At 60.8% G+C, this 56899-nt stretch carries 44 protein-coding genes, 1 tRNA gene and 1 pseudogene; 12 read left to right on the top strand and 34 right to left on the bottom strand.

Translation table 11 applies throughout. The features are described 5' to 3' along the window. Nucleotides 1-291: 291 nt before the first annotated feature. From E8E78_RS28885 to E8E78_RS28830, 12 genes are all read right to left on the bottom strand, one after another. Nucleotides 292-1074 carry a TatD family hydrolase gene (locus E8E78_RS28885; RefSeq protein WP_041167825.1) on the bottom strand — a complete coding sequence of 261 codons (783 nt, stop codon included), beginning with the start codon at nucleotides 1072-1074 and terminating at the stop codon, nucleotides 292-294. 31 nt (nucleotides 1075-1105) lie between these two features. Further along, a complete protein-coding gene (locus E8E78_RS28880; RefSeq protein ID WP_049275312.1) occupies nucleotides 1106-2092 on the bottom strand; it encodes a DNA polymerase III subunit delta' in 987 nt (328 codons plus the stop codon). Continuing rightward, a complete protein-coding gene (gene tmk / locus E8E78_RS28875) occupies nucleotides 2085-2717 on the bottom strand; it encodes a dTMP kinase (RefSeq protein ID WP_059396381.1) in 633 nt (210 codons plus the stop codon). Before tmk ends, E8E78_RS28880 begins: the two co-directional genes overlap by 8 nt. 9 nt (nucleotides 2718-2726) lie before the next feature. Then, nucleotides 2727-3917: an endolytic transglycosylase MltG gene (mltG, locus tag E8E78_RS28870; RefSeq protein WP_049275314.1), complete on the bottom strand. Its 1191-nt coding sequence runs from the start codon at nucleotides 3915-3917 to the stop codon at nucleotides 2727-2729. 4 nt (nucleotides 3918-3921) lie between these two features. Next, nucleotides 3922-4737 carry an aminodeoxychorismate lyase gene (gene pabC, locus E8E78_RS28865; RefSeq protein ID WP_049275315.1) on the bottom strand — a complete coding sequence of 272 codons (816 nt, stop codon included), beginning with the start codon at nucleotides 4735-4737 and terminating at the stop codon, nucleotides 3922-3924. Continuing rightward, nucleotides 4737-5981 carry a beta-ketoacyl-ACP synthase II gene (fabF, locus tag E8E78_RS28860; protein ID WP_012271164.1) on the bottom strand — a complete coding sequence of 415 codons (1245 nt, stop codon included), beginning with the start codon at nucleotides 5979-5981 and terminating at the stop codon, nucleotides 4737-4739. The genes pabC and fabF overlap by 1 nt, the downstream gene beginning before the upstream one ends. A gap of 189 nt (nucleotides 5982-6170) precedes the next feature. Then, nucleotides 6171-6407, bottom strand: a complete 237-nt coding sequence (acpP, locus tag E8E78_RS28855; protein WP_008096410.1) for an acyl carrier protein — start codon at nucleotides 6405-6407, stop codon at nucleotides 6171-6173. A 203-nt stretch (nucleotides 6408-6610) separates the two neighbouring features. Further along, nucleotides 6611-7351: a 3-oxoacyl-ACP reductase FabG gene (gene fabG, locus E8E78_RS28850; RefSeq protein WP_016500893.1), complete on the bottom strand. Its 741-nt coding sequence runs from the start codon at nucleotides 7349-7351 to the stop codon at nucleotides 6611-6613. Between the two features lie 15 nt (nucleotides 7352-7366). Further along, nucleotides 7367-8305: an ACP S-malonyltransferase gene (gene fabD / locus E8E78_RS28845; protein ID WP_016500894.1), complete on the bottom strand. Its 939-nt coding sequence runs from the start codon at nucleotides 8303-8305 to the stop codon at nucleotides 7367-7369. Between the two features lie 127 nt (nucleotides 8306-8432). Next, a complete protein-coding gene (plsX, locus tag E8E78_RS28840) occupies nucleotides 8433-9443 on the bottom strand; it encodes a phosphate acyltransferase PlsX (protein WP_016500895.1) in 1011 nt (336 codons plus the stop codon). Between the two features lie 3 nt (nucleotides 9444-9446). Then, entirely contained in the window at nucleotides 9447-9629 is a 183-nt protein-coding gene (gene rpmF / locus E8E78_RS28835; RefSeq protein ID WP_016485486.1) for a 50S ribosomal protein L32, read from the bottom strand. 13 nt (nucleotides 9630-9642) lie between these two features. After that, on the bottom strand, nucleotides 9643-10170 hold the full coding sequence (locus E8E78_RS28830) for a YceD family protein (protein WP_016500896.1): 528 nt from the start codon (nucleotides 10168-10170) through the stop codon (nucleotides 9643-9645). A gap of 95 nt (nucleotides 10171-10265) precedes the next feature. Between E8E78_RS28830 and E8E78_RS28825 the strand changes: the two genes are divergently transcribed. Continuing rightward, nucleotides 10266-10844: a nucleoside triphosphate pyrophosphatase gene (locus tag E8E78_RS28825; RefSeq protein ID WP_016500897.1), complete on the top strand. Its 579-nt coding sequence runs from the start codon at nucleotides 10266-10268 to the stop codon at nucleotides 10842-10844. Between the two features lie 103 nt (nucleotides 10845-10947). Here E8E78_RS28825 and E8E78_RS28820 read toward each other — a convergent pair whose 3' ends face one another. Genes E8E78_RS28820 through rluC form a run of 3 tightly spaced genes read right to left on the bottom strand, consistent with a single transcriptional unit; the run spans nucleotide 10948 to nucleotide 13587 of the window. Then, complete coding sequence (locus E8E78_RS28820) at nucleotides 10948-11946, bottom strand: S49 family peptidase (RefSeq protein ID WP_061203736.1); 999 nt, start codon at nucleotides 11944-11946, stop codon at nucleotides 10948-10950. A 6-nt stretch (nucleotides 11947-11952) separates the two neighbouring features. Continuing rightward, on the bottom strand, nucleotides 11953-12627 hold the full coding sequence (locus E8E78_RS28815; protein ID WP_049275651.1) for an HAD family hydrolase: 675 nt from the start codon (nucleotides 12625-12627) through the stop codon (nucleotides 11953-11955). Nucleotides 12628-12630: 3 nt separating this feature from the next. Further along, nucleotides 12631-13587 carry a 23S rRNA pseudouridine(955/2504/2580) synthase RluC gene (gene rluC / locus E8E78_RS28810; protein ID WP_016500900.1) on the bottom strand — a complete coding sequence of 319 codons (957 nt, stop codon included), beginning with the start codon at nucleotides 13585-13587 and terminating at the stop codon, nucleotides 12631-12633. A 793-nt stretch (nucleotides 13588-14380) separates the two neighbouring features. Between rluC and rne the strand changes: the two genes are divergently transcribed. Next, a complete protein-coding gene (rne, locus tag E8E78_RS28805; RefSeq protein ID WP_280315236.1) occupies nucleotides 14381-17638 on the top strand; it encodes a ribonuclease E in 3258 nt (1085 codons plus the stop codon). A 147-nt stretch (nucleotides 17639-17785) separates the two neighbouring features. Here the strand turns inward: rne and murB are convergent, their stop codons facing one another. The 8 genes from murB to E8E78_RS28765 all read right to left on the bottom strand — a co-directional run bounded on the left by murB (nucleotide 17786) and on the right by E8E78_RS28765 (nucleotide 24642). Further along, entirely contained in the window at nucleotides 17786-18805 is a 1020-nt protein-coding gene (gene murB / locus E8E78_RS28800; protein ID WP_059395218.1) for a UDP-N-acetylmuramate dehydrogenase, read from the bottom strand. Further along, nucleotides 18802-19266, bottom strand: coding sequence for a low molecular weight protein-tyrosine-phosphatase (locus tag E8E78_RS28795; protein WP_049276734.1), 465 nt, complete (start codon nucleotides 19264-19266; stop codon nucleotides 18802-18804). Before E8E78_RS28795 ends, murB begins: the two co-directional genes overlap by 4 nt. After that, on the bottom strand, nucleotides 19266-20030 hold the full coding sequence (gene kdsB / locus E8E78_RS28790) for a 3-deoxy-manno-octulosonate cytidylyltransferase (RefSeq protein WP_059395219.1): 765 nt from the start codon (nucleotides 20028-20030) through the stop codon (nucleotides 19266-19268). The genes E8E78_RS28795 and kdsB overlap by 1 nt, the downstream gene beginning before the upstream one ends. Next, a complete protein-coding gene (locus E8E78_RS28785; RefSeq protein WP_003247142.1) occupies nucleotides 20027-20212 on the bottom strand; it encodes a Trm112 family protein in 186 nt (61 codons plus the stop codon). The genes kdsB and E8E78_RS28785 overlap by 4 nt, the downstream gene beginning before the upstream one ends. A 44-nt stretch (nucleotides 20213-20256) precedes the next feature. Next, the gene (lpxK, locus tag E8E78_RS28780; RefSeq protein ID WP_059395220.1) at nucleotides 20257-21258 is read right to left on the bottom strand and encodes a tetraacyldisaccharide 4'-kinase; all 1002 of its coding nucleotides are present in this window, start codon (nucleotides 21256-21258) and stop codon (nucleotides 20257-20259) included. After that, nucleotides 21258-21692, bottom strand: a complete 435-nt coding sequence (locus tag E8E78_RS28775; protein ID WP_016500906.1) for a biopolymer transporter ExbD — start codon at nucleotides 21690-21692, stop codon at nucleotides 21258-21260. Before E8E78_RS28775 ends, lpxK begins: the two co-directional genes overlap by 1 nt. Further along, nucleotides 21689-22324 carry a MotA/TolQ/ExbB proton channel family protein gene (locus tag E8E78_RS28770; protein WP_016500907.1) on the bottom strand — a complete coding sequence of 212 codons (636 nt, stop codon included), beginning with the start codon at nucleotides 22322-22324 and terminating at the stop codon, nucleotides 21689-21691. The genes E8E78_RS28775 and E8E78_RS28770 overlap by 4 nt, the downstream gene beginning before the upstream one ends. A 104-nt stretch (nucleotides 22325-22428) precedes the next feature. After that, the gene (locus tag E8E78_RS28765; protein WP_114942664.1) at nucleotides 22429-24642 is read right to left on the bottom strand and encodes a DNA internalization-related competence protein ComEC/Rec2; all 2214 of its coding nucleotides are present in this window, start codon (nucleotides 24640-24642) and stop codon (nucleotides 22429-22431) included. A 142-nt stretch (nucleotides 24643-24784) separates the two neighbouring features. On the opposite strand from E8E78_RS28765, the gene E8E78_RS28760 reads away from it, so the two are divergent. Next, nucleotides 24785-25423, top strand: coding sequence for a DUF2062 domain-containing protein (locus E8E78_RS28760; RefSeq protein WP_139814005.1), 639 nt, complete (start codon nucleotides 24785-24787; stop codon nucleotides 25421-25423). On the opposite strand, the gene E8E78_RS28755 is transcribed toward E8E78_RS28760, so the two are convergent. From E8E78_RS28755 to E8E78_RS28745, 3 genes are all read right to left on the bottom strand, one after another. Further along, nucleotides 25307-26086: an ABC transporter permease gene (locus tag E8E78_RS28755; protein ID WP_016500910.1), complete on the bottom strand. Its 780-nt coding sequence runs from the start codon at nucleotides 26084-26086 to the stop codon at nucleotides 25307-25309. The two genes, E8E78_RS28760 and E8E78_RS28755, sit on opposite strands and share 117 nt — an antisense overlap. Beyond that, complete coding sequence (locus tag E8E78_RS28750; protein ID WP_016500911.1) at nucleotides 26083-27015, bottom strand: ABC transporter ATP-binding protein; 933 nt, start codon at nucleotides 27013-27015, stop codon at nucleotides 26083-26085. Before E8E78_RS28750 ends, E8E78_RS28755 begins: the two co-directional genes overlap by 4 nt. A gap of 134 nt (nucleotides 27016-27149) precedes the next feature. Further along, on the bottom strand, nucleotides 27150-27773 hold the full coding sequence (locus tag E8E78_RS28745; protein WP_084967599.1) for a glutathione S-transferase: 624 nt from the start codon (nucleotides 27771-27773) through the stop codon (nucleotides 27150-27152). Between the two features lie 284 nt (nucleotides 27774-28057). On the opposite strand from E8E78_RS28745, the gene E8E78_RS28740 reads away from it, so the two are divergent. Beyond that, complete coding sequence (locus E8E78_RS28740) at nucleotides 28058-30505, top strand: acyl-CoA dehydrogenase (protein WP_280315238.1); 2448 nt, start codon at nucleotides 28058-28060, stop codon at nucleotides 30503-30505. A gap of 79 nt (nucleotides 30506-30584) precedes the next feature. Next, the gene (locus E8E78_RS28735; protein ID WP_049274323.1) at nucleotides 30585-30992 is read left to right on the top strand and encodes a PA2817 family protein; all 408 of its coding nucleotides are present in this window, start codon (nucleotides 30585-30587) and stop codon (nucleotides 30990-30992) included. Here E8E78_RS28735 and E8E78_RS28730 read toward each other — a convergent pair. Continuing rightward, entirely contained in the window at nucleotides 30989-32551 is a 1563-nt protein-coding gene (locus tag E8E78_RS28730; protein ID WP_280315240.1) for a hypothetical protein, read from the bottom strand. The two genes, E8E78_RS28735 and E8E78_RS28730, sit on opposite strands and share 4 nt — an antisense overlap. Nucleotides 32552-32866: 315 nt before the next feature. Between E8E78_RS28730 and E8E78_RS28725 the strand changes: the two genes are divergently transcribed. The 3 genes from E8E78_RS28725 to E8E78_RS28715 all read left to right on the top strand — a co-directional run bounded on the left by E8E78_RS28725 (nucleotide 32867) and on the right by E8E78_RS28715 (nucleotide 34816). Continuing rightward, nucleotides 32867-33409 (top strand): fimbrial protein, encoded by a 543-nt coding sequence (locus E8E78_RS28725; RefSeq protein WP_059395224.1) that lies wholly within the window; start codon nucleotides 32867-32869, stop codon nucleotides 33407-33409. 65 nt (nucleotides 33410-33474) lie between these two features. Continuing rightward, the gene (locus tag E8E78_RS28720) at nucleotides 33475-34200 is read left to right on the top strand and encodes a molecular chaperone (RefSeq protein WP_059395225.1); all 726 of its coding nucleotides are present in this window, start codon (nucleotides 33475-33477) and stop codon (nucleotides 34198-34200) included. A 76-nt stretch (nucleotides 34201-34276) separates the two neighbouring features. Continuing rightward, nucleotides 34277-34816 (top strand): fimbrial protein, encoded by a 540-nt coding sequence (locus E8E78_RS28715; RefSeq protein WP_059395226.1) that lies wholly within the window; start codon nucleotides 34277-34279, stop codon nucleotides 34814-34816. Nucleotides 34817-34971: 155 nt separating this feature from the next. Here the strand turns inward: E8E78_RS28715 and E8E78_RS28710 are convergent. The 6 genes and pseudogenes from E8E78_RS28710 to E8E78_RS28685 all read right to left on the bottom strand — a co-directional run. Beyond that, a pseudogene (locus E8E78_RS28710) lies at nucleotides 34972-35258 on the bottom strand (transposase domain-containing protein); the annotation flags it as partial. A 234-nt stretch (nucleotides 35259-35492) separates the two neighbouring features. Further along, nucleotides 35493-39383: a YD repeat-containing protein gene (locus E8E78_RS28705; protein WP_280315243.1), complete on the bottom strand. Its 3891-nt coding sequence runs from the start codon at nucleotides 39381-39383 to the stop codon at nucleotides 35493-35495. 71 nt (nucleotides 39384-39454) lie between these two features. Further along, entirely contained in the window at nucleotides 39455-42325 is a 2871-nt protein-coding gene (locus E8E78_RS28700; RefSeq protein ID WP_232893667.1) for a hypothetical protein, read from the bottom strand. Between the two features lies 1 nt (nucleotide 42326). Next, nucleotides 42327-43526, bottom strand: coding sequence for a hypothetical protein (locus tag E8E78_RS28695; RefSeq protein ID WP_280315245.1), 1200 nt, complete (start codon nucleotides 43524-43526; stop codon nucleotides 42327-42329). Nucleotides 43527-43661: 135 nt separating this feature from the next. Beyond that, nucleotides 43662-44798 carry a hypothetical protein gene (locus tag E8E78_RS28690; protein WP_280315246.1) on the bottom strand — a complete coding sequence of 379 codons (1137 nt, stop codon included), beginning with the start codon at nucleotides 44796-44798 and terminating at the stop codon, nucleotides 43662-43664. 87 nt (nucleotides 44799-44885) lie between these two features. Then, nucleotides 44886-46712 (bottom strand): hypothetical protein, encoded by a 1827-nt coding sequence (locus E8E78_RS28685; RefSeq protein ID WP_061203727.1) that lies wholly within the window; start codon nucleotides 46710-46712, stop codon nucleotides 44886-44888. Nucleotides 46713-47031: 319 nt separating this feature from the next. Between E8E78_RS28685 and E8E78_RS28680 the strand changes: the two genes are divergently transcribed. From E8E78_RS28680 to E8E78_RS28665, 4 genes are all read left to right on the top strand, one after another. Continuing rightward, the gene (locus E8E78_RS28680; RefSeq protein WP_131812244.1) at nucleotides 47032-47601 is read left to right on the top strand and encodes a hypothetical protein; all 570 of its coding nucleotides are present in this window, start codon (nucleotides 47032-47034) and stop codon (nucleotides 47599-47601) included. Between the two features lie 2 nt (nucleotides 47602-47603). Further along, the gene (locus E8E78_RS28675; protein WP_280315249.1) at nucleotides 47604-52769 is read left to right on the top strand and encodes an RHS repeat-associated core domain-containing protein; all 5166 of its coding nucleotides are present in this window, start codon (nucleotides 47604-47606) and stop codon (nucleotides 52767-52769) included. Between the two features lie 279 nt (nucleotides 52770-53048). Beyond that, the gene (locus E8E78_RS28670) at nucleotides 53049-55490 is read left to right on the top strand and encodes a fimbria/pilus outer membrane usher protein (protein ID WP_332261964.1); all 2442 of its coding nucleotides are present in this window, start codon (nucleotides 53049-53051) and stop codon (nucleotides 55488-55490) included. 45 nt (nucleotides 55491-55535) lie between these two features. After that, nucleotides 55536-56615, top strand: coding sequence for a fimbrial protein (locus E8E78_RS28665; protein ID WP_059395235.1), 1080 nt, complete (start codon nucleotides 55536-55538; stop codon nucleotides 56613-56615). 95 nt (nucleotides 56616-56710) lie between these two features. Here the strand turns inward: E8E78_RS28665 and E8E78_RS28660 are convergent. Then, nucleotides 56711-56786, bottom strand: a tRNA-Gly gene (locus E8E78_RS28660). Nucleotides 56787-56899 lie beyond the last annotated feature (113 nt).

Genomic DNA, 56899 nt, shown 5'->3' with positions numbered 1-56899 from the left:
GGTTACTTTGGTCTTGGCCAAAGTAACCAAAGCCGTCCGCTCCCATCATCCGGCCCCTGCGCTACGCTCCGGGGTTCCCTCGCTCCGGGCTTGCTCCCGGGAGGACCGCGCTGCAGGCCCCATCCTGGGGCCCAGCGCTTGACGGGCATCCATGCCCGTCACCTCCCTCCGCAAGCCCTGCGCTCGGCCTCCTGAAGTCGCAATCTGTGTCGCCTGAGCTACCGTGCACTTAGAAGCCAAAGCAAGTGCAAGTACAAGTGCAAGTGCAAGTGCGCTCAGGCTCATGCGCCATCAAGCCACCCGTGCCAACGGGAACAACCGCTTGAAGTTGGCAGTAGTCTGCTCAGCCAGTTGCTCATAACTGGCGCCCCGCAACGAAGCCACATACTCCGCCACTTCCCGCACATACTGTGGCAAGTTCGGTTTGCCACGGTACGGAATGGGTGCCAGATACGGCGAATCGGTCTCGACCAGCAAACGATCGACCGGCACCTGCCGAGCCACTTCACGCAGGGCATCGGCATTGCGGAAGGTAACGATGCCAGACAGCGAGATGTAATACCCCAGGTCCAGCGCGGCCTTGGCCATCTCCCAGTCTTCGGTGAAGCAATGCAGCACACCAGCCTGCGGCAGGTTGACCTCGCGCAATAGTGCCAAGGTATCGGCGCGTGCCGCACGGGTGTGCACGATGACCGGCTTGCCGGTCTGCCGCGAGGCCTCCAGGTGCAGGCGGAACGAAGCCTGCTGCAGCTCGGCAGCTTCCGGTTCATAGTGGTAGTCCAGCCCGGTTTCGCCAATCGCCACAACATGGGGGTGGGCCAGCTCGCGCAGCAGCCATTCCAGCGCAGGGGTTTCACCCGGTGCCAGGTCTAGCGGGTGCACACCCACCGAGCAATCGACGTCGGCATACTGCTCGCTCAACGCCTTCACCGCACCGGCGTTTTCGGCACTGACGCCAATACACAGGAAATGCCCGACCCCACGTTCACGAGCCGCCTGCAAGGCAGCATCGAGGGAGCCCTGGTGGGCGCTCAGGTCAAGACGGTCGAGGTGGCAATGGGAATCTACGAGCATGGGATAACGGCACACATGAAAAAAATGAAAATCAGCGGGTACCCGGCAGTTGCAGCCAGTGAGCCAGCAACGATTCGAGCAGCAGGGCGCGGTTGAGGTTGGCCTTGCCCAGCACCTTCTGGCGCTGCTCCAGAATCCAGGCCTGCACCTCCAGCACCTTGGCCTGGCGGCTCTTCTGCGCCAGGTATTGCACCACCTTGCGCATATCAGCCAAGCCTAACCCCTCCTCGTCCTGGGTCAACTGGTAGCGCAGGATCAGATGCGACCAATCGCAGAACCAGTCGAACAGCAACAGCAGTGGCACGCCGTTCCAGGCATCGGCCAACTGGCTGGGCGATTGCTGCTGCTTGATCAGCTTCTTCACCCCGTCAGTAACCAGCGCGCGTTGCTCGCGCACACCTTGTGCCTGCAGGCTGACCGCCATCAATGGCGAACCGGCGGCCAGCGTCAGTAGCTCGTCACGCTCGGCCTCGTCACTGTCAGGCAACGCACCCGCCAGCCAGGCCTGGCTCTGGGCCAGGCTTGGCTGCGGGCACGCCACCTGCTGGCAGCGGCTCTTGATGGTCGGCAACAAGCGGCTGGGCTGGTGCGTGACCAGCAGCAGCACCGTATTGCCAGATGGCTCTTCGAGGCTTTTGAGCAGCGCGTTGGAGGCGTTGACGTTCATCGCCTCGACAGGCTCGATCAGCACCACCTTGCGCCCGCCCAATTGCGCAGTTTGCACCACGAATGCCACCAGCTCGCGCACCTGGTCGACCTTGATCGGCTTGTCGGCCTCTTCAGGCTCGAGCACAAAGTTGTCCGGGTGGCTACCGGCCTTTAGCAACAGGCAGGACTTGCACCCGCCGCAGGCATCCAGCCCTTGGGGCTGCTGGCACAGCAGGCGGGCCATCAGGCGCTCGGCCATGGCCCGCTTGCCGATACCCTGCGGCCCGTGCAGCAGGTAGGCGTGCGCGTGCTGGCTGCGGCCGGCCAGCTGCTGCCAGAGGGCCTGCTGCCAGGGGTAGGCGTCAGCCACGGCAACGCTCCACAATCGCCGGCAGCAGCACATCGATGGCGCGCTGCACGGCTTCCAGCGTTTGCGCGGCATCGAGCAGGCTGTAGCGCTGCGGCTCGCGCTGGGCGCGCTGCAGGTATGCCTGGCGCACAGCTTCGAAAAACGCCTGGCCTTCTTGCTCGAAACGGTCCAGGCGGCCGCGGGCGGCAGCACGGGCCAAGCCCACTTCCACTGGCAGGTCGAAGACCAAGGTCAGGTCCGGGCGCAGGTCACCCTGGACGAATTGCTCCAGGGTAGCGATGCGCTCGACCGACAAACCGCGCCCACCGCCCTGATAGGCATAGGTGGCGTCGGTGAAGCGGTCACACAGCACCACGGCGCCGCGGGCCAGTGCCGGGCGGATTACCTGCGCGAGGTGTTGCGCGCGCGCCGCGAACACCAGCAACAGCTCGGTGTCGGCCGCCATGCTTTCATCGGTGGGGGCCAGCAGCAGCTCGCGCACTTTTTCGGCCAGCGGCGTACCACCGGGCTCACGGGTCAGCACTACATCCAGGCCCTGCTCGCGCAAGCGCGCAGCAAGGTAATCGCGGTTGGTGCTCTTGCCCGCGCCTTCGGGGCCTTCCAGCGTAATAAACAAGCCGCTCACAGGCAGTCCTTAATGTTGTTCGTCAGGCGTCGGCCGTTCGGCCGCTTGCGCACCACCAGCAGGGGCATCCTGCGCAGGCGGCGCTTCGGGTGCTGGCTGTGCAGCCGGCTCGTCAGTTGCAGGCACCTGGGGCTGGGCGTCGTCAATACCCGGCTGTGCCTCTTGCTGCGGCGCAGGGCTGGAGCGGTAGTCGGTACGACGCTTGAGCTGGAACTCGCGCACCGCCGAATTATGGTCGTCGAGGTCGTCGGAGAACACATGGCTGCCATCGCCGCGGGCGACGAAGTAAAGGCTGGTGCCATCGGACGGGTTGAGCGCCGCGTGAATCGCTTCGCGGCCGACCATGGCAATCGGGGTGGGCGGTAGCCCTGTCATGGTATAGGTGTTGTAGGGCGTCGGTTCGCGCAGGTCGGCGCGGGTAATCCTGCCGTTGTAACGCTCACCCATGCCGTAGATCACCGTCGGGTCGGTCTGCAGCATCATGCCCAGGCGCAGGCGCCGTACAAATACGCCGGCAATCTGCCCACGCTCCTGGGGGATACCGGTTTCCTTTTCCACCAGCGAGGCCATGATCAGCGCCTGGTACGGGTCGCGATACGGCAGGTCGGTGGTACGCTCGGCCCACTCCTTTGCCAGCACTTCGTCCAGGCGCATGTAGGCCTGCTGCAGCAACTCGACATCGCTCATGCCACGCACGAAGCGGTAGGTGTCCGGGAAGAAGCGCCCTTCGGGAAACACGCCGGTATGGCCGAGCTTGTCCATCACTTCGGAATCCGACAGGCCGTCCAGGGTGTGCTTGATCTTTTCATGCTTGGCCACAGCCGAGCGCACCTGACGGAAGGTCCAGCCTTCGACCAGAGTGAGGTTGTACTGCACCACATCGGCCCGGCGCCATGCGTCGAACAACTGTTCGACCGTCATGCCAGGGGTGAGGCGGTATTCGCCGGTGTGCAGGGCGGTGCCAGCCATGTTGAAGCGCCAGTACAAGCGCAACCAGACAGCATCGTCGAGCAACCCTTCTTGTTGCATGCGGTAGAACATGCGGTTGGGGTTGGTGCCATTGGGCACGTCGAGCAGGCGCTCCTGCGTCACGTGCAGGGGCTGCTCCAGGACCGAGTTGACCTTCCAGGCCGACCAGCCAAGCGCCAGCCCGGCAATGATCAAGCCCATTTCCAGCAGTAGCAGGAATTTACGTCTCACGAATTCAGGTTTCCAGTAACGTACGGGCAACGGCCTGCAGTTTACGGGTGAGCGGGCCAGGCGACCAGTTTAGCGCGGCTACGCCCCGCACGGGCCAGATGCCGTAAACGCTATTGCAAACAAATACTTCATCTGCCTGCTCCAGCGCGTCAAACGGCAGGTCAGCGACCTGCGCCGGGATGCCCAGCAGCACGGCCTGTTCCAGCAATGCAGCACGCATCACCCCGGCCACACCACAACGGCTGAGGTCGGCAGTGAACAGCACGCCATCGCGCACCAGGAACAGATTGCTGTACACCCCTTCGATCACCCTGCCCTGCCCGTCACGCATCAGGCCTTCGGCATGCTCGCTGTCCTGCCATTCGGCACGGGCCAGCACCTGCTCAAGGCGGTTGAGGTGTTTGAGGCCGGCCAGCAGCGGTTGTTCCCCAAGCCGGGTCTGGCAAGGAAACAAGCGCACGCCGTGCTCGGCATGCTCCACAGGATAGCTGGGTAACGGGCTGCCCTGCAGGATCCGCCGTGGCACGGCACCGGCAACTGGCGCATAGCCACGCTGGCTGTCACCACGGGTAAGGATGAGTTTGGCTACACCTTCACCGAGCTGGCAGGCATAGCGCAGGAGCTCGTCGCGCACCAGCGCCATGTCGGCACTGATCGCCAGGCGCTGACAACCCAGCGCCAGGCGTGCGAGGTGGCCGTCCAGCAAGCTGGGCTGGCCACCGCGCACGGCAATGGTCTCGAACAGGCCATCGCCGTAGGCCAGGCCGCGGTTCTGCAGGTTGACTGCAACCGAGGGCTGGCCATCGACCCAGCTGTGCATCAACCGGCGAACCGGCGGAACACCAGCGAGCCGTTGGTGCCGCCAAAGCCGAACGAGTTGGACAACACCACGTCGATCGGCATGCTGCGCGCCTGGTGCGGCACGAAGTCGAGGTCGCAACCTTCGTCCGGTTCGTCCAGGTTGATGGTGGGCGGGGCCATCTGGCTGTTGATCGCCAGCACACTGAAGATCGCTTCCACCGCGCCTGCGGCACCCAGCAGGTGGCCGGTCATCGACTTGGTCGAACTGACAGCCAGCTTGTAGGCATGCTCGCCGAACACGCGCTTGATCGCGGCCACCTCGGCCACGTCGCCCGCAGGGGTCGAGGTACCGTGGGCGTTGATGTAGCTGACCTCTTCCGGCTGGATACCGGCATCGCGCAAGGCATTGGCCATGCAGCGGGCAGCGCCCTCGCCGGTGTCGGGTGGCGAAGTCATGTGGTAGGCGTCGCCGCTCATGCCAAAGCCAACCAGCTCGGCATAGATGGTCGCACCACGGGCCTTGGCGTGCTCCAGCTCTTCGAGCACCAGGGCACCGGCACCGTCGGACAATACAAAGCCGTCACGGCCCTTGTCCCATGGGCGGCTGGCCCGGCTTGGCTCGTCGTTGCGGGTGGACAGCGCACGCGAGGCACCGAAGCCACCCATGCCTAGGCCACAGGCAGCCATCTCCGCGCCACCTGCAATCATCACGTCAGCTTCACCGTAGGCGATATTGCGCGCGGCCATGCCGATACAATGGGTGCCAGTGGTGCACGCAGTGGCAATGGCGTAGTTCGGCCCCTGCAGGCCCAGGTGGATCGACAGGAACCCGGAGATCATGTTGATGATCGAGCCCGGCACAAAGAACGGGGAAATGCGACGCGGCCCCGAATCGTGCAGCGTACGGCTGGTTTCCTCGATGTTGGTAAGGCCGCCGATCCCCGAGCCCATGGCCACGCCAATGCGCTCACGGTTGGCGTCGGTGACCTCCAGGCCGGCATTACGCACCGCCTGGAAACCGGCCGCCAGGCCGTACTGGATGAACAGGTCAAGCTTGCGGGCCTCTTTGGCCGACAGGTATTGCTCGACCTCGAAGCCTTTCACCGAGCCGCCAAAACGGGTGGAGTAGGCAGACAGGTCCGTGTGTTCGATCGGACCAATGCCACTGCGGCCAGCCAGAATGCCCTGCCAGGTGCTCGGTACATCGGTACCCAGTGGCGACAGCATACCCATACCGGTGACCACGACGCGTCTACGCGACACAGTACTCTCCTTTTCTAATAACAGAGTCTCTTGCGATTACATTCAAGCGCAGGAATGGAATGGCAACAGGCTCTTGGTGCGCGGTCAGCGAAGCCGGCTCGCCCCAAAGCAGCGCGTTCGCAAAGAAAAAACCGCACGCCGGCAAAGGCAGTGCGGTTTTTCTCGTCAAGAAGCGACGACTACAGTGTCTTAGGCCTTGTGGCTGTTGACGTAGTCGATAGCGGCTTGAACGGTAGTGATTTTCTCGGCTTCTTCGTCAGGGATTTCGGTCTCGAATTCCTCTTCCAGAGCCATCACCAGCTCAACGGTGTCAAGCGAATCGGCACCCAGGTCATCGACGAAGGACTTCTCGTTGGTCACTTCCTCTTCCTTCACGCCCAGTTGCTCGGCGACGATTTTCTTGACGCGTTCTTCGATGGTGCTCATACCTAGTTTTCACTCCTAATGGACATATGTCAGGCAGCTGGCCGGTGGCCAATTTTATAGAAAGACGTTCGCTTTTCAAGCTAAACGCACCTTCGAACCAGTCACCGCACCCGCTGCCTGGAATCTGGTTGCAGCTTTATAACGGATTTTAGGCTCGCAGTATGACTCTTTTTTTACGAAATCCGTCACATTGAGTTGCAGTGTTACATGTACATCCCGCCGTTGACCGGCACGGTAGCGCCGGTCACGTAGGCCGCACCGTCGGACGCCAGGAACGAAACCACCTTGGCGATTTCATCAGCCTGGCCCAGGCGGCCCAGCGGAATCTGGGTTTGCAGGGCTTCACGCTGCGCTTCTGGCAGTTCGCGGGTCATGTCGGTGTCGATGAAGCCCGGAGTCACCGAGTTTACGGTGATGCCACGCGAGCCCACTTCACGCGCGAGGGCGCGGCTGAAGCCTTCCAGGCCAGCCTTGGCGGCGGCGTAGTTGGCCTGGCCAGCGTTACCCATTGCACCGACGACCGAACCGATGCTGATGATACGACCCCAACGTGCCTTGGTCATGCCACGCAGCACGCCCTTGGACAGACGGTAGAGGCTGTTCAGGTTGGTGTCGATCACGTCGAACCACTCGTCGTCCTTCATGCGCAGCATGAGGTTGTCGCGAGTGATACCGGCGTTGTTGACCAGGATGGCCGGCGCGCCAAACTGTTCGGCGATGGCACCCAGAACAGCTTCAACGGATTCGGCGCTGGTCACGTTCAGCTCCATGCCGGTGCCGGTGATACCGTGCTCTTTCAGGGTGGCAGCAATGCGCTCGGCGCCGGAGGCCGAAGTGGCGGTACCGATCACGGTCGCGCCCTGGCGGCCCAGCTCGAGGGCGATGGCCTGGCCAATGCCACGGCTGGCGCCGGTGACCAGTGCAACTTTACCTTGCAGGCTCATGCAAGCTTCTCCAAATCAGGCCAGTGCCGCGCGGGTGGCGGCAACGGCGTCAGGGGTATTGAGGTTGTAGGTGGTCACGCCGTCGGCGCAACGCTTGTTCAGGCCAGCCAGGACCTTGCCCGGGCCGCACTCGACCAGGTTGACTGCACCGTTGGCAGCCAGGGTCTGCACGCACTCGACCCAACGCACAGGCTGGTACAGCTGGGCCAGCAGGTCATGCTTGAGGGCATCGAGGTCGGCGGCAATGGCAGCAGTGACGTTCTGCACCACCGGAATTTGCGGCGCCTTCCATTCGATGGCATTGACCGATTCGGCAAAGCGCTCGGCGGCCGGCTTCATCAGGGCACAGTGCGACGGCACGCTGACCGCCAGCGGCAGGGCGCGCTTGGCACCTTTGGCCTTGCACAGCTCCATGGCCCGATCTACCGCAGCCTTGTTACCTGCGATGACCACCTGGCCTGGCGAGTTGAAGTTGACGGCACTGACCACTTGGTCTTCTGCCGCTTCGGCGCAAATTTCCACCACCACGGCGTCGTCCAGGCCAAGGATTGCAGCCATGGCACCGTGACCTGCAGGCACGGCCTCCTGCATCAACTGACCACGGCGCTCGACCAGGCGAACGGCGTCTTTCAGGCTGATGCTTTCAGCGGCAACCAAGGCACTGTATTCACCCAGGCTATGACCGGAGACGAAGGCTGGCGCGGCGCCGCCTTCCGCCAGCCACAAGCGCCACAGCGCGATGGACGCGGTGAGGATGGCCGGCTGGGTCTTGTCGGTCTGGTTGAGTTGCTCTTCCGGGCCTTCCTGGATCAGCTTCCACAGGTCGTAACCGAGTGCGTCGGAAGCTTCCTTGAAGGTTTCGATGATCACTGGCTTCTCGGCGCCGAGCTCGGCGAGCATGCCCAGCGACTGGGAACCTTGACCGGGAAAGACAAATGCGAGGGATGCAGACATTGAACAAGCCCTTATGATCTTGTCGTCGGATAGGGTGCGCCAGGCCGCAGGCCAGGCGCGGAATCTGAAAACTTGGATGGAAACGCAGACCAAGCGGTCACATTTAAGCACTTCATCGCCGAAATGCCTAAGGCAACAGGTCTTCAAGGCGGCCATGCAGGCGCTGCGGCAGGTTTTCCTGAATTTCGATCAACGCCCGCTGGATGGCGCTCTGGAAGCCCTGCACGCCTGCCGAGCCATGGCTCTTGATGACGATACCCTGCAACCCCAGAAAGCTCGCACCGTTGTGCCGCGCCGGCGCCAGGTCGGCCTGCAGGCGCTTGAGCAGCGGCATGGCCACGGCCCCGGCAACCCGGGCAAATGCACCGCCCTTGAACAGCTTTTCGATGCGCGCACCGATCATCGTTGCCAGACCCTCGCTGGATTTGAGCAGGATGTTGCCGACAAAACCGTCGCACACCACCACGTCCGCCTCGCCTCTGTACAGGCCATCCCCTTCGACGAAACCGACGTAGTTAAGGCCGCGAGCGTTCTGCAACAGCGTGGCCGCCAGCTTGACCTGCTGGTTGCCCTTGATGTCCTCGGTACCGATGTTCAGCAATGCCACACGCGGCCGATGCACACCCAGGGCCTGGGCGGCCACCGAGCCCATCACCGCGAACTGATAGAGGTTCTCGGCGCTGCAATCGACATTGGCACCCAGATCCAGCAGCTGGCAGTAACCCGCCTGGGTCGGGATCGCCGCCACCATGGCTGGCCGATCGATACCCGGCAAGGTTTTGAGCACGAAGCGTGACAGCGCCATCAGCGCCCCGGTATTGCCGGCACTGACGCAGGCCTGGGCCTTGCCGTCACGCACCAGTTCGAGGGCGATGCGCATCGACGAGTCCGGCTTGCCGCGTAGCGCCTGGGAGGGCCGCTCGTCCATACCGATCACCTCACTGGCGGCGACAATCTGCAGGCGCGCGCGATCCGCAGCTGCAAGGCCGCTGACAAGATCTTCTAGGAGGGAGGGTTGACCGACGAGGGTCAGGTGCAGCGAGGGGGTAGCCGAAAGGCAGGCAATGCTAGCCTGGACAATGCTGCGGGGACCGAAGTCCCCGCCCATTGCGTCGATCGCGATGATCTGAGCGGACAAGGATTACTCGTCAGCGCCCTTATCGATCACTTTACGACCACGGTATACGCCTTCTGGCGAAACATGGTGGCGCAGGTGAATTTCACCGGTGGTTTTCTCTACCGACAGCGCGTTTTCCGACAGGGCGTCGTGCGAACGGCGCATGTCACGGGCAGAGCGGGATTTTTTGTTCTGCTGAACAGCCATAATTGATTAACTCCTAAACGTTTGGGTCACGCTTTAACTGCGCCAAAACACTGAACGGGTTGGACCGCGATACCTCGTCCTTGCTCGATTCGGGCTCGTCTGCGCCCGCCGGCTGCTGGCATTCTTCCGGATGGTGAGCAGGCACGATTGGCAAGGCGAGCAAAAGCTCCTCCTCGACCAATGCCTGCAGATCCAAAGGATCTTCGCCCAGTTCCAGCACGTCATAGCCTTTCGGCAACGACTGGGTATTCGCACCCTCCTTCACCACAGCGTATGTACATTCGCTGTAGATCGGCAGGGTGACCAGCTCAAGACAACGCTGGCAAACCATCTTGACCTCGACGTTCAGCTCGGTGTGGATAACCACCACGTGCTGTTCATCTCGTTCAAAATCGAACTTCGCCTGCACCGTACCGACATTGTCGGAAAGCGGGTCGCAGAGTCTTTCCAAATCAGCGAGTTGCAGCGAACCGTTAAGGGTTACGCCACGATCGGCTAATTTGCGCGGGTCAACGTGAGGTGGAATCGGGTCATTCAACATAGGCGCAGCATTCTAGGGATGCCCCCCGTCCCTGTCAAAGGAAATTCGGCGGCATCGTGCGTGATAGGATTGGTTCAACCGAAACGGAGTCTACCATGCTTCCTTTGTTACTGGCTTCCAGCTCTGCCTATCGCCGCGAACTGCTGACACGCCTGCGCCTGCCCTTCACTTGGGCAAGCCCCGATATAGACGAACAGCGACGGGATGACGAGCCCGCCGTGGAACTGGTGCGCCGGCTGGCCAGGCAAAAGGCCGAAGCTTTGGCGGGCAGCCATCCCGCGCACCTGATTATCGGTTCGGACCAGGTTGCAGTACTGGGCGAACAGGTGCTGGGCAAACCACACACGTTCGAGCGGGCTTGCGAGCAACTGCTGGAGTGCAGCGGGCAGCAGGTGAGCTTTCTGACCGGATTGGCATTGCTCAATAGCGCGACCGGGCACTGCCAGGTGGACTGCGTGCCGTTTACGGTGACGCTGCGCGAATTGAGCCGGGAGCGAGTGGAGCGCTATGTGACGGCGGAACAGCCACTGGATTGCGCAGGGAGCTTCAAGGCAGAGGGCTTGGGGGTGAGTTTGTTTCAGAGCACCCACGGGTGCGATTCGACCAGCCTGATCGGGCTGCCGTTGATTCGACTGGTGGATATGTTGACCCGGGAGGGGGTGGTTGTCCCTTGAGCCTGGCTTGAGATTTTGCGGTGCCTGTGAGACCGAGCGCCGCCCGCGCGGCGCTTCGCGGGCGGCGCTCGGTCTCACAGGCGCCGCAAAATGCACGCCGAACTCAACGCAACTGCGGCCCCTGGAACCCCATCCACATCGCCAGGTGCTCAGCCACACTGGCCCCCACGCGCTTGGAGAAGCGATCGAACGGCGACTCCTGCACAGTGAAGTCCACCAGCTCCTTCTCGCCTACAATTTCACGCGCCACGTAGCTGGCACTGCCCAGCCCGTCTACCAGGCCCAACGCCTTGGCCTGCTCGCCCGACCAGATAAGGCCACTGAACAACTCCGGGTGCTCCTTGTCCTTCAGGCGCTCGCCGCGCCCTTGCTTGACCATGGCGATGAACTGGTTGTGCGTGGTGTCCAGCACCCCCTGCCAGAACCGGGTTTCTTCTGGCTTTTCAGGGGAGAACGGATCAAGGAAGGCCTTGTGCTCACCCGAGGTGTAGGCACGCCGCTCCACGCCCAGCTTCTCCATGGTGCCGACAAAGCCGTAACCAGCCGCCGTCACACCAATCGAGCCCACCAGGCTGGCTTTGTCGGCATAGATCTCGTCCGCCGCACTGGCAATGTAATAGGCACCGGAAGCACCAAGATCAGCAATTACCGCATACAGCTTGATGGCCGGATACTCGGCGCGCAGGCGGCGGATTTCGTCATACACGTAACCCGCCTGCACCGGGCTGCCGCCTGGGCTGTTGATGCGCATGACCACGGCCTTGGTCTTGCTGTCCTTGAACGCGTCGCGCAGGCTCTTGACGATGTTGTCGGCGCTGGCGCCCTCCTGGTCGGCAATCACCCCGCGTACCTCGACCAGCGCGGTATGGCTGGCACTGCGCGATGCCGCCTTGTCCATGTCCATCAGTGGCGTGAACAATGCCAGGAAGCCGAAGAGGTAGATGAAAGTCAGCAGCTTGAAGAAGATCCCCCAGCGCCGCGCCCGGCGCTGCTCCTGCACACTGGCCAGCAAGGTCTTTTCCAGCAGTTGCCAGCTCTTGCGCTCTTCGCGCCCTTCGCGCTCCTCGGGTGCGGCCTCGGGGGCTTTCCATTCGTCTGCCATGCTTACCTACCTTGGAAGTGGAATTTCGGAACCGCCCAGCCACTCACGCAGCTGGGAAAAGTGATCGATGCACACCTGCGGACCAAACTCGGCCAGCGCCTGCAGCGACATGGCACCATAGCCCACCGCCACCGAATGCATGCCGGCATTGCTGGCCATCTGCAGGTCGAATGCCGAGTCTCCGACCATCAGCGCACGCCCCGGTTCGACGCCGCAATGGCCGAGAATTTCCTCGAGCATCAGCGGATGCGGCTTGCCGCGGGTTTCGTCAGCAGCGCGAGTGATGTCAAAGAACGCCTCCCAGCCATTGGCCTTGAGTACCCGATCCAGCCCACGACGCGCCTTGCCGGTCGCCACCGCCAGGCGGTAACCCTCGGCACGGAAGGCATCCAGCGACTCGACCACGCCCTCGAACAGCGGCGAAGGCTGCTGGTCCAGCGCCATGTAGATGTCGGCATAGTGCTGACGAAAGCGCTCGACCTGCTCAGGCGCCAGGTGCGGGTACAGCGTATGGATCGCCTCACCCAGGGCCAGACCGATGATGCCCTTGACCGCGTCGTCGCTGCTGGGCGCCTCGCCGGCACACTCGGCGGCGGCATTCATGGCCTCGACAATACGCCCGATGGAATCGGCCAGGGTACCGTCCCAGTCGAAGATCAGTAGCTCATAGCCTTTATTCATGGGTCAGGACGCACTCAGACGTTCAATGGTTTTCGCCCAGACTTCATCCACAGGCGCTTCAAGCTTCAGCTCACCACCGTCCGGCAGCGGCACGGTCAGCGCATAGGCATGCAGGAACAGGCGCTTGCCCCCCAAATCACGAATTTCGCGACTGAAGTCTTCGTCACCGTATTTGCTGTCACCGGCAATCATGTGCCCGGCATGCAGGGTGTGCACGCGGATCTGGTGGGTACGCCCAGTGATCGGACGGGCCTCGACAATGGTGGCGAACTCGCCAAAGCGGCGCAGCACGCGGAACAGGGTCAACGCTTCCTTGCCCTCTTCGTTCACTTCGACCATGCGCTCGCCGGAGCGCAGGTTGCTCTTGAGCAACGGAGCGTTTACCTGCTTCTTCGAGGTCGGCCAGTGGCCGCGCACCAGCGCCATGTAGCGCTTGTCGACACCATCGCCACGCAGGGCGGCATGCAGGTGGCGCAGCATGCTGCGCTTCTTGGCGATCATGAGCAGGCCGGAGGTGTCGCGGTCCAGGCGGTGTACCAGCTCCAGCTCCTTGGCGTCCGGGCGCAGCTGGCGCAGCGCTTCGATCACGCCAAAGCTCAGGCCGCTGCCGCCATGCACGGCGATGCCGGACGGCTTGTTCATCACGATAAGCGCCTTGTCTTCGTAGACAATGGCCGCCTCAAGGCGTTGCAGCAAGCCCTGGGCCACCGGCGCCGGCTCGTCACGCTCCGGCAGGCGGACGGGCGGTACCCGCACGATATCGCCGGCCTGGATCTTGTACTCAGGCTTTACCCGACCTTTGTTCACCCGCACTTCACCCTTGCGCAGGATGCGGTAGACCAAAGTCTTGGGCACGCCCTTGAGGGCCGTGATGAGGAAATTGTCGATGCGTTGGCCGGCAAGCTCCGGCGCGACTTCGATCAGCTGAACGCCGGAAGTCGGAGGGGTATTGGTCGTCATTGCGGGATCATAACAATTTTTTATGGAATTGAAGCACTTAATCATTGCTGCTATAGTCGCGAACGCCGCCAAAAGCGGCAGGCCAGCGGCACCAGGCTTTCAGCCGGCCCTGACCAACGCAATTCTCCAGGACGCGAGGCCGTCCTACGGGGTTTTCGCCAGTTTACCGAATTGCCTGGAATCGCCACCAGCGCTGTGTAGAGAAGAGCGAAAAAAAACGACAAGCGCGGTGTTTCACCTGCTTACCCGATTCTTTTCGCAGTACCTCTGCCCGCGAGTCGCTTCCACGCAACGCACGGCGAATGCTTCGGAAATACCTGCCTTGGACATCAATGGCGCCAGTGCAGTAACTGCAGTGGCGAAAAATGCAACCCGTTGCGGATTCAGCGCGCGGCAGCACCCGAATTATCAGGGATACGTGCAGGGTGGAGATGCACAGCCCTCGGACCGTGTAGCACCGCGTCCGGCCACCAGCCACTGACGGCTGGCGAGCGGATAAGGTCCTGAACAGATGCCCCCGGGCGTCCACGGCTGAAGGTTGATTCCTCCTCCTGACTGAGTGCACAAGGCCCGCTTGGTTGATTCGATATCCATTCGAAGCCACCGGGGCCCTGTTGGCACCGCAGCAAACAGGACGCGTCGTCGCGACAACGGCAGGCTGGGCAACCGGCTGGTGCCGAACGTCGCTCGACACGGGGGTGGCCCGGCCACCCTTTGCGCACCTTGGCACCGACCATGAGACGTCGTGTGTGCCGAACGCCGTTTCCGGCAGCCCGGAAACCGACGGTACAACATGAAAAGAATGCTGATTAACGCAACTCAACCCGAAGAGTTGCGTGTAGCCCTGGTGGACGGCCAACGCCTCTACGACCTGGACATCGAGTCCGGCGCACGTGAGCAGAAAAAGGCCAACATCTACAAAGGCAAGATCACCCGCATCGAACCCAGCCTCGAAGCCGCCTTCGTCGACTTCGGTTCCGAACGTCACGGCTTCCTGCCGCTGAAAGAAATCTCCCGCGAATACTTCAAGAAAGCCCCCGAAGGCCGGGTGAACATCAAGGAAGTGCTCAGCGAAGGCCAGGAAGTCATCGTCCAGGTCGAGAAGGAAGAGCGCGGCAACAAAGGCGCCGCCCTCACCACCTTCATCAGCCTGGCTGGCCGCTACCTGGTGCTGATGCCCAACAACCCGCGTGCTGGCGGCATCTCCCGCCGCATCGAAGGCGAAGAGCGCAACGAACTGCGCGAAGCCCTGAACGGCCTGACCGTGCCGGGCGACATGGGCCTGATCGTGCGCACTGCCGGCCTTGGCCGCAGCAGCGAAGAAATGCAGTGGGACCTCGACTACCTGCTGCAGCTGTGGACCGCCATCAAGGAAGCGTCCCTGGACCGCGCCGCGCCATTCCTGATCTACCAGGAAAGCAACGTCATCATCCGCGCCATCCGCGACTACCTGCGCCAGGACATCGGTGAAGTGCTGATCGACAGCATCGACGCCCAGGAAGAGGCCCTGACCTTCATCCGCCAGGTGATGCCGCAGTACGCCAGCAAGGTGAAACTGTACGAAGACAGCGTACCGCTGTTCAACCGCTTCCAGATCGAAAGCCAGATCGAAACCGCCTTCCAGCGCGTGGTCGACCTGCCGTCCGGTGGCTCGATCGTGATCGACCCGACCGAAGCCCTGGTGTCTATCGACATCAACTCGGCGCGCGCCACCAAAGGCAGCGATATCGAAGAAACCGCCCTGCAGACCAACCTGGAAGCGGCGGAGGAAATCGCCCGCCAGCTGCGCCTGCGTGACATCGGCGGCCTGATCGTGATCGACTTCATCGACATGACCCCGGCGAAAAACCAGCGCGCCGTTGAAGAACGCGTGCGCGAATGCCTGGAAGCGGACCGTGCCCGCGTGCAGGTTGGCCGCATCTCGCGCTTCGGCCTGCTGGAAATGTCCCGTCAGCGCCTGCGCCCATCGCTGGGCGAAAGCAGCGGCATCGTCTGCCCACGCTGCTCCGGCACCGGCATCATCCGTGACGTGGAGTCGCTGTCGCTGGCCATTCTGCGCCTGATCGAAGAAGAAGCCCTGAAGGACCGCACTGCCGAAGTCCGTGCACAAGTGCCGATCCCGGTGGCCGCGTTCCTGCTCAACGAGAAGCGCAACTCGATCACCAAGATCGAACTGCGCACCCGTGCCCGCATCATCATCCTGCCGAACGATCACCTGGAAACTCCGCACTTCGAAGTCCAGCGCCTGCGCGACGACAACCCGGAAGTGCTGAACAACCAGTCCAGCTACGAGATCGCCACCACCGAAGCCGAAGAGGCACCGCAGCAGACCGCCACCCGCACCCTGGTTCGCCAGGAAGCAGCGGTCAAGACCGCCCCGGCCCGCACCAACGCGCCGGTACCGGTTGCTGAAGAGCCTCAGGCTGTTGCCCCGGCCGCCCCGGCCCCGAGCGCCCCGGAGCCAAGCCTGTTCAAAGGCCTGGTGAAGTCGCTGGTCAGCCTGTTCGCCGGCAAGGACGAACCTGCAGCTGCCGCACCTGTCGTCGCCGAGAAACCGGCCGCCGAGCGCAGCCCGCGCAACGAGGAGCGCCGCAACGGCCGTCAACAGAGCCGCAACCGCAACGGCCGCCGCGACGAAGAGCGCAAGCCGCGTGAAGAGCGTGCCGAGCGCGCCCCGCGCGAAGAGCGCCAGCCACGCGAGGAGCGTGCACCGCGCGAAGAGCGTGCACCACGCGAAGAACGCGCCCCACGCGAAGAGCGTGCACCACGCCAGCCACGCGAAGACCGCCGCAGCAACCGCGGCGAAGAGCGCGTGCGCGAACTGCGTGAGCCGCTGGATGCCACCCCGCCAGCCGAACGCGAAGAGCGCCAGCCACGTGAAGAGCGTGTAGCCCGTGAAGAACGCGCCCCACGTGAAGAACGCGCCCCACGTGAAGAGCGTGCACCTCGCGAAGAACGTGCTCCGCGTGAAGAGCGCGCACCTCGCGAAGAACGCGCTCCGCGTGAAGAGCGTGCTCCTCGCGAAGAACGTGCTCCGCGTGAAGAGCGCGCACCTCGCGAAGAACGTGCGCCACGCGAAGAACGCGCCCCGCGCCCACCACGCGAAGAGCGCCAGCCACGCGTAGCCGAAGAAGCGGCCGAGCAGGCTGCCGAACTGGCCGAAGAGCAACTGCCGAACGAAGAGCTGCTGCAAGACGAACAGGAAGGCACCGATGGCGAGCGTCCGCGCCGCCGCTCCCGTGGCCAGCGTCGTCGCAGCAACCGTCGTGAGCGCCAGCGCAACGCCAATGGCGAGCTGATCGACGGCGGCGAAGAGGAAGAAGGCAGCGAAGAGCAGCCACAACAGCACCAGGCCACCGAGCTGGGTGCCGAACTGGCCGCCGGCCTGGCCGTGACTGCCGCTGTTGCCAGCAGCAACATCAGCGCCGACGCCGAAGCCCAGGCCAACCAGCAGGCCGAACTGGCCACCGCCGAAGTCGCTGCCGCAGCAGAGACCGACAACAGCCACGCCGCTCAGCCGGTCGAGAAGGCTGAAAAGGTCGAGCCGGTTGAAGCCGTCGCCAAGGCTGAAGACGTTGCCGTAGCCCCAGTGGTGGAGCAGCCTGTCAGCGAGCCGGTTGTCGTGGCCGAGGTCACTGCCGAGCCGGTGGTCGAAGTCGCTCCGCAACACCTGGTTGAAGAAGCGCCTGCTGCCGAACCGGTGATCGTCGCCGAAGTCCCTGTTGAAACGCCTGTTGTCGAAGCGGGCGAAATTGAACAGGCTCCGGCCGTGGTTGAAACCGCTCCGGTTGCCGAGCAGCCTGCACTGGTTGTCGAAGCCCAGCCAGAAGTAGTCGCAGAGCCTGCACCTGTGGTCGCCGAGCCTGCCCCGGTAGAGGCAGAAGCTGCCACCGTCATGCTGGCCAACGGCCGTGCGCCGAACGACCCGCGTGAAGTGCGCCGCCGCAAGCGTGAGGCCGAGGCCGCCGCCAAAGCCGCGCAGGAAGCTGCTGCAGCGACCGAGGAGCCAGCCCTGGAAGCCGCCGATGAGCACAAGCCTCATCACGGTTGATAGCCAAGGCTGAATGAAAAAGCCCCGCCAGTGCGAACTGGCGGGGCTTTTTCTTGTGTTCGTCGCTACTGCCGCATTGCCTATGAGATCGAGCGCCGCGCGGGCGGCGCTCGATTTCTGCCACCCCGCCATTCCAAAGCCGAACGCTCAGTAGAGGTTAGGCTCCATCTCCAGCTCAACCCCGAACCGCTCCAGGATATCCGCCTGGATCTGCCGTGCCAGCGCATGCATCTGTGCCCCGCTCGCCTGACCGTAGTTGACCAGCACCAGCGACTGCAAGCGATGCACGCCCGCATCGCCGTCGCGATGGCCCTTCCAGCCCGCCTGCTCGATCAACCAGCCCGCAGCCAGCTTCACTTGGCCATCGGCCTGAGGATAAGCAACCACTGCCGGGTATTGCGCACGAATACGCTCAACCAGCTCAGCCGACACCACCGGGTTCTTGAAAAAGCTCCCGGCGTTGCCGAGCTCCACCGGGTCTGGCAGCTTTTCACGGCGAATGCTGCAAATAGCATCACTTATCGCCTGCGCAGTCGGCTCGGCCACGCCCTGCTCCGCCAGGCGCTGACGCACCGGGCCATAGTCCAGATGGGCCTGCAAGGTACGGCTCAAGGCAAAACGCACGCGCAGGATCAACCAGCGCCCGGGGTTGCGCTTGAACAGGCTGTCGCGATAACCGAAGGCACATTCTGCCAAAACGAAGTCATGCAGTTCGCCCGTCTCGCGGTCCAGGGCGGTCAGGCCGGCAAACACGTCCTTGATCTCCACCCCATAGGCGCCCACGTTCTGCATCGGTGCGGCGCCCACGGTGCCTGGGATCAGGCTGAGGTTTTCCAGCCCGCAAAAGCCCTGCGCCAGTGTCCACTGCACAAATACATGCCACGGCTCACCGGCCTCGGCTTCGACCACGACATGTTCACCATCGTCGCTGAGTACACGGCAGCCACGGCTGGCCATGTGCAGCACCAGCGCGTCGATATCGCGGGTGAGCAGCAGGTTGCTACCACCACCGATGACCAACACCGGCAGCCCGCGCTGCTGCGCCTGGCCCAGTGCCTGACGCACCTGCTGGTCATCCTGAGCCTGGCTGAAGTAACGCGCCTTCACGTCGATGCCGAAGGTGTTGTACGGTTTGAGCGATACCTGCTCCTGCCACTGCCCTGTCATAGCCGCCCCTTGATTTCCAGCACCAGCGCCTGGCAGGCCGCCTCGACCAGGTCGAGCACCTGCTCGAAGCCGTCAGCGCCGCCGTAGTACGGGTCAGGCACCTCATCCAGCACCGAGCCATAGCGGCGCAGGAACAGGTCGAGTTCGCCCGCTGCGGTATGCGGGCGCAGGGCGCGCAGATCGCGCAGGTTGCTCTCGTCCATGGCCAGGATCAGGTCATACTCGGCAAAATGCGCCGCCTTGACCTGCTGGGCGCGCTGCGGCGACAGGTCGTAACCGCGCGCAAGCGCCGCCTTGCAGGTGCGGCTGTCTGGCGCCTTGCCGACATGCCAGTCGCCGGTGCCGGCAGAAGCCACTTGCACCCGGTCGGCAAGCCCGGCGGCCTGCAATTGATGGCGCAGCACGCCTTCGGCGGTAGGCGAGCGGCAGATGTTGCCCAGGCAGACGAACAGGACGCGCATCAAGCCTCCAGCAAGCGCCTTACGCGCTCCAGGTCTTCAGGTGTATCAACGCCCACGGCAGGCGCCTCGATGGCATCCTCGACGTGAATACGCACGCCGTGCCACAAGGCACGCAGCTGCTCCAGCGCTTCGGTCTGTTCGAGCCCGCACGGGCCCCAACCGACAAAGTCCTGCAGGAAGCCGACGCGGTAAGCGTACATGCCGATGTGGCGGCGATACGGCACGCCTTCTGGCAGCACGTTACGGTCCCTGGCAAAAGCATCGCGGGCCCAGGGCAGCGGCGCGCGACTGAACGTCAGGGCCAGGCCGTTCTTGTCGCTCACCACCTTGACCGCGTTGGGGTTGAACACGGTTTCCGGCTCATGAATCGGCTCGGCCAGGGTGGCGATGCCAGCTTCCGGGTGCGCAGCCAGGTTGGCCGCCACCTGGTCGATGATCACCGGCGGGATCAGCGGCTCGTCGCCCTGCACGTTGACCACGATGGCGTCAGCCGGCAAGCCCAGGTGCGCCGCCACCTCGGCCAGGCGGTCAGTGCCCGATTCATGGTCGGCACGGGTCATCAGCACTTCGGCGCCGAACGCCTGGCAGGCTTCCAGGATACTGGCGTCGTCGGTGGCGATGACCACACGGCTGGCAGCACTTTTGCGCGCCTGCTCCCACACATGCTGCACCATCGGCTTGCCGGCAATCGCCAGCAGCGGCTTGCCTGGCAAGCGTGTGGAGCGCAGCCGGGCGGGGATCACCACGGTGAAGTCCAGGCTCATTTGTCCAGACGCTCGTCGTCAGTCAGGGTACGCGCCTCGCTTTCCAGCATGACCGGGATGCCGTCGCGGATCGGGTAGGCCAGGCCAGCGCCCTTGCTGATCAGCTCGGTCTTGTCGGCGCTGAGCTTGAGCGGGCCCTTGGTGATCGGGCAGGCCAGGATATCGAGCAGTTTGGTGTCCATTGGAGGCTTCCTTTAGGCCAGGTGGCCGAAAATTGAAAACAGGCTCAGGGCTTGCGCAGCAGACGCTGCAGCTGGTTGTCGAACCAGGCGCTGAAAGCCGGCGTGGGCTGCGCCTCGACGGCCAGGTACCACCAGTCGTCAGCCGCGAAGGCCCGGCATTTCACCGCATCCTTCTCGGTCATCACCAGCGGCAGCGGCGGGCTGAAGGCCAGGCTTTGGACACTGAACCGTGCATGGTCGGCGAAGGGATGCGGCACCGGCTGCCAGTTTAGCCCCAGCAGGGTATTGAAGAAACGTTGCGGGTTGCCAATACCGGCCACCGCGTGCAGGCGCTGGCCTGCGGGGAAATGGTCGAGGGCACGACGCTCGCCAGTGCGCAGGTTGACCAGGGCGGACGGCTGCAGGCAGAAGCCAAAACCATCGGCGCGGTCGGCACTGGCACCGTTGAACAGCACCGCGTCAGCATCCTGCAGGCGTTCGGCGGGCTCGCGCAAAGGGCCGGCTGGCAGGCAGCGGCCATTGCCCAGGCCGCGGGCGGCATCGACCAGCACCAGTTCGAGGTCGCGGGCCAGGCGGTAGTGCTGCATGCCGTCATCGCACAGGATCAGGTCGAGCGGTTCGCTGGCCAGCAACGCCTGCACAGCGCGGGAACGGTCGGGGTCGATCATCAGCGGCACGCCGGTGCGCTGCACGATCAGCAGCGGTTCATCGCCCGCCTGGTCGGCCGGCTGGTCGGCCTGCACCCGCCAGGGCAGCTGCGGCGGCTTGGCACCATAGCCACGGCTGACCACGCCCACCTTCAGCCCCTGCTGGCGGCAGTGCTCGATCAGCCAGAGAATCATCGGCGTCTTGCCCGTGCCGCCCACGGTGATGTTGCCCACCACGATGATTGGCACTGGCGCCCGGTAGCTGGCACTTTCGCCACTGAGAAAACGCGCCCGCTTGCGCGTGACCACGCGGCGGTACAACGCCTCCAGCGGGCGCAGTAGCGCCAGTGCTGGGTGCCCGGCGTACCAGGCGGCGAGCAAACGGTCGGCGAAAGCCATCAAGGCGTGCCCTGGGCCGCCTCGACGGTGGTCATACGCAACTGGCTGAAACCGAGCTTGCCGGCGGCGTCCATTGCGGTGACCACAGCCTGGTGCGGGGTCTTGCCATCGGCGCTGATGGCCAGCGGCAGCTTGTTGTCACCGCCCGACTCACGCTCGATGGCCTCGCTCAAGGTGGCCAGGTCGCTCTTGGGCAGCAGGTGGTTGTTCACCGAATACACGCCTTCGGCGCTGATGGTGATTTCCACCAGCTTGTCCTGGTCGGCCGGCGCCTTCTCGGCGCTGGCAGCTTCGGGCAGTTCGACGCGCAGCTGGGTCTCGCGGGTGAAGGTGGTGGTGACCACGAAGAACAGCAGCAGGACGAACACCACGTCGATCAACGACGCCAGGTTGATGTCGACGTTCTCCCGCTGGCGATTGCGCCGGAACTTCACGCCTTGCCTCCGGCCACTTCCACTTCACGGTCGCCCTGGATCACTTCCACCAGCTTGATTGCCTCCTGTTCCATGCCCACCACCAGCTCATCGATGCGGCGCAGCAGGAAGCGGTGGAAGAACACCGCCGGGATACCGACCATCAGGCCGGCCGCAGTGGTGACCAGGGCCTTGGAGATACCACCGGCCAGCACGGACGCATTGGCATTCATCTGCGAGCCCATGAAGGCGCTGAAGATGTCGATCATGCCCAGCACGGTGCCCAGCAGGCCCAGCAGCGGGGCCATGGCGGCGATGGTGCCGAGCGTGCTGATGTAGCGCTCCAGTTCGTGAATGACGCGCGAGGCGGCTTCCTCGATGCACTCTTTCATGATTTCGCGGCCATGGCGCGAGTTGGCCAGGCCCGCGGCAAGGATTTCGCCCAGTGGCGAATCGGCGCGCAGGGCCTTGAGCTTGTCACTGGTCAGTTGCTTGTCCTTGATCCACATCCACACCTGGCCCAGCAGGTGCGGCGGGGTGACGCGACTGGCGCGCAGGGTCCACAGGCGCTCGACGACGATAGCCATGGCAGCGATGGAACTCAGAATGATCGGCAGCATCATCCAACCACCGGACTTGACCAATTCCCACACAGTAAACGCCCCTTCGCAAAAAGGCCGCCACTCTACCATAGGCGCGCCGAGGGCTCATCTGCCGGAGGTCAGGGAATTGGCGTATGCACCGGCCTGCCTCCCCCTCACTCAGCTCGAACCCGCCAAAACCGCCGCTGCCCCCTCATACCTTCGGCTTCGCCATGCTGCCCCACCACCAACCTCAATGCCCCCTCCACCGCCGTGTCATGCACCGCCAGCCCATGCCGCTGATAACGCTCCATCACCTGAACATGCGGGTGCCCGAAGCTGTTGTTGCGCCCTCGCGAAATCAATACCCCACGCGGCGCAGTAGCCCGGATGAACGCCTCGGTGGACGAACTGCGGCTGCCATGGTGCGGTGACTGCAACCAGTCGATACGCGGCGTTTCATGGTCTGCCAGCCAAGCCCGTTCGGCAGCAGCTTCCATATCCCCCGCCAGCAGCAAGCGCTCGCCCTGCGCCTCTACCAACAGCACACAGGAACGGTCATTGCTGCTCTGCCCGGCCGCCCAGCGCCACAGCGAAAAGCGCACGCCATCCCAGTCCCATTGTTCGCCACTGGCACAAGGCTGCAATGGCACTTCTTCCAGCGCTTCCCCGCCGATCAGCCGCCTGACTGGCAGACCACGCTGCATGGCCGAGGCACCACCCGCATGGTCGGCATGCGCGTGGCTGATCACCATCGTGTCCAGGCTGCCCACCCCCAGCTTGCGCAACGTCGGTAGCACCACCCGCTCCCCCAGGTCGCTTTCGCCTCTGGCCGGCCCGGCGTCGTACAGCAGGCTGTGATGCCGGGTGCGCAACAGCACCGCCAGCCCTTGGCCAACGTCCAGTTGCCAGACCTCGACCTGCCCGTGCGGCACCGGTTCCCTGGGCACCCACAAGGCCAGCAGCATCACCCCGCCCAACCCGCGCAGCGGCACTCCACGGGGCAGCAAAACCAACAGAGCGCCCAGGCTCACCAATAGCCAGGCCCATAATGGCAGGGCCGGCGCCACCCATGCCGGGCGCTGCTGCGCCACCAGCGCCAGCAGCCGAAACAGCCCATCCAGCAGGCCACCCGCCAGCCATAGCAACGCCTCCCCTACCCCGCCCAGTGGCAACAGCAACGTACCCAGCAGTGCCAAAGGCAGCACCGCCACGCTCACCCAAGGCACTGCGACAAGATTGGCCAGCGGCGCACTCAGGCTCACCGGCAGCCCCGTGGCCAGCAACACCGGCAGCAGGCCGATGGCGATCACCCATTGCGCGCGCGTCCAGGCCTGCCAAGGCCGCCAACCCCCTAGCCGGGCACTGAAGCAATAGACAAGCGTGACCACCGCCATAAATGACAGCCAGAACCCAGGCAGCAGCGCTGCCAGCGGTTCGACCAGCAGCACCGCGACCAGCGCCAGCAACAGCGGCAGCGTCGCACCGAGGTGGCGAAAGCGCAGGCGCCAGAGCAACACCACCGCCAGCATCAGGCAGGCGCGCTGCACCGGCACACCAGCACCGGCCAGCCAGCCGTAGGCCAGCGCCGCCGCCATGGCCAGGCCACACGCCCAGGGCAGCCACGGCAACCGAGCGGGCCACAGCCCCCAACGCGCCAGTCCGGCGACCAGACCGTACAGCAAGCCGGCCACCAGGCCGATGTGCTGGCCAGAGATCACCAACAGGTGCACCGTGCCGGTGGCTTGCAACGTCTGCCAGTCCTCCCGGGCCAGGCCTGTGCCGTCGCCAAGCACCAGTGCCACCAACGCGGCCTGCCGGCCATTGGCTTCGACCACCAGCAAACGCTGACGCAGCACATCGCGCCAACCACCGGTTACCGGCGCCAGCAGTTGCCCGGCCTTTACCGTACCGGTTGCACCCACCCGCCTGGCCAGCAGTTGCGCCTCCCGGTCGGGCCCATGTGGGTTGAGCAGCCCGGCGGGGCGCTGAAGGGTCACGGCCAGCCGCCAGTGCTCACCGGCCCGCAGCGGCGGCCCGCCGAACCAGCTCAGTTGCAGGCGTTGCGGCAGCTCGGCCCGCCGCGAGTGTGCTGCCTCCAGCTCGAAGCGCACGCCTTGCGAGGTGCGTGCTGGCAAGCCGACCACCCGCCCCTCCAGCCATAAGGTGCGGCCATCCAGGCCGGCAGCCAGGCGGTCATCAAGCGCCTGCTGAGCAGACCAGCACGCCCAACACAGGCCCAACAGAAAGCAGCCCACCGGCCAAACACGGGTAAACAGGCTGACGGCAGCACAGGCCGCCAGCGCTAGCAGCCACCCGACCGATGGCAATACGGGGAGAAAGCCCAGGCACAGCAGCCCGAGCGCGAGCGCAAACATCCCTGTGCGCATGAGGTAGAGCTCCAGAAGGTAAATCACCCCCTGAGGCATAGCTCAATTGCCGGCAAAGCTTGCTCAACAATTGTCACAAACTCTAAACGAGACTGCGCAGGATTAAGGGCATACTGCGCGGATCAACGCTCCGGGAGCCTACATGCCGCGCCGACTTTTCAAACGCTACATGCCGGACCCGACCAGCATTCGGGAACACAAGTCCTTACGCTTTTTCGGCAAGTTGCTGCACGATCCCAACCTCTGGCACCTGAACCGCCATTCGGTGGCACGGGCCATGGGCGTGGGCCTGTTCGCGGCGTTGATTCCCATCCCCATGCAGATGCTGCTGGCGGCGGCGCTGGCAATCCCGGTACGTGGCAACTTGCCGATCGCGGTCAGCCTGGTGTGGCTGACCAACCCGCTCACCATGCCGCCGGTGTTCTTCGTCACCTACATGACCGGCGCCTGGCTGATGCAGGTGCCGCCGCGCACATTGCCCGACGAACTGACGTTCGACTGGATCACCGACCAGCTTGCAACCGTGTGGCAGCCGTTCCTGCTGGGGTCGGTGGTGTGCGGGGTGGTACTGGGCATTGCCGCCTACTTCACCACCCTGCTGTACTGGCGCTGGTGGATTGCCCGGCAGTGGCGCCGGCGCAAGCTCAGATGTTCACAGCAGGGCTCATGCGCGCATGCCACGGCCGCTGACCAGCAGGCGGATGCACAACGTGTAGAGCACCGCAGTGGCCACCAGCATGAAGGTGATCGCCGTGCCAATGCTGATATCCGACACCCCTAGGATGCCGTAGCGGAACGAGTTCACCATGTGCAGCACCGGGTTGGCCAGCGACACGGTCTGCCAGAATGGCGGCAGCAGGTTGATCGAGTAGAACACCCCGCCCAGGTAGGTCAGCGGCGTCAGCACAAAGGTCGGGATAATCGAGATATCGTCGAAATTGCGCGCAAACACGGCGTTGACGAAGCCCAGCAGCGAGAAGATGGTGGCCGTCAGCAGCACCACGACCACGGTCACGCCCAGGTGGTGCACCTGCAGGTCGGTGAAGAACATCGACAGGATGGTTACGATCACCCCCACCGCCAAACCGCGCAGCACGCCGCCTAGCACATAGCCGACAAGAATGGTGTGCGGTGACACCGGTGACACCATCAGTTCTTCGATCGAGCGCTGGAACTTGCTGCCGAAGAAGCTCGACACCACGTTGCCGTAGGAGTTGGTGATCACCGACATCATGATCAGACCCGGCACGATGTACTGCATGTAGGTGAAGCCACCCATGTCGCCAATCTGTCGGCCGATCAAGTTACCGAAGATGACAAAGTACAAAACCATGGTGATCGCAGGCGGCAGCAACGTCTGCGGCCAGATGCGCAAGAAGCGCCGCACTTCGCGGTAGACGATGGTGTTCAGGGCGACCCAGTTGGTGCGCAGTTCCACACTCATACGGCCACCTTCGACAGGTTTTTTTCCACCAGGGACACGAACAGCTCCTCGAGTCGGTTGGTCTTGTTGCGCAAGCTCTGCACCTCGATGTTCTGCAACGCTAACTGGCCGAACAGCGCGGTAATGCCGATGTCCTTGTCCACTTGCACTTCAAGGGTATGGGGAGTCAGCAGCCGGCACGGATAGCCTTGCAGCACCGGCGCGCTGGCCAAGTCCTGCTTGATGTCGAGCACGAAGGTTTCGACATGCAGCTTGCCCAGCAACTGGCGCATGCTGGTGTTCTCGACGATGGTGCCGTGGTCGATGATGCCGATGTTGCGGCACAGCTGCTCAGCCTCTTCCAGGTAGTGGGTGGTGAGGATGATGGTGATGCCCTTCTGGTTCAGCTCGGTGAGAAAGCTCCACATGGAGCGGCGCAGTTCGATGTCCACACCTGCGGTGGGTTCGTCGAGGATCAACAGGCGCGGCTCGTGAATCAGCGCGCGGGCAATCATCAAGCGGCGCTTCATGCCGCCAGACAACGAACGAGACTGCACATCACGCTTGTCCCACAAGCCCAGCTGGGTCAGGTACTGCTCGGCGCGTTCCTTGGCCAGCTTGGGCGGAATACCGTAATAGCCGGCCTGGGTCACGACGATGTCGAAGGTTTTCTCGAACTGGTTGAAATTGAATTCCTGCGGCACCACACCCAGGCATCGCTTCAGCGCTGAAGGCTCGCGGTCGAGGTCATGGCCGAAAACGTTCACCGTGCCGCTGGTCTTGTTCACCAGGGTGGAGAGAATGCCGATGGTGGTGGATTTGCCGGCGCCGTTGGGGCCCAGCAAGGCGAAGAAGTCGCCTTCGGCAACATCGAGGTCGATGCCTTTGAGGGCCTGGAAGCCGTTGCCGTAGGTCTTGGTGAGCTGTCGGATGGACAGGGCGGAACTCATAGCGGGTCACTTACCGAGGAAAAAGGTGCAGGACACGCCAGGTAAAGTCACTGGCGCAGTGAGTGCGGCCAATGGTGCAAGGCCAGGCCGCACAAGTACAGTCACATCTATTGATAATGACTATCGAAGCAGGTTCAAGTGAGCGCAGTCATCACCGCGGCCTGGTAGGCCGGGCGTTGTTTCAGGCGTTCATACCAGGCTTGCAGGTTGTACATGGCCGGGCGCTCGATGGGCATTTCGAACCAGGCATAGATGAAGCTACCCAGTGGGATGTCGCCCATGCCGATCTGGTCACCGGACAGGTAGGGCTGATTGGCCAGGGTTTCATCGGCAATGGCCAGCAGCTGGGCGCACTGCTTGTGCGCGGCGTTGATCGCCACCCAGTCGCGCTGGTCTTCCGGGGTGCGCAGCAGGCCCCAGAACAGCGGACGGAACGGTGCGGCGAAGGAAGAGGTGGTCCAGTCCATCCATTTGTCGGCCAAGGCGCGCTGGCGCGGGTCGTCCAGGTACCAGCCCAGCTCTGCGCCGTACTCGGCGCACAGGTAGCGGACGATGGTGTTGGACTCCCACAGGGTCAGGTCGCCGTCTTCGAGCATGGGCACCAGCCCGTTGGGGTTGCGGGCGCGGTATTGCGGCTCGTTGACCACGCCGAAAGCGCCACCGGCGTCGATGGACTCGAAATCAAGGCCCAGTTCCTGGGCAATCCACAGTGCCTTGCGCACATTGCTCGAATTCTTGCGGCCCCAGATCTTCAGCATGGCAACGTCCTTATGAAATGCGGTGGTGGTGCAGTCTACTCCAGACCTTCGCCGCCTGTACCGGCCCTTTCGCGGGCACGCCCGCTCCCACAGGACCACCACAATCTTCACGCCACCGGTATTCCTGTGGGAGCGGGCGTGCCCGCGAAGAGGCCGGCACAGACGAACAAATGAACTGAAACTCCCGCTGCCACACCCTGTCACTGTTCTGAAGCTGCCGTTCACAGCATTGCGTCTAAGCTGTCTGGGACGGCTCAAGCCCTTGGTTCCAAGGAGGACCGATTATGTTGCTGTTGTGGTTGGTAGTGCTGGTGATCGGCGCGGCGTACCTCACGCACCGGCGCCTGGCGCCCTTGCAGATTCTCGGCATCATGGCGGCCTATGTGCTGCTCATGGGCATTTTCAGCAGTGCGCCCGGCTGGCTTCTGGCTGTGATCTGGATCGTACTGGCCTTGAAGATCGCCCTGGTTGCGCTCCCGGAGTGGCGCCGCAAAGTGTTCACCGGCCCGGTATTCAGCTGGTTCCAGCGCACCCTGCCGCCAATGTCGCAAACCGAGCGCGAGGCCATCGACGCCGGCACGGTATGGTGGGACGGAGAACTGTTCAGCGGGCGCCCCGACTGGCGCACCTTGCTGGCTTACCCGGCACCGAAGCTGACCGAAGAAGAACAGGCCTTCATCGACGGCCCCACTGAGGACCTGTGTGCCATGGTCAGCGACTGGCAGATCGGCCAGGACCTGGACCTGCCGCCCGACGCCTGGGACCACATCAAGCAGCATGGTTTCTTCGCGCTGATCATCCCCAAGGAATATGGCGGAAAAGGCTTCTCTGCCTACGCGCACTCGCAGGTGGCGATGAAACTGGCCACCCGCAGTGGCGACCTGGCTTCCACGGTGATGGTGCCCAACTCTTTGGGCCCGGCCGAACTGCTGCTGCACTACGGCACCGACGAACAACGCAACCACTACCTGCCACGCCTGGCTCGCGGCGACGAAATCCCCTGCTTCGCCCTGACCGGCCCGCTCGCTGGCTCTGATGCCGGCGCCATGCCCGACACCGGCATTATCTGCAAAGGCCAGTGGAATGGCGAAGAAGTGCTGGGCCTGCGCCTGAACTGGGAGAAGCGCTACATCACCCTGGGCCCGGTCGCTACCCTGCTGGGCTTGGCCTTCAAGGCCTACGACCCTGACCACCTGCTGGGCGAAGAGGAAGAACTGGGCATCAGCCTTGCGCTGATACCCACCGACACCCCCGGTGTCGAAATCGGTAAACGCCACCTGCCGCTGGGCGCCGCGTTCATGAACGGCCCCAACAGCGGCAAGGACGTGTTCGTGCCGCTGGACTTCCTCATCGGCGGGCAGGCCATGCTTGGCAAGGGCTGGATGATGCTGATGAACTGCCTGTCGGTGGGCCGTTCGATTTCCCTGCCTGCGGTCGGCACCGGCGCGGCCAAGTACACCAGCCTGGTGACCGGCCAGTACGCGAATATCCGCGAGCAGTTCAATGTGTCGCTGGCGGCCTTCGAGGGCATCCAGGAATCGCTGGCACGCATCGGCGGCAACGCGTGGCTGATGGACAGCGCCCGCCTGCTGACCGCCAAGGCCGTGGACCTTGGCGAAAAGCCTTCGGTGCTGTCGGCAATTCTCAAGTACCACCTGACCGAGCGGGGGCGCGAATGCATCCAGCACGCCATGGATGTGCACGGCGGCAAGGGCATCATCATGGGCCCCAACAATTATCTGGGTCGCAACTGGCAAGGTGCGCCGATCTTCATCACGGTCGAAGGCGCCAACATCCTTTCGCGCAACCTGATGATCTTCGGCCAGGGCGCCATTCGCTGCCATCCGTTCGTGCTCAGGGAAATGGCCTTGGCCGGCCGCGAGGACCGTGACCAGGCACTGAAGGAATTCGACGACCTGCTGATGAAACACATCATGTTCGCCGCCGGCAACGCGGCCAGCACGTTGGTCTTCAACCTGGGGCTCGGCCGTTTCGAGCCAGTGCCCGGTGATGCCTTGAGCCAAGGTTACTTCCGCGCCCTAAATCGTCAGGCAGCCGCCTTCGCCCTGCTGGCCGACCTGTCGATGATGCTGCTGGGTGGTGCGCTCAAGCGCCGCGAGCGCCTGAGTGCGCGCCTGGGCGATGTGCTCAGCTACCTGTACCTGGCCAGCGCCGCACTCAAGCGCTACCACGACCTGGGCTCGCCCGAGCACATGCAGCCACTGCTGCGCTGGGCCATGGAAGAAAGCCTCGGCCAGGCGGAACAGGCGCTGGACCGGCTGCTCGACAACTTCCCCAACCGGTTTGTCGGTTGCGCATTGCGCGTGCTGGTGTTCCCCTTCGGCCGCCGTCATACCGGGCCGAGCGATGAGCTGGATGCCGAAGTGGCGGCGCTGATTGGCCGCAGCAAGGGCGACCCGGCGCTGGAGGAGTTGCTCGCCGGCTGTTTCCGGCCGCAGGCCGAGGGTGACCCGGTTGCGGCATTGCAGCGGGCCAGCAACCTGCTGGACGAGACTGCGCCACTGCACAAAGCGCTGCATCAGGCGATCAAGGAGGGCAAGGTACAGCCAGCACCAGGGCAGTCGGCCATCGATGCGGCAGTTCAGAGCGGTGCACTACAAGGCGAAGAGGGGCAACGGCTGCGTGCAGCCGAAAACGCACGCAGGGCCGTGATCGATGTGGATGCATTCGACAAGGAGCAATTACTGCCTGAGCAAGGCAAGGTGCGCTGAATGCAGGGGGCCCTTTTGCGGCCCCCTGCCCACCGGCGTATACTCCGCCCCCGTTTCAACCACCTCGAGGACCATCCACATGGCCAACCCCCACCTGGAATACCACCTGCAACTGCTGAACCACCTGCGCACCATCCTGGTGGCGCTGGGTGAGGCCGACCAGGTACCGGAGGAAAGCCACGCCCTGTTCCTCGAACGCTTCGAAGAACTGCTGACCCTGCTGCCGCAAGACCCGCTGCAAAGCCAGTACCTGGGCCAGGACCTGATCTGCCAGGTAATTCAGCGCTATCCGCAGATCGCCCATCTGGTGCCACGCGACCTGCTTTGGTTTTTCGCCGGCGACTGCCTGCACTTCATGCCTGATGAAGAGCTGGATCTGTATCAACGCCTTGAAGAGCGCCGGTACGAGGCCGAACAGAACGATGAGCCGTTCGACTGGCACCAGGAGAAGCAACTGCTCAGTGGGCAACCGGGCAGCCAGCACTAGGCTGGGCTTGCACTGGGCAAAGTTGAATGTGACAACACGCTTGCGCTTTGCTGGAGCCGCAATACATCGCGTAGGGTCAGTAACGGCATAGGAATGATCGTCACCGCGAATCGCCACTCATCGGGATAGCGAAGATCTTCTGCCATCAGGATTGTTACAGGGCTTGGTGCTGCCGACCGGGGTGTGAATATCCCTTGCCTTACCTCACCGTTGCCGGCAAGGATATACCACTGGACATGCTCCGGCTGTAACTCCACCTCCTCCTGATTGCGGTTGAAATAGCAACAGCTCAACCGCAAAGCGGTGCCCTCAGCGCGAAATCTGATGAAGTGCGTCGGCCCGACGAACATCGTGACGTAAAGTGCTGAGGCCTGGGCCCCTCCTCCAGCAGCCGTCACCACATCAGTGCGCGCAGGTAGCCAAGGATAGCTTGATTTCAAGACAGCGGGTATCAGCGTTTCCCCCGGTAGGCTGAACAAGAGGTCAGGCGGCTTTGTTGCGGGCTCATAAAAGTGGTCGCTGCCTTCTGTGACAATACGCCCCCCTGCCTCACCCACCACACTCCATTCGGCACCAGTTATGGTAGCGCCTGCAAACCCCAATTGCTGCCTTTGCTCACCAGCGGGAAAAATCCGTGCCTGCGGAGCGATTTTGTGCACTTCACCAGCACTCGCAACCGTTGAGGGATTCCACGGCCTTTTAGGGCCTATCTTGTAGTTAGTATTCCACCCGCCTGGGAGCTGCGTTCCTCCATTCGGCACGCAGGCACCCGGTGGAGTAACCAGATGGCTGAACCACGCATTGTCTGTGGGGGGATTACCTGCAGCGACTTCTGGAAAATCGGTTTTTGAAAACTCCGCATACAAGAGAGCCTGCACTTCAGGCGTAGGGGCCTGTGACGTCCGATCCGCAAGGCTTCTGTATGCTAGAGGTTGTTGACAAATATAGAAAAGGTGATCTCGCAGGCTCTGGGTCGTAATCGTGTAAATGTAGAGGTCTTGGAGCTGTGAATCGACAGCCCGCGGCATCATCGCGATCTCGATTTTCTTGCGTCGATCGTAGTACTCCCCATACTCCGGGGGCACCGTTGTAGGGATCATTGAATCCTTAGGGTAGTAATAGGCGTAAGACGCGCCCCCGTCCCACTCAAGACTCAGCACACTTTGATCTTGCGCCCGATACCTGCGGTAGCTGCTATCGAGACGCAACGTCACCCTCAACCTCCCTGCGGGAAGCGGCACCTCGGTCAACCAATAGATCTGTTCGACACCTAGGTTATTGAGCTTCTTCGTGCCGGTGACAACGTCATACCCTGGATAAAGATTAGCTTGAGTATAAACAGCTCCCGTACCAATTAATTCAATACGCTTAAACTTTCTCATCGTAGTTTCCATGAACCCACCCGGCATAGGGGTGACCATAACCATCGATTCGATCAAAAAGTCTTCATAATTGTTATATCTCCACCACGTATTGACAGTGGTCAAATCCACCCACATGGGCAGTAGTACTGAGCCCGCAGACGCTGGATCAGCCCCATCACTCATCGGCTTTTTCATATGCATAGTCCGCCTGTGAACAAGACTTGATTGAACCCCTTTGAGCAAAGCCTGAAAACTAGCATTTTTGTCAGTTGCACTGAACGTTGAAGTTGACCATTCTGATTAAAAAATCAGTAACAAGTTGGCTGCCAGATCACTGGGCGACACATAACCAAACGCCAGCCTGATGAATTTACCAGGACATAATCAGACTTTCCCTACACAAATCAATTGCTTCTCGGCCTAATCTCGCGTCCTCCTGCCGGCCAGTTGTTCGGCAGAAACTCAAGGGGCCAGAACGTCCTGCCTACAACTGTTGCACTGGAGTCAAACATGAAAAAGACGCTTCTCACGCTTGCCGTCGGGCTTGGCCTGGCCAGCAACGCATTAGCCGCCAACACCGGTTCGATCCACTTCCACGGCCACGTCCATGCCGGTACCTGTCCGATCGTAATCATCGACCCATCAACGGGCCTGCCGATGTCTCGTGTCAACATGGGTAACGTCAGCGTTTCACAGTTCAAAGCAACAGGCGATGAAGCGGCTTCGCGCGCCTTCGGCATGCGTATCACCCCAGGCAACGGCTGTGACGTCGTCGCAGGTACCGCCAGCGTCACCTTCACCGGTGGCTACGGCGGCGCTGGTACAGGTGGGGCGTTGTATGCGCTGGCGCCAAATGGGGCCACAAATTTGGCCTTGACCATCAAGGACGATACCGGCACACCGGTGGCCAACGGTATGTCTTCGAAGGATTACACAGTGGATACCTCGAACCCCACCACCATGATTTTCTCTGCGGCATACAAATCCATTGGCACCACCGTCACTGGCGGTGCCGCCAACACCGATGTGCAATTCCTTGTCGACATCCCGTGAAAAGGTGGCCCAGGCGTGCTGAAGCCGCCTGGGGTCAACTCGTCCCGTTCAGCAGGTATCGCCAGATGAAGACTCACTTGCGCCGCCTCGGCTTGGGTATTTGCCTAGCAGCCATCATGCAACCCGCTCAGGCAGCGCTTACCGTCAACACCACACGTATCGTTTTCGACAGCGACAAACGCAGCACTTCTGTGGTGATCGCCAACCCCAGCCCCCGCCCCTACGCGGTACAAAGCTGGGTCAACACCGCCAAGGACGATACCGACACAGCCGTCCCTCTGGCGACCTCGCCAGGGTTGTTTCGCCTGGACCCCGGCAAGGAGCAGATGGTGCAGATCAGCCGTCTGCCCAACAAGCTGCCGCAGGATCGGGAAACACTCTTCTACCTTAATGTTCAGGAAATTCCCGAAGTAAACCCTGAGGACGTAAACGTCCTCAATATTGGCTTGCGTACGCGCCTCAAGCTTTTCTACCGCCCCAGCGAATTGAAAGACCGGCCCGTCGACCGCATCGGTGAGCTGAGATGGTCTGTGCGCCAAGGCCCTGGGCGTGTCCAGCTAGTGGTAGACAACCCGACGCCCTACCATTACACGTTCGGCCGCCTGGAGGTCAGTACTGCAGGTACAACGGAAGCCATACAGGCCATGGCAATGGCGCCGCCTTTCGGGCAGCAGGTTTATGACCTGGCCCGTATCAAATCGGTAAATGCCTTGCAGTTGACCTTTACCACCATCAATGACTACGGGGTCGCAACTCCGGCGATGCACAAAGCACTATCTAGCGCCCCCTGAAACTGCCTGCCATTCCCCATGATCGAGCCCTTCGGGCTCGTTCACTATAGTAATTCAAAAAATCAAGGAGCTTTCCATGAAGCCGCTAGTCTTCGCATTTGGACTCGCCATGGCGAGTCAACACGCGCTGGCAAACACTGGGTCGATCAACTTCTTCGGCCAGATCAGCAGTGGGACCTGTTCGATTGAAATCATCGACCCTTCGACTGGCCTGCCCACCAGCCGAATCTTTATGGGCAACGTGAACGCTGCCCAGTTCAAGGAAGCGGATGACGAGGCTGCAAACCGCGCCTTCGGCTTGCGCGTTACACCCGGGAGCGGCTGCATATTGCTGCCCGGTGCCCATGCCAGCGTAACCTTTACCGGAAATTACGGCGGCGCTGGTGCCACTGGCACACTGTATGCCCTGGAGCCAGATGGCGCCGAGGGTCTGGCCTTGATCCTCAAGGACAACGTAGGCACACCGGTGGATAACGGGATCGCCTCCAAACAGTACCCCCTGCATGACAGCAAACCTACCGACATGTTGTTCTCTGTCGCGTACAAAGCAATCGCTACCCCGGTCACCGGCGGTTCCGCCAACAGTGATGTCCAGTTCAGAGTGGACATACCCTGAGCCCGCAAAAAAAATCGGGCCTCAGCGCCTAATGCCAGTCAGTTAAGCTGACTGGCATTTTTATTTTCGGGTCGGGTATTTTGCTGGTCGTTGTGCTCCACCTCGTACTGGGTGCCCTTTTTCAAGGGGATCAGCCAGTGCCGATGCTCGCCTTACGATTGCCAGTGGTGCAGTAAGCCCCACGAATAGAAACCTTTGTCGAACAGGGTCAACGAATGGTTTGGGGTGGTGGCGATCAACTGTTCTGCCAGCTTCATTTCGCTACTGTGATAGCTCTCGAAGGTACTGTTTATCAGCAAATGGCTGGCCGCTTGCCCGGCAGCATGATGTCCATGTGATTCACAACATCCCAAGCCGACATCCGGCGCAACAACGCCATGCCGATAATGCACCACACCAGGCTTTCGAGCGGGAGGCGACGCTTGCAAATGGTTGAGACGCCCGCTGTCTCAAAAGCTTGTTACACGATATCCGGATCGAGCAACGCTCCCAGACCCTCCAGTGCATTTGGCCGCGATGCCGTTTCGTGAGTGAGGGACAGAGCTTGTGACAGGCGCATAAAAAATCCGATGCTCGTTTCCAAGCATCGGATTTTGCGGCCTTGGGGAAAAAGGTCAATGTCTCGGTCTTAACTGACTGGCATTAGCCTCACGGCCCGATCTTTATTTCCCTTCCCTCATACCTCCTGGCCGGCCAGCCTGTCCAGAGGATCGTAGCTATAGCCGCTCCCATCGTAGCTGCTCAAGCGACCCAGGGCGTCATAGCTCAACGTCTTGCCTTTGTCATCGACCGTCATGTTGCCGTCACAGTCATACTTCAGCGTGAAGTCGGCATAGTCAGCGTGGGTGTTTGTCACGCCGGTCAGTTGCGCAGGGTCTTCGTATTCAAATAGGTAAGTGGCCTCGTTTGAGCCCGTGCTACCGTCATCTTCCTCAAACTCGGTCAGTACCCATGTGATGTTATCGAGTGCATCGAATTCGAAAAACTGGTAGCGAATAGTCTTTCCAGCCGGGTCTTTCGGGCTATGGGAAAGCAACCCCGTACAGGAGTATTCCTCCAGGCGGGCGCGCACGTCGTACTTGTACGTTTCCTCACGCAACGGACTGCCTTTCTCGCTCAGCTTTTTAGTGCCTTTCTCGCTCAGCTTTTTAGAAATTATCTGATCAAGCACGCTATATTCCTGCACCAGTTCTTGTACACCCTGCACCAGTAGCCCGGCCTCTTTCACCAGCGCCTGCACCGCTTTGTTTGCGAACTCAAAGTCTTCTTTCGGTGCCTCGACCACGGTGCTCAGGAACACGAACCTGCGCAGGCACTCTCGCCCTTGGTGGTCATACTCCAGTTCAGTGGCCAGTCCTTGGGTGCCATCGAGGGTGAGTATGCATTGGGTATTGCTCAACCCATCGTAGAAGAACCGGCTGCTCGTGGTCCCCAGCGCAGTTTGCTCCAGCAGGCCGCTGGGGTAGTAGTCATAGGTCTGCGTCTGGCCGAGAACATCCTTGTAGAACAACTGGCGACCCAACAGGCTGGTGCCATACTCCATGGCCCAAGTCTCGCCCCCGATCGTGCGGGTTTCCATCTTGATCTCGCCCGTGCTGAAATACGCACGGGTCAGCTCCTCCCCTTCTTCTTTGCACCAGGTAAGACGCGCGTTATGCTGGTCGAATTTGTATTCCGCCTGTTTACCCGGAATGCGCCGCACTTCCGGGTCCTCACCCAACTGCGGCACGTACTGGTATTCGATGACGTTGCCGGCAGCCGTCTTCACCCTGCTCGGCTTGGTCTCGCCAGGCTTATAGTGTTTGTGCTTCGCACGGCCCCCGGTGATGGACGTGATCATGCGGTTCAGGCCGTCGAAAACCTGCTCCCCCAGCTCGATTCCATTGACACTGATGAGCGTCGGCAGGTCGTCGCTGCTGTGCACGGCATAATCGCGGTGCACCACGGATTTGTCAGCCAGCGTCTGGTCAACCAGGCGGCCGAAAGCGTCATAGCTGGAGCGGGTAACCGCGTTGCCTGCATCGACTTCCCGCACATTACGCCCCAGGCCATCGTAGAAATACTCATGCTTGGCATACGGCTTACCCGCCAGGTCGAAACGCTGTACTTGGGCAGGCTGCTCGAACAGGTTCAACCAGGTGGTGGTCTTGCCCAGGCTCGACGTGCCATCGGCAGACTCGCTCCAACTGGTCTGAGTGGGTAGGTTACCTTCGGGGCCTTGACCCCCAGGGTTGGACCCGATCGGGTCATGCTCCTCAAACCGCTTGACCCCATCCGGCCCGATCTCGCAGCGCTGCTGGCCCCAGTCGTCGTATTCATACCGGGTCGCCAGCGGCATTTGCTCCCCCCCTTTCCAATCGTATTCGATTGCCTCGGCCAGCTGGCCAAGCTCATCGTAGGTAAACGCATTGCGCGGACGGAAGACCTGATGCAGCCGGATGTCTTCGGCGTCGGCGTCATGACGTTCTTCGCTGGCCACTCGCCCCAGGCCATCGATGTACGAGCGAATGGTAACCCCCTTGACGTCCACCCGGCTTTGCGACGCCTTGCCGCCAGGTGCGCTCACAAGGCCATACTCATACAAGCGCGATGCCCTGTACTTCTCTTCTTTGGGCGATACCGTTTCGCGAACTACCCGGCGCAGAGCATCGTACTCGTACTCGATTTCGACATTGTTGTCGTCGCGATTGAGCAGCGGCTGGCCAATGAGCATCGAATCCTTCAGCGTGATTTCCTTGCAAACATGGCGCGGCTCGCCGGTCTCACCGTCGAGTTCGCCATGATCGAAGCCAGTCACCTGCTGCTCGGTCACCAGCACAGGGTGCCCATCGAGGACTTCCTTGTCGTAGGTAAAACCTGTCTTGGTGGTTTTCCCGCCCATGAGCAATGTTTGCAGTAGCGGGCGACCATGGCGCAGCAAGTCGGTGGGCGCATTAACCGGGCTCATGGTGGTTACTTGCAGCGCAGCCTGCTCCACCTCACCTACCACTTCACACAGGCTTTCCTGTGTCGGGACCAGCCAATCGGACGCCAGCGGTTTGGCCGAGGCACCTGGGTAGCCGACCCGGGCGAGCGCCTCATACTGATAACGCTTGCGCAAGACAGGTGCAGGTTGGTCTCCACCTGCTGCCGGGTATTCCGTCACGCACTTCTGATTACGCACGAAGCCGTCCGGGTCTGCCGGGCAGCCGTCACCACCCTGGGCGAGGTAATACTCGATGACAGTACGCTGCCCTGAGGGCAGTGTTCGAGCGGTCAAATTGCCATGCAGGTCATACTCGGTCCGGGTGGCCGGCTCGTAACGAACCCTGGGCGCATCTCCCAGGATTGACCAGCTACGGGCTTGTTCCAGTGGCAGCTGGAAGTTGTCAGGCTGCTTGTCGAAGTCCGTTGCCACGCTGCCGTGGTACGCCGTGCTGTTCACAAGTCGGTTGTTGCCTTGCAACACCGCCTCACTTACCTGCAGGTGAAAACGGTTGTACGTGCGCTGGGTCGTGCGCAGTAACTGGTCATTGTCATCCTTGCCCTTGCGCCATAGGTGAGCCGTGCTGCCATACTGGTAGGTGGAGGGGGCGCGATACAGGTTATCTTCGCCATCGTCACGCCAGCTGACACCGCTGCCGTTACCTACAAAGTTGTTCGGCGCCTGAATTCCACCTTGCAAAATGGTGTAGGTGTAGGTGGTTTTCACCGACGGCTGGCCAGCGCCAGGGTTGACCGTATGAGTGGTCACTCGCGGTATCGCCATACGGGTTCCCCCGCCCGGCAGCAAATGGCCTGTATCGCCATCCTCCCCGTAGCGGATATCTTCCACGCTACCGAAGGGTGTGGATACCTTTTTGAGGCAGGTCAGGCCAAAGGCAGTGGTGTATTCAAAACGCCAGTTGCCCCCTGCTTCTGCCGGCAAGTCAATTTGGCTCAACTCCCCATTGCGCAAGATGAGCTGGTATTGCGCCAAAGGCTTGTTGCCACCATTGGCTTTGGGGTGCAGGTCGAGGGTCACAGTGCTGCCATAGCTGATTTTCAGCAATGCCTGCCCTGTGCCATCGTCGATACTTTCCAGTCTTTGGGTATCGGGCGTATAGCTCAGCAGAATACGATGGCCGGAGGCTGCGCGCACCTCGGAAGGCAACGCAACAGCATTGTCACCCACCCCATATACACTGAGGACTTCTTCCATGTACGACTTGTGAACCACCCGAAACTGTTTCTTGTTGCCGACACTGTCATCATGAAAACGGAAATTTTCGAGCTTTCTTTCCTTGATGCCCGGTTCTGTACCACTGCCCGTCACCTTGAAGCTTTCTCCTGTGTGAAGCCGCAGCATGCGCGTACCGGGCACGTACTGAGTCAGGGCGATGTACCAACCACGCCCAAAGCCGACGTTTTGGTCGCTGAACGGGTTGAAGATAAGCCGGATCGGCAGTTCTGGCCCCATCTGGTCATTACCGACGAGGGATGGCAGGTTGATACTTAACGCATACTGGCCGGTGCGCGGGTCGACATTGTTTTGCACAAAACCAGAAGCATTGAATGCATTAGAGTGGAGTACGGTTTCAATAGCCATGTGATTGGGTATCCAAAAGGTGTCGTGGAGTGGCCACCTCGGCGCTCAAATGTGCCGAGGTGAGCCCAGGCTTAGCGAGTGGAAAGTTGCAGGAGGTCCCGATGGCTTATGCCTTGACTTTCTTGTTCCGCCGTAACGCCAAAGGCAAACGTCAGCGGATGCACGTTGCCCTCCATATCCAGCAGGGTGAATGTCATGTTCTTTTCAAGGGTCTGGCGATAAGCCGGGTCTTCCAACCCACTCTCCCGAACGAAACCCGTATCCCGGTTCAGGGTGATCATCAGTTCCCCGGCACCCGGCCCATCACCTAGCACCAGCCGCGGCAGTGCGTACCCTCGCTGCTTCGCCATGCGGTAGAGCCGCCCGTCAAACACCAGTCGGTCATAGATCCCACCATCAATCGACTGGAACGAGAACCCCGTGTAGCTGACAAAATCGTCGTCTTTGATCGGCATCGATGACGACCCGGGCTCCCACGACCAACGCACACCCGATTTATTATCGGAGATGAACACGCGTGCAAACTGGATCTGGCGCCCCTCCCTCTGGACGTAATCGAGCAACCAGTTGTCAGTACTTTTATCAACATAGGCGAACTCATCCCCTTCGGACGGAGACTTATCCCCTATAGCGCGGGTGCGCTTGAAGGAATAGGACTGCTGTGTGAAGGGAGGCAGGTCCTGCCCCATCAACTCGAGCCTGCCTTTCTCGCCACTTGCCCTTGATGTGACTGTTTTACCTGTCAAGGTATTCTGTATTGAAGCAATAACCCTGATCGTCCCCGGTTTACGGGAATGGAGGTAGAAATATTGAGTTCTGGCCTGCAAAGGCGTGCTCGACACGTTGTTCACAGCAGCTTGCCTTTGGATATTGTTTGGTTTTTTGTTTACCGCCCAGCCTTGATCACCTGAAGCATCGCTGCTCAAGGATTCTTCCATTGGCGCGAGGAAGGGTAAATCGTTATTGCTGTCGGCATTCAAGAACTTCAAAGTTGCCAGATCGGCGTCGGGGATCTTGACCGGTTGGTCATTGTGATCATTAGCAGCTGCAACGGTCACCCGGACTTCTATCTGCTGCCAACCGTTGGCGAAGCATCGGGGCGCACCCACGGCTTCAATTTCAAAGGTGGAGAGCGCCTCCCATGACAACAGACCGGCGGTTGCCTGCCGGCCCTCGCTGAACTCCACGATGGCGTAGCCGGTGCGCTCCACGCCGTCGAACGCAGTGACCACCGCAATGGGGAATTTGGGAGCGTCCGGAGGCATATACACGCTGCCATTGAACTCCCCCTCCCCACTTACAGTCCAGGTCATGGCACTGCCCAGGTCTTGCGAGAAGTCTTTGGACATCACGGTAAACGGCGTGGGTTGAACCGAAAGCGCCTGGGCCACGTGGAACGGAACCACATTCAAGCCTGCATACCACCTGATCACTACCACCGCAGCTTCAGCGCTTTCTCCGGTCTGCTGGTTGGTGCAACGAATTCGCTGAACCCTGAAATCGCCCGTGCCACTAGGCCGAGAGGGCGTAAAAATGGCCCGTCCGCCACCCTTGTCTTCAAGCTTACCAATCGGCTCGTCAAGCGTCTGAACGCGTTGTTCACCCTCCGACAGAAGCGCTGCGTCCACCAGCGTCCACACCAGGGGGCCTGAGCCGACACTGGAAGCGCGGAGCGCGATCGGGTCTTCACCTTGCACCCAGGTGGCAACACGCGGTGCAACATGCACCGCACGGGCACTTTCCATCACCAAGGCGTGGCTGCGCCCCTCGCCGCTTGCTTCAGGCGAGGTGGCGGTCACCAGCACCATCTGCTGGTCCTCGACAAAACTGGCTGCAGAGCGCGGGCTGTAGCTAGCGCCACTGAATGAGCCGATCGCCGCAGGGCGCTTCAGGTTAACGGCCGACCATTGAACGGGGCCAGTTGCGCCATCAGCAGTGAACGCAATGGACTCCCCGGCTACAACCTTCGCGAAGGCGGGTTCGACCGTTACGGCCTGCTGGCTTTTACGCCAGTTGCCCGGTACTACAAGATCGACTCCGGCGTTCGGTAGCCCAGGGAAGAACGTAAAGCCGGTGGGCAGGCTGAAGGTCTTCAACACATCCCTGTAGTCTCCCGCCCCAAGATCCTCGATATCCGGAACGAGAATCAGAGCTCCTGGCACACCGGACGCACCCTCGGGGATCGGATAAGCGTAGACGATACCTGGGGCTGGCTGCACCCCTGGGCGCGCGTCGATCCCCAACTTCATGAAGACCAGCACCGCACCATCCCCATGGCGAGGGCTATCTTCGCTTTGTCCCCAGGGGGCCGCCATAGTACGCACCATGAACTGCTCCGGGCTCAGCGGGTAGTAATCGTCCATGACGAAACTGCCCAGGGAATAGGTGCGCTGGTACGCCCGCATGTAGCTGATCGATTCCTGCAAGCGAAGACCAAGCACGGTGTTGGAATAATGGTTTGGCCCCAGGTTGGTGGAAAACGTGACCGCACTGGCAAGATCCAGCTCCAGCAACGTGAACCGGCTCCCCTTCGGCTGGCCGACCCGTATTGACAACGGTGCTTCGACGCGAAAACCCATGGCTTCGGTGATGGTGAAGCTCTCCACGACCCGTTTGGGGCTGCCAGGCAGATGCACTACCCGCATGTATTCCCCGGCAAGGATGTTCATCCGTAACGTCAGGTCTTGGCTAAACAGCGTCGCATTTTCGAAGCTGACCTGGGGCGGGCCCAGCACCAACCCTTGAAGCGCCACGCTGATTCGCCGCCCTTCGTCAAGGTAAGCCTCCAGGTTGATAGGGTCCATCGAGCCGAGATTCCCCAGCGCTTCGAGGTACTGTTCACGCAGCACAAGGTCAAGGAGCGTGCGGTCCAGGGCAAGCACGCCCCCCCAGCCGAGACGCACCGAAGCTGGCGGGTCTGGTTGCAAAGTGGCCTTCTGCATATCACTCTCCATCGCACACCTCATTGATAGCTGGATTGAGGATTTCGGCGTAACGCCGCACCGGAACGAATGGCAGCGGCAAAACGACGTAGTCGACGGTATCGACAGAAACACCGTCGTCGTAAAATGCCGATATGATCACGTACTGCTCGCTATTGTTGGGCGCGGGCGTGTAGACCCGTTTAACCGGGTCGACGGTTCCACTGCCGCGCAGCACCGTCCACTCGACAGGCTCGGGTACGGTAACCTTGCCACCTGTACGGTTGACCTTGTAGAACGGCAGCTCGACGCTGCCATCGGGCAAGGCTTTCGGCTCCAACCAGTAATTGGGGTTCTTGGAGCCAACCACCAGCATGTCGATGGTCGCTGCCGTACCTCCGGCAGCCGAGTGAACGGTGACGGGGTCCAGGCGCAGCGCGAGGTAGCAAAGCGGGTCTGATTCGTCACGGGTGGGCAGTCTCACCGGCGCGGTGTACTTGTAACCTCCAGGGTTCAGCAAATCGTCGTCGGGGGCGACGGTCCCCAGCTCGGGGGTGTCCCATGTCAGCCCGGCAGGATGTGGCGTGGCTGCACTCAACGAATGACTCATACCCACATTGACCACCGCTACCCATGGGTTCACCGTGACCTGGCTTGGCACAACGCTAACCAACGCCCTGCTGACCAACTCGCCACGGGTGGCCGTCACGATCAACCGGCGGTGGCCTTCGGCACGCAGCGCAACATCCGATGGCGCCGTATATCGTCCATTCGATGAATCGCTGAACCCCCCGGTTTCGCCTTTTTCGCCTGGGAGGTTTTCCACTTTCCAAGTGACACCACCTAGTTCAGATTCGGCGGTGAAATCGATCACCTGACCGCTTGCAACAATCGGTTCCGAAGGGCTTATGACCAACGAGGTACGCTTGGGCGCCAGGTTGCCGAGCAGGGTCAAGTCGGTCGGCATGGACACGTCGCGCGGGTCGACGACGTTTTCGCCACGGAATAGCAAATTATTAAGACGCAAAGCGTCGACTTCGAACTCGACGTCCATGATCTCTTCGGCATTTTTGCGGAACGCCACCCTCAAAGTACTTTCCAACCCACCTAAAATGGCCTTTGAACTTTCTCTGGCATCGTCAGGACCGTCACCGTCCCCCCAATTATCCTCAATAGAAACATCTACAGTGACTTTGAAATCATCAGCCAGCTTAAACTTCAACAACCCCGCATCAGAGAGCGTACATGTATAGCTCGCATCAATTGACGTCGTTGCATAAATCTCCAAGGTTCGAGTACGCCCAGCACTCCCCACCTGAATAAAGTACACCACGGTACCCACCACTGAAGTGGAATGCTAGCGCGTTTTTAGCGACCTGCCCGAGAATACCAGCTCATCCCCCTTCGTAAAAAGCTGAGGATTAACTCCATTAACCGATAATTGCCAGCGCCAAGGCTGAAGTGACCCACCATTGCCATGATCGGAATACTGGAACGCCACGTGGGTAGTAGCCGATGCATTGGCGACAAACTTATAATAGTCGCCAGCCAAGGCGACCACATCAAACTTACCACGAATCCATTCAAACTTGTCCAGGCCAGAACGGATGATTTTCGCGAGAAACTTCTGTGACAACACCAGGTTACTGGTATATGCGTTTGCCGCATCAGGCAACATGTACAGCAGCGCCCCATTGCCACTGGGTATACCGCCATCTATACTGCCCTTCATGGCAACAAAAACAACGACTGCGCCGTTACCATAATTTTCACTGCCGAGCACATCCCCCCCCTGTGCGGTGTGGGTGCCAAGAATAAAGCGACCAGGATTGATAGGCGAACCTTCGGCGACGACTATCTCGCTAAGTGGGAACTGGGTGAATTTTACATTTTTTTCACGCCAGGCGGCGAACACCTGGTCGAAATAGGTCCCCAACTGCTTTTTCTCCAGGTCATTCCCCCCTCCACTGAACATATGGTCGAATGCCGTACCCACATCAAGCAAGACTGTGCCGCTACCATCAACTGAGCCTTTCGCCTGCAGCAGCCTGATCTTCATATCCAGTAAACCGAATGTGGCAGCGTTATAGACCTTCAGGGCGTTAACTACCCTGACAGGTTTGCCATCCAGGTACCTTTCTATCACTTCGAGGTGCTTACCGCCCACCAAGCGCATCTGCAACTTGCCCAGCGGATCTTGGATATCCGCGTTTTCGAAAGACAGCAGGGGCTTGTCAAGCTCGAGGCCAATTAAGACATGCTCGATGCCATTACCTGCCTTGACCTTGTCGTCGGGTAGCGTAGGGAAGAACTCATCTTCGATACCGATACGGTCAATGTACTCCTGGGTAAGCAGTTTGTTGGCAGCGAATCGGTCAAACACCAGCAGCGCATCCCATCTGAAGGTTTTTGGCTCCTTTTCCATCTCTTTAAGAAACTCCTCAAGCGATTGAGGGCTGCTGGCTTGAGTCAGCGCAGGAATTTTACTGTTCATCAGAATTGATCTCCATGTTCCATGTTTTCATTAATGCACCGCCAGGCCGCCGGTGAGCCTGCCCGGCCGGGCCTGTTTCAAAGACGCTTACATTGACTTTCTCGGCGTAAGCCGCAGCGGCAAGAGCCCGTGCCAACTGTGGCCGTTATCGAAACTTACAGTCCCGTTAACGGTGTACTCCTGGCCATCCACCAAGTTGTTATAAACAGCAACACTCAACCACTGCTGTATCCGGCTATTACTATGTTCGCCACGGCTCACAGGCTGCCGATCACGTAATACGGCGTCGCTTTCAATGGCCAATGTGAAGGGCTGGCCTGGCGCAACGAAAGGCCAGAGCACCGCCCCAGACACTTCGAGCATTGCACCGTTCAGGGTGAGGTCGGATCGCCGAAGTTCGCCGTTGTTATCCGCTTGCAGGCACGTAATATTGTTTTCGAAAACCATCGGCTGGACGCGCAAGTCCACAGCGGCGGACGGCAGCGAGCGCACGCCATCTTGATCGACAATGTGGTAAAACACGTTGAAACGCCTGCTGTTATCCGCGCCGGCTTGATGCATGTTCGCGGCGACAACGCCGGGGTCTATCTTGAAAATTCGGCCGCCTTCTTCCTCAGGTGTATCAGTAACCTGCTTCCCGTTTTGCTCATAGCCGTCCCAGTGAACTTCAAAGTATTCACCTGGGCGCAAAGCAACATCAGGTACCGTGACGAAAGCCCCGAGAATTGCGCTCTCCGCCGGTAGGTATTGCATGGCCGGACCATCCGGCGCGGCACGCGCGATGACCGGTGCTGGAAGGCTGCGCGCCGGATCGAACTCGACGTCCAGGCTATCGGAAGTCAACGCATGACCCGCACGTGCAAACTGGTAGAACACGTAGTGATCACCGGCTACAAGCAGGCTTGGGTCAATCTGGAATACGGTCTCATCGCCTTGCAGGCTACTCGCATCCATGCGTGCAAACTGCACCTCAGGCTCGATCCGGGCGGGGCTTTTCCAATGCAGCAGCAAGTAGTCACCCACTTGAATACCCGGATAGGGAGGTACGCGAACAGTGACGCCATCGGGGAACTCGCCAGGGTCAAGCGGTGCGCCCGAGAAGCCGTCGACGCTGGGTTCAGGCAGCAGCTCGACCGGGCTTGGCTCCCTTGCCACCGCCACCTGCTGCACCGGTGATTCAATTTTCTTGCTATTACCGCCCAGCGTGATGGTGTATTGGAACTCCATCCGTCCACCCAGCACGCGAATGAACTCCGCCTTGGCGACGTCCCACCACGGCGGCTCAGCCAGGTTGGCCTCGGTCACCGTGTACACTGCGCTTGCCGGTGGCGTTACTTCGTCGCCCGCAGTATTGAACTTGCGCGCTACCAGTTCGACGCTGTCGCCAGCCTGCATGGCGCGGTAGCGTGGCGCAAACAGGCGCACTCCTTCAGTCTCCAAAGCCGAAACAACAACCACACGATCATGCGACTCACGCGCCTGCGGCACCGATAATGTTTCGACAGCACCACCACGGTCGCGCAAACCCAGGTAACAAAATACGCGCATTGAATCCGGCGTAGTTTCTGCTGGGTTATCAACTTTATAAGATAAAAAGGCCCACCCACCGTCGTAGGGTTCAACATAACGATTGGCGACACGCGCCACCATCGTTTTTGTGGCGTCGTATTCTTGAGGTACCTCAACCACCGCATCAAGTTCATCAAAAGGGGTGCCGTCTGCAGCGACGCCGCGCCAGACCGGATAGATCTCTTGACCAAACCTGATATCCGCATCTGTGATGACAAATTCCAGGTCTGCACCGTTCATGTTCTTGACATCAATTTCACCCCACGCATTTTGCGTCGGGATTTGTGGGGCGGGAGTGTGCGGGGACTGATCAGCCCCGTCTTCCACTGAGCGTTTGGGCGCCATGAACATACTCCTAGGGGGTTCAAGATGCCTTTAGTTTTACGGCGCGCCATTGCGGCTGGCTACTGGCAGAAATAACAGGTAGTGCTCGCCCGCCATGCACGCGCACACCTGATAAATCTACCAGGTGACAGCACCGATAAAACGTGCAGCAGCCGCAAACCCAATACCCGGTACTTCAGCACACCTGTTAATTCTGACAGGTGTCACAGCACGGCAGGTTCAATAAGCTCCGAACAGACAGTACGCCACTCCATACCCAGCGACATACACAGATTTCTTACTTTGTCTGTTCAAACAACCTGTACAGGGAGCACGAAAAATGAAGCACTTACATGAGCGTCGCCTGGCCGTCACAACAGCCATTAAACAGGCAATGCTGGCTGCACCATTGCTTTTAAGTGGTGCGGCCAGTTTTGCAGCAACCCAGGCGGATCCAATCCCTATGCTCGCTTTATTCCACACCGACGATAACGGCACTGAACCCGCCTGCGGGGTGGAGCTACCAGCAACGGGCAGCGGCAGGACCGTGAATGTGCTACCCAAAAAACAATGCCCCGAGAACGCCAGAGCGCCCTACTCCATTCGCATTCGAAACGTGCCGATCAAATCGACATTTCTCCTCACCGATAACGAGCGCTGTGAAAAAGCCAACAGCGCCTGGGTGGAACTTGACACGAGCCGCGCCAACGCTTCGCTCGAAAAAATCGGCATCGACAAAATCTGGCTCTACGCGGGCGACCCGGGGGTCCCGGGTTACCTGTTCAACACCGGCCTGGATACCAATCCACCAATCCCAAGCCGTGGTTTCAGGGTCATCGGTAAAGGCGAGCCGATCAAGCAGGGCGAACTTTCCTGCATCAAGGTCACCATTGCCCCAAGGAGCAATTGATCATGGCTAACGATTCCGGCTTGCACAGCAACGCCACTAACTTCCAGAGCTTCGTGCAGAACCATGTCGACCAGCGCACCGGCCAGTACAACCTGGCCATTGATTTGCAAGTGCCGGCCGGCAACGACCTGACCGGCCCCGGCCTGCCCTTGCGCCTGTCGTACAGCCCGTTCAATACCGAGGACTCAGGCTTCGGCACGGGCTGGCGACTGGCAATGACCCGTTACGTGCCCACCAGTCGAATACTTACCCTGCATACGGGTGAAAGCTACAAAGTGACAGGGACAGGCCCGCAACCCACCATTGGCGAAAAGAAAATTCACAGTTTCCACTTTTACGACGACGGCTTTGACGAACACGGCGAAAACGTAGGCCCGTACCGTGTAGTGCACAAGTCCGGCCTTGTGGAAATACTCACCCTGCATGACGTGGTCAACCCCATCGCCCTGCCCGCCAAGGTCAGGGCGCCCTCCGGCCATGGGATAACGCTCAGCTACCTGCCTGAGACCCGACGGCTGGAAAAGATCGTTGATGACAATGGCACGCTGCTGCTGGAGTTGAAGTACACCGACGGCAGGGTAACCATTGATACGCACCCCGGCGCCGGGGCCGACAAGCAGCCCTTCATGCGCTACATGCTGGAACTGAAAAACCGGGCATTGGTGGAGATAAAACTACCACCCGAATTGGGCGGCAACTGGCGCTTCGGTTACACCACCTCCCGCGGCCTGACCTGCCTTGCAAAAGTGTCCACGCCTTCGGGCGCGGTGGAGGAGGTGGGTTATGGCGAGGACGACGACCCTGGCCACCTGCTGCCTGGCACGCGACCACAAAGAGTGCTGCCGCGGGTGACCTCTCATGTAGTCAAACCCCGCAACGACCAGCCGCCGCTGAAAACGACCTACACCTACACGCACGTCGACGAAGAAAGCAACATCCAGATGGCGCACAGCTTTGTTGGCAGCAACAGCGATGTGACCTGGCGGGATGACGGCCAGGACAACCTGTACCGGGCGCAATCCAACTACCGCTACAGCGTCACCGCTCATTACTGGAAAGGTGACAAGGTCGCGCGCACACAGACACAGACGTTCAACCGCTACCACCTGATGACCAAGCAAACGCTTGAAAAAGACGGCCATATCGAAGAAACCGAAACCGTCTTCCATGAACGCCCTGGCATGAGTTTCAAAGATCAACCGCGCTACTTCCAGCTGCCCAAAACCATCACCAAACGCCTGAAGCTGCGTGGTGACGGCAGCAAACTGCACCAGGAAACGGCGATCACCTTGTATGACGATTACGGCAACGTCACCGAAGAGCAAGCCCCCACGGGTGTACGCGTCACCTACGAGTACTACGACAAGGCTGGCGAGAAGGACGGCGATACCTGGGCCTGCCCACCCGACCCGCAAGGTTTTGTGCGCAACGTCAAATGCAAGACGGCCTACCCCGTACAGGATATGCCCGGCGACGCCCCCGTCCAACGGGCACGGATGACCTACAAGGCCTTCCCGGCGCTGTCCAGCCTTGGCCAAGCGAGCGAATGGCTTGCACCTTGTGAAGAACAGGTGCTGCAAGTGTTCGATGCGCACCAGCCCGGTGAGCGCGAACAATTGCTGATAAAGGTGGAGCGCGCCTACCTGAACAGGCCTGACAATGCCTTCCTGCACGGCCGCCCCGACCACCAGGTGACCACCCGCTACGGTGAAGACAGCACCAACCCGCTACGCCGGGCCATTGAAAGCCGCAGTTCACGCGTCGAATGGGAATACCGCAAGGTCGTCGACAAGGAGCATGGCCTGGAATACTGGACCGACGAAACCGTGTCCGGCTTCGACCTGGTGCAGAAGACCACCAGCATGGCCGTGTCTGGCCTGCATGGCCAGATCGTGTACGAAGAAGATGACACCGGCAACAGCATTCGCAGCCGCTACGACCCGCTCGCCCGCCTGGTAGAGGAAACCGTTGCGCCCGGCAAGGGCATGGACGAGACCAAGGTAATCCAAAGCTACGGGCTGGTCACCCACCCTGAAGAAGGCGCTGCCGGGCAAGCCTGGCAGTCGGTCACCGGGAGTACGGGCGTGACCACCCTCATCACCTTGGATGGCTGCAGCCGGGTGGTGACCGAAGAGCGCGAAACGGACGCCGTGGATAGCGCGCCGGGTACTACAAGTTCGCGGCAGCGTAGGTTGGTTGCGCGGCGCAAGTACGATGAACTGGGCGAAATGAGCGAAGAAACCGTCTTCGACTACTACGACGGCAAGACCCTGACGCTGACATCCACCTTTGAATACGATGCCTGGAACCGGCTGTGCAAGACCACCTCGCCGAACGGCGTTACGCAGCACAGCGAATACTCGCCATTTGGCGAAACAGGCGATGTCATCACCCGCTGGGTGGGAACACCGGACAAACCTGGTGTTCGCCAGCAACAGCAGGTTACAGAGAGCAATCGCTTCGACAAAGTGTCGAGTCAATACCGGCTGGACGACGCAGGCCAGGCCATTGGCCGGCATGATTCGAGCTACGACGGCCTTGGCCGCTGCATCAGCCAAGAACACACCTTCAAACGAAACGACCTCCCGGTCAAACGGATCACCACCTACACCTACGACGCCGAAGGCCGCGTGACCCGCACCGAACGGCCCGACAAGTCGGCCGTGCTCAGCCAGTTCGCGCTGCACAGTGCCGCCCCATTGGCCGAACAACTGCTGGTCGAGCGGCGCAAAGGTGTTGCCCCCACCCTTGCCTGGAAAAGGGAATACGATGGCCTTGAACGGCTGAAGTCTTTGGAAGCGGGTAAGCAACACGAAACCTACACCTACAAACACAATACCTCGCTGGTAGAAACCCGCACTACTGGGCAGCGTACCTTCACCTACCACTACAACCCCGCGCGCTCCAGCCAACCTAATCAGATCGAGGTTAAACCCGTTAAGAGTAAGACTCAGATCGAGGTTAAACCCGTAAAGAGTAAGACTCAGATCGACATTAATGCCGCAATGAGTACGACCTTCGATTACGACTCCAATACCTCAGCTGTCAGCAAGGCCAGCGATGCACAAGGTGAGCATACCTATAAGTACACCGATCAAGGCTACCTGTTGAGAACCGAATGGCAGGGGCAGGATGCCAATGGCCACCAATGCGACTACCGCCATTCGTTGCAGGGCCTGCCATTGGGCTACGCAGAAAGTGACGGCACTGAAGTGCTCCACGACTACAACGCGTTGGGGCAACTGCAACAGACCCGCCAAGGTGAGCTGCTAGCGACGTTCGAGTACGACAAGCTCGGGCGACTCTGGAAAACCACGACCCAGGACCTGGCCAACAAACAGGTACTGTTATGCGAGCAGACTTACGACGAACTAGGCCGAGAGAAAAGTCGCGAACAAACACTCACCCGCCACGATGGCTCCACCCTCACCCAAAGCATCGCACTGGCGTGGCAGGAAGATGACCAGCTGCGTACCCGCACCGTCACCCGTGACAACCAGCAAGTGCTGCAGGAAACCTTCGACTACAATGCACTCGACCAGCTGGAGCAACACACCTGCGACGGCAGCAGCCTGCCGCGCAACCCTGCTGGCCGGGCCATCAAAAGTCAGTTTTTTGTCTACGACGAGCTGAACAACCTGACTGAGTGCTACACCGATTTTGCCGATGGCGCATGGGACGAGGCCTTTTACATATACGACGGCTTCATCCTGAAACAGGCAAAGCACTCCCTGCAGCCTGATTACCCGGTCTGCCAAACGTTCGAGCACGATGCCGAAGGCAACCTGGAGAACGACGAACAAGGCAACAAGCTGGTGTACGACGACCATGGTCGCCTGACCGAAGTGCAACGGGCCAGCGATGGGCAGCCTCTGTATCGCTACCGCTATGACGGCCACAACGACCTGATCGGCGTACGTCATGAGCAAGCCCCGGAAGTGTCGCGCCGTTACCAAGGCTACCGGTTAAGCAGCACACGCGATGCCGACTTGCTCACCGAGTACCTGTACGCAGGCGAGCGCCCTCTGGGGCTGCAACGCCCAGGCCAAACCGCAGACAACCGGCTGTACGCGACCGACTCGGCAAATAGTGTGCTGGGTGAATGCAGCAGTGATGAACTGCACGATAACGCGTACACGGCCTATGGCGATTCACCTGACAACGACCAACTGGTGGGCCTGCTAGGCTTCAATGGTGAAGCCCGCGAACGAGTCTTGGGCTGGTCGCTACTGGGGCGCGGCTACCGTGCCTACAACCCTGGGCTGATGCGCTTTCATAGTCCGGACACGATGGCGCCAGAAGACGCCGGTATCAACCCGTATGTGTACTGCGGCGGCAACCCCGTCAACTGGCGCGACCCAAGCGGCCATTACGGCGTGCGCCACAGCATGGAGGCGCCGTACATCCCGCCCAAACCAAAGCCAAAATCCGACTGGCGATCCTGGCTTGGCTGGGCCATGGGTGCTGTCTTTGCAGTGATTAGCTTCATGTTCCTGCCGCCGATAGCCCTCACCGTGGCCTTCGCGATCGGCGCAGCCAGCCTTGGCCTTGACTTGGCCGCTTTGGTGGTTGGTGCAATGGCACTGGTGATAGGGAGCGAGACGCTTAGTAACTGGGCGTTCTGGCTGGGGATTGCCAGTGCGGTGAGTACGCTGGGGGTCATGGCCTATAGCAGGTTTGCGGCGAAGGGGGCGGCCAAAACTGCAGATGCAGCTGCCAACGCGGAATTGCCAGGCAAGTTGTATGCCTCTAGCGACACCGTCACTACTACTTCCACGGTTACTACAAACATCTATAACGTCACCAACAAGACAGTCAACGTGTACAGGACCAACAACAACATCAAGAAGATTACAAAAGTCGCCCCAAGAAAGACTGCCACACTAGACCTTTCAGACAACTTCATCTATAGAAACAACCCAGCCTTCAATGACGTTCTGCCTACGCCCACACCCACATCCAGCAGAACCTCTCTTTCGGAAAATGTCATCGACGCTCCCCCTGTAATAGATGAAATGTCCATTGCCGCTTCAAGTCCAGCCCCCCAAGCACCAACTATAGAAATAGGCGTGATCAAAGGTGGCTTCAGGAAAGGGAAGAAAGGAAAGTGGTATCCGATCCATACAGTTCGTGATTTCAGAAACGGTAGATATAACATAGGCTATTAACTTTATAGGCGGCCTTCTGCGAAGGCCGCCACCGCATACAAGAAACCAGATAAAAGGTCACATTCACCGGACTTTTCCTACAGAATATGAGCCGTTTTTCACGCTATCTTCAGCCGCCTTAACTGGAATGCTCCTTAAATCGTATTCCAAATTGCACAACTAGCGCTGCAGGGCCTATCAGACGGCGCAAACCAATGGTTCCTTCTTATGCGTAACACCATCCGAAACCGGCAGTTACCTGCAAGCCATTGCTTAGTTGTATTTTTATCTGCCGCAAGTATTAGTCTGTTATTCATAGCTGTCGCTCCCGCTACAGCCGATGAACGCACAGTTCAATTCAACCCCAACTTCATGCGCCAAACACCAGGCCAGTCCAGCGACGCCAGCGTAGCCGCCCTGAGCACCTTGGCCACTGAAGCCTCCCTGGCGCCCGGCCGCTACCGGGTTGAAGTGCTGGTCAACCTGGCGCCTGCGGGCAAGCATGAAATCGATTTCCGTGAACGCAGCGATGGCAAGGGCCTGGAGCCCTGCCTCAGCGCCAGCCTGCTGCGCGAACTGGGTCTGCGTGAACAGGGCCTGGCCGAGCCACTGCCCAGCGATGAGCGCTGCATCGACCTGCCCTCGCTGGTGCCCGACGCCACCTACGACCTGAACCCCGGCCAACTTCAGCTGGCGCTGTCCATCCCGCAGATCGCCCTGCGCCGGGATGTGGCCGGCAGCGTTGCACCAGAGCGCTGGGACAACGGCATCAATGCCGCCTTCGTCAGCTACCAGGCCTCCGCGCAGCATTTCAGCGGCAACACCGGCACCTCCAACAGCAGCCAGGACCTGTCCCTCAATGGCGGGATCAACCTGGGCGGCTGGCGCCTGCGCAGCAGCCAAAGCTGGCGCGACGACGGCGAAGGCCGGGATTGGGTACACTTCAACACCTACGCCCAGCACGACCTGCCTGGGAAGTGGGGCACGCTGACCCTGGGCGAAACGTTCAGCAGTGGCGATGTGTTCCGCAGCCTGCCCATCAAAGGGGTACAACTGGCCACCGACATGGGCATGCTGCCAGACGTGATGCAAAGCTACGCGCCGGTGATCCGCGGCGTGGCCCAGAGCCGGGCCAAGCTGGAGGTACTGCAGAACGGCTACCCGATCTACTCCACATACGTTGCCGCCGGCCCTTACGAGATCAATGACCTGGGCATTGGCGGTAGCGGCGACCTGGAAATCGTTCTTACCGAGGCCGATGGCCAGGTGCGCCGTTTCATCCAGCCCTACTCCACCCTCAGCAACCTGCTGCGCGAAGGCGTGTGGCGCTACAACCTGGTGGCCGGGCGCTATGACGGCGCCGATGGCATCGACAACCCCGCACTGTGGCAAGCCACCCTGGCCCGTGGCGGCCAGTGGAGCACTACACTGTATGGCGGGCTGCTAGGCAGCGAGTACTACGATGCCGCCAACCTTGGCATCGCACGCGACATCGGCAACCTTGGCGCGGTGTCGCTGGACGTGACTCAGGCGCGTACCGACCTGGGCGAACAAGGCGGCCAGGTGCAAGGGCAGAGTTACTCTGTGCGCTACGGCAAAGCCTTTCAGACCGGCACCAGCCTGCGCTTCGCCGGCTATCGCTACTCCACCGAAGGCTATCGCGAGTTCGACGAAGCGGTGCAGCAGCGCAATGCCTCCAGCCGCTATCAGGGCAACCGCCGCAGCCGCCTGGAAAGCTCGATCTACCAGACGCTCGGCAACCGCAACTCACTGAGCCTTACCCTTTCCCAGGACGATTACTGGGGCACCAACCGCCAACGCCGCCAGTACCAGTTCCAGTTCAATACCCAGTACCGCCGGGTCAGCATCAACCTGTATGCCTCGCAGTCGTTGAGTGACGACAGCGGCAGCGACCGTATCGTTGGTCTGGGGGTCACCATCCCGCTGGGCTGGGGCACGTCAACGACTGCAAATTTCGATGTGCAGGAAAGCAATGGCCACTTCAGCGAACGCGCCACGTTGAATGGCGGTTCGCAGGACAACCGCCTGAGCTACCTGGCATCGCTGGCCAACGACGAACAGCAGCGCAAGACCGCCTCGGCGTCAATGAGCTATCAGACGCAGAAGCTAAACGTGGGGGCCGGCTACACCGAAGCGGATGACTTCCGCAGCGTCTCGGTCAATGCCAGTGGCGCGATGTTGGCGCATGCCGGCGGCATCGTCCTAGGGCAATACCTGGGCGAGACCACTGCGCTGGTGCATGTGCCCGATGTACCCGGCGTGGGTGTCGACAACGTGCCCGGTGGCAGCACCGACAGCAGTGGCTACATCCTCGCCCCGCACATGCGCCCCTACCGGGTCAACCAGGTAACCCTGCAAACCGACCAGCTCAGCCCTGATGTGGAAATCGAAAATGGCGCCACCCAGGTTGTCCCCCGTCGAGGCGCGGTCGCCCTGGCAGCCTTCAAGGCGCGGCAGGTCAGCCGCCTGATCCTCACCTTGCAACATGCAGACGGCCGCCCGCTGCCCTTCGGTACCCAGGTCAATGACCAGCAGGGCAAGCAGTTAGCGGTAGTGGGCCAGGCTGGCCAGGTGCTGATTGCAACAGATGCCCAGGCACAAACGCTGGAGGCGCGCTGGGGCGACCGCGCCGAACAGCACTGCCTGTTGAAAATCGACCCGGCAACCATGCCTGAAGACCAAGGCTACCGCCTGCAGACCTTGCGCTGTCCTACCCCATGACCCAGCCCGTGCGACGACGCCGCAGGCTTGCAACAGGAACCCACCATGCCCCATTTTTCGCGTTCTTTAATCGGCATCGCTGCTGCGGCGACGATGATGACACTGTCAAGCCAGGCCCATGCCCTGGGATGCGAATGGCCAACCACCCCAGGCCCGTTGCAGTTCACGCACAACATCGCCGGCATTAAGTGGGTGGCACGTGATGCGCCCGTGGGTAGCAAAATCTACTCGACCACTAGCACTGGAGTGGTAGGTCCTGGCTTTAGCTTGCTGTGCGATAACGACGGGGCGCTGACCCTGACAGCCAACATGGGTACGCCATTACCTGTCGCCCCAGGCACCTTCCCCCCCGTCGACGGGAAGGATGTGACGGGCAAAGTGCTACAAACCAGCATTCCGGGCGTAGGCCTGTATCTGGAACTGGGCGGCTTCCTCAATGGCGTGGCTAGCAATACGTTCCAGGCTAACGACGGTGGTATCGGCGCCATTCCCTATGTGGGTGAAAACGCGAGGAAGATGACGCCCTCGCCCTTGGAAATGAAAAATCTCATCATCAAGTATATGGCGTTGATCAAGACCGGCCCCATCCCGCCTGATACGAGCTCATTCAACCAGGAGGTCGTCAGGGGTGTCGTCAGCGATGTCGGGGATGCCGTAAGACTTACCTTGGGCGGGCAAGTCCGGCAGGCCCAGTGCACGCTCAGGGCCAATGCCGTCAGTGCAAACCCGGTACAACTTGGAACCCACGACATTGCTGATTTCACAGGCCAGGGCAGCACCAGCGATCCGGTTGATTTCTACATCACCCTCAACGACTGCGACGACGACCCGGCTGGTAGCGTTGCCCGAGCGTTCATGCGCCTGAACGGCGTGGACGGCTCGGTGCCGGTGGACCGTGACCTGGGATTGTTTACCCTGACTAGCGACTCGAGCGCCAGCGGCATCGGTATCCAGGTGCTGCGCATCGACAATAACCCACTAAAACTCGAAGAGTTCGTGGATATGGTGCCCCTTACCCCCGGCAACACACGCATCGATCTGCGTGCCCGGTATTATCAGACCGAAGCAACGGTGACGCCCGGCGAGGCCAAAGGCGCATTGAACTTCACCATCGAATACCGCTAAGGGGCGGCCATGGCGGTATAGCCATGGCCCCGCTATTCCGGAGCCAAAAAAAAACGCACCAAAGGAACTTTAGAATTCCTTGGTGCGTTTTGTATTGGAGCGGGAAACGAGACTCGAACTCGCGACCCCGACCTTGGCAAGGTCGTGCTCTACCAACTGAGCTATTCCCGCATTTGAAACTTTTACAACCTACTACACCGTCATGAACGCCATAGTTTTAAAAACTGGAGCGGGAAACGAGACTCGAACTCGCGACCCCGACCTTGGCAAGGTCGTGCTCTACC

Source organism: Pseudomonas sp. BN505, from assembly GCF_029873175.1.
Lineage (GTDB): Bacteria > Pseudomonadota > Gammaproteobacteria > Pseudomonadales > Pseudomonadaceae > Aquipseudomonas > Aquipseudomonas putida.
The sequence above is the reverse complement of the archived record's forward strand: the minus strand, read 5'-3'. Positions and strand labels throughout refer to the sequence as shown.

Coding starts and splice junctions, on each gene's coding strand:
- E8E78_RS28725 (WP_059395224.1), top strand. CDS start 32,867: ATGAAAAAGACGCTTCTCACGCTTGCCGTCGGGCTTGGCCTGGCCAGC.
- E8E78_RS28715 (WP_059395226.1), top strand. CDS start 34,277: ATGAAGCCGCTAGTCTTCGCATTTGGACTCGCCATGGCGAGTCAACAC.
- E8E78_RS28765 (WP_114942664.1), bottom strand. CDS start 24,642: ATGCGCACAGGGATGTTTGCGCTCGCGCTCGGGCTGCTGTGCCTGGGC.
- E8E78_RS28730 (WP_280315240.1), bottom strand. CDS start 32,551: ATGAAAAAGCCGATGAGTGATGGGGCTGATCCAGCGTCTGCGGGCTCA.
- E8E78_RS28825 (WP_016500897.1), top strand. CDS start 10,266: ATGCTTCCTTTGTTACTGGCTTCCAGCTCTGCCTATCGCCGCGAACTG.
- E8E78_RS28755 (WP_016500910.1), bottom strand. CDS start 26,086: ATGAGTGTGGAACTGCGCACCAACTGGGTCGCCCTGAACACCATCGTC.
- fabD (WP_016500894.1), bottom strand. CDS start 8,305: ATGTCTGCATCCCTCGCATTTGTCTTTCCCGGTCAAGGTTCCCAGTCG.
- E8E78_RS28740 (WP_280315238.1), top strand. CDS start 28,058: ATGTTGCTGTTGTGGTTGGTAGTGCTGGTGATCGGCGCGGCGTACCTC.
- acpP (WP_008096410.1), bottom strand. CDS start 6,407: ATGAGCACCATCGAAGAACGCGTCAAGAAAATCGTCGCCGAGCAACTG.
- E8E78_RS28685 (WP_061203727.1), bottom strand. CDS start 46,712: ATGGCGCCCAAACGCTCAGTGGAAGACGGGGCTGATCAGTCCCCGCAC.
- murB (WP_059395218.1), bottom strand. CDS start 18,805: ATGACAGGGCAGTGGCAGGAGCAGGTATCGCTCAAACCGTACAACACC.
- E8E78_RS28705 (WP_280315243.1), bottom strand. CDS start 39,383: ATGGCTATTGAAACCGTACTCCACTCTAATGCATTCAATGCTTCTGGT.
- rne (WP_280315236.1), top strand. CDS start 14,381: ATGAAAAGAATGCTGATTAACGCAACTCAACCCGAAGAGTTGCGTGTA.
- fabG (WP_016500893.1), bottom strand. CDS start 7,351: ATGAGCCTGCAAGGTAAAGTTGCACTGGTCACCGGCGCCAGCCGTGGC.
- E8E78_RS28665 (WP_059395235.1), top strand. CDS start 55,536: ATGCCCCATTTTTCGCGTTCTTTAATCGGCATCGCTGCTGCGGCGACG.
- E8E78_RS28785 (WP_003247142.1), bottom strand. CDS start 20,212: ATGGACACCAAACTGCTCGATATCCTGGCCTGCCCGATCACCAAGGGC.
- E8E78_RS28830 (WP_016500896.1), bottom strand. CDS start 10,170: ATGTTGAATGACCCGATTCCACCTCACGTTGACCCGCGCAAATTAGCC.
- E8E78_RS28700 (WP_232893667.1), bottom strand. CDS start 42,325: ATGCAGAAGGCCACTTTGCAACCAGACCCGCCAGCTTCGGTGCGTCTC.
- E8E78_RS28885 (WP_041167825.1), bottom strand. CDS start 1,074: ATGCTCGTAGATTCCCATTGCCACCTCGACCGTCTTGACCTGAGCGCC.
- rluC (WP_016500900.1), bottom strand. CDS start 13,587: ATGACGACCAATACCCCTCCGACTTCCGGCGTTCAGCTGATCGAAGTC.
- E8E78_RS28675 (WP_280315249.1), top strand. CDS start 47,604: ATGGCTAACGATTCCGGCTTGCACAGCAACGCCACTAACTTCCAGAGC.
- E8E78_RS28690 (WP_280315246.1), bottom strand. CDS start 44,798: ATGAACAGTAAAATTCCTGCGCTGACTCAAGCCAGCAGCCCTCAATCG.
- E8E78_RS28745 (WP_084967599.1), bottom strand. CDS start 27,773: ATGCTGAAGATCTGGGGCCGCAAGAATTCGAGCAATGTGCGCAAGGCA.
- E8E78_RS28720 (WP_059395225.1), top strand. CDS start 33,475: ATGAAGACTCACTTGCGCCGCCTCGGCTTGGGTATTTGCCTAGCAGCC.
- E8E78_RS28795 (WP_049276734.1), bottom strand. CDS start 19,266: ATGCGCGTCCTGTTCGTCTGCCTGGGCAACATCTGCCGCTCGCCTACC.
- E8E78_RS28760 (WP_139814005.1), top strand. CDS start 24,785: ATGCCGCGCCGACTTTTCAAACGCTACATGCCGGACCCGACCAGCATT.
- rpmF (WP_016485486.1), bottom strand. CDS start 9,629: ATGGCTGTTCAGCAGAACAAAAAATCCCGCTCTGCCCGTGACATGCGC.
- pabC (WP_049275315.1), bottom strand. CDS start 4,737: ATGCACAGCTGGGTCGATGGCCAGCCCTCGGTTGCAGTCAACCTGCAG.
- E8E78_RS28750 (WP_016500911.1), bottom strand. CDS start 27,015: ATGAGTTCCGCCCTGTCCATCCGACAGCTCACCAAGACCTACGGCAAC.
- E8E78_RS28820 (WP_061203736.1), bottom strand. CDS start 11,946: ATGGCAGACGAATGGAAAGCCCCCGAGGCCGCACCCGAGGAGCGCGAA.
- kdsB (WP_059395219.1), bottom strand. CDS start 20,030: ATGAGCCTGGACTTCACCGTGGTGATCCCCGCCCGGCTGCGCTCCACA.
- E8E78_RS28735 (WP_049274323.1), top strand. CDS start 30,585: ATGGCCAACCCCCACCTGGAATACCACCTGCAACTGCTGAACCACCTG.
- E8E78_RS28815 (WP_049275651.1), bottom strand. CDS start 12,627: ATGAATAAAGGCTATGAGCTACTGATCTTCGACTGGGACGGTACCCTG.
- E8E78_RS28680 (WP_131812244.1), top strand. CDS start 47,032: ATGAAGCACTTACATGAGCGTCGCCTGGCCGTCACAACAGCCATTAAA.
- lpxK (WP_059395220.1), bottom strand. CDS start 21,258: ATGGCTTTCGCCGACCGTTTGCTCGCCGCCTGGTACGCCGGGCACCCA.